Here is a 56347-nt window from a genome sequence, read left to right as displayed (position 1 = left end):
CAGGCTGGCACTTTACAGTCGCTCGACGACGACTGGAAGGCCGCTGGCACCGCCCGCTGCCTGCTGTCCGCTGCCGGGTGGGGTCGCCGGTCGCTTGAAAGTGACCCCTGAGACGCCCGAACGCCTCGACCACGTTCACCGCCACCGCCACTGGCAACGGCGCCACCCCACCCAGCAACGTCACCTGCACCAGCCCCTGAGCGTGACAGAAACCGGGCCCGGAGCCAGTTGGCTCCGGGCCCGCGGGTGACTGAGGTCAGCTCGCCGCCGACCGGCCCGCGACGGCTTGGAGACCTGAAACCGTATGGCGGTGCCGGTGCGGATCCGGGAGGCCACGCTCAGGACGAGGGTGCCGCCACGATCTGCCCGAGGGCGGCCCGGACGCCGTCGGCACGGATCAGCCGCAGGGCCTCGGTGTAGGCCTCGACGAACCGGGCGGACTGCGCGAGGGTGCCGAACAGCGACCGCTCCTCGATGAACACGGTCGGGTTGTCCCCGTTGTGGCGTGCCGCCGCCATGAGACGGTCCCGGCGCGGATCCACCACCTCGATGGGCCGGCCCTGCTCGTCGACGCCCTCGGCGTACCGGGCCCAGGCCGCCACGACCGCGGCGCAGATGCCCACCGGTCCGCCGCTGTTCAGCTGCGCCGTGACCACGGGCAGCAGGAACTTCGGGATGCGGTCCGAGGTGTCGGCGCAGATGCGGGTCAGCGGGTCGCTCATCTCCGGGTTCGAGAAGCGCTCGATCACGGTGCGGCCGTAGGCCCGGAAGTCGACCCCGGCGATGGGCGTGAGCGTCGGCGCCGCCTCCTCGTCGATGTACCGCAGCAGCATCGCTCGGACGTCCGGATCCGTGATGGCCTCGTGCACATACTGGTGCCCGAGCAGGAAACCGAAGTAGCACAACGCCTGGTGGGTGCCGTTGGCCAGCCGCAGCTTCATCAGTTCGTAGGGTTCGACGTCCGCCACGATGTCCACGCCGACGTCCTCCAGTGGAGGACGGCCGGCGACGAACGTGTCCTCCAGCACCCACTGGTGGAACGGCTCACAGGTGACCGGCCACCGGTCCCGGTAGCCGTAGGTCCGCTCCAGGTAGGCGCGGTCGACGTCCAGGGTCGCCGGCGTCACCCGGTCGACCATCGAGTTCGGGAAGGAGAGCTCCTGCTCCATCCAGCGGGCCAGCTCGGGGTCCTTCATCCGGGCGAAGCCGAGGAACGCGGTGCGGGACACGGCACCGTTCTCCTGGATGTTGTCGCAGGACATGATGGTCAGTCCGCCCACACCGCGGTCGCGCCGCAGGCGCATCGCCTGGAGCACCAACCCGAAGGGCGTCGCGTTCGGCACCTCGGCGCGCAGATCCGATTGGATCTCCGCGGATTCCCCGGTGAACTCGCCGGTCACCTGGTCGATGCCGTAACCGCCCTCGGTGATGGTCAGCGACACCACGCGGGTTGCCGGGTCGGCGATCCGCTGCGCGACGCCGGCCGGGTCCTCCGGGGCGTACCGGACGTCGAGGAGCGAGCCGATCACGCGGTTGCGCCGGTTGCCGTCGGGTTCCTTCACCGTCAGCGTGTAGAGATGGTCCTGGGCGGCGAGCCGGTCCCGGCCACCTTCGTCGGCGGGCCGGACGCCCACGCCGTGGATCGCCCAGTCCGTGGCCTGCCCGCGGCGCATCAGCTGGTCCAGGTACATCGCCTGGTGCGAGCGGTGGAAGTGCCCCACACCGAAGTGCACTATCCCGCCGCGCAGCGCCGTCCGGTCGTACCGGGGCGCGTCCACCTCGGCGGGCAGCGCGGCGAGGGTGGCGTTGCTCAGTTGCTTCATCGCTCTTCCCGTTCTGTGAGCCGCAGGGCGGCCAGGTTTCCGCCGGAGATCCGGCAGACGTCGGCCGCGAGGTCCATCGCCTCGCGGGCCAGGTCGCTCCACTGGGATGTGTCCAGGTCGATCCCGTACTCGGCGAATCCGCAGACCAGTCGGGCGAGCGTCGCGTCTCCCGCGCCCATCGTGTCGACGATCGGCCCGGGCCGTACCGGCACCGGCGCGGTCGCGACCACACCGTCAGCGGTGTGCACGGACACTCCATCGGCGGCCCTGGTCAACACGACCGCCCGCACGCCCGAGCGCAGCAGGTCGGCCACGAACTCCGAAGGATCACCGACGTCCAGGCCGGCGATGTCCTGCAAGCTCAGTTTGACCACGTCGGCGACGTCGGCGAGCTGGCGGAATCCCGACCGGTACGCCGGCACGTCCCGGACCAGTGAGGGCCGCACGTTGGGGTCGACCACGAAGGTCCGTCCGGCTCGGCGGACGACCTCGACGAGCGCCGCCACCTGGTCGGGGTCGTGCATCGGGAACGAGTTGACCACCACGATGGAGCCGGCGGCGATGGCCGCGACGTCCCCCGGGGTGTACGAGTAGCGCCGTTCGTGGATCGCGGCGGAGAACTCGTAGACCGGCTCGCCGGCCACCCGTCGGGAGATCGCCGTCCCGGTCGGCAGCGAGCAGGCGAGCGGTACCAGGGTGACGCCCGCGTCGGCGATCGCGTTCCGTAGCCACCCGCCGAGGTGATCGGCGGAGACCGGCGCCGCCAGCACCGCCGCCGTCCCGAGCCGCCGTACGCCGACGGCGAGGTTGAGCCCGGCACCGCCCGGATGACGGGTGCGGGTCCCGTCCTCGTACTCGATGATGTCGACCAACGCGTCGCTCACCACGACCACGCCGGGGGCCGGCGACCCGGGCCCTACTGGCGCCGTCATTGCAGGTTGGTGTGGTTGTAGCTCATCGTGGCGTCCGGGTCGGGCAGCGTTCGCATCAGCTCCAGCACGACGGAGTCGAGCAGGATCAGCGCCGACTGCTCGAAGAGCGTCCCGCCGAACTGCTGGCTGGTGGCCGCGGGGAGCACGATCGAGGAGTCCGCCAGGTCCCGCAGCGGGCTCTCCCGCTGGTGGGTGACGAGCAGTACCCGCGCGCCCTGCGACGTGGCGATCCGCGCGAAGCCGACGCTGACCGGTGTACGCCCGCTGCCCGACACGATCACCAACGTGTCGCCGGAGCGCACCGACGGTGCGGTGGCCTCACCGACGAAGTGCGCCGCCAGACCGAGGTGCATGAAACGCATCGCCGCCATCTGCGCGGCGAGCCCGGATCGGCCCTGCCCGGAGAGGAACAGCCGACCGCTCGTCACCTGGTCGAAGCCGGCGACGAACCGGTCGTACTCGTCGGCCGGCAGCCCGGAGAGGACCGACCTCAGTTCGGTGCCGCTCAGATGCCAGGAGTCGACGCGTCGACCTGGGTCCTGATCCATGCCGCTTCTCCTTCCGGGTCGGTGGCCTCGGTGACGCCGGAGCCGATCACCACGATCTCGGGGGCCACCTCGAGGGCGCGGGCCAGGTTGGCGCGTCGGATCCCGCCGGCCAGGGAGACCCGGAATCCGCGCTGCCGCCGCTGGGCCACCCGGTCGATGTGGTCCTCGGTCCCGACGCCGGCCCGCCTGGCGTCCGACGGGGCGTGCAGGGCCAGCCAGACGTCCTGCGGCGGGCGACCGTCCAGCAACGGTTCGACGTCCAGGTCGCCGTCGAGGATGGTGTCCAGCACCACCTCGCCCCCGTACCGCTGGGCGACCTCGTCGGCGTTTCGGCGGGTGGCGAGCGAGGCGTGCGCGAGCACCGTCATCATGGCGGCCCCGGCGGCGAAGATCATCTCGGCCTCGAACGCCCCGCCGTCCGCCGTCTTGGTGTCGGCGAGCACCGGTTTGCCGCCACCGAGTTCCCGTACGGTGCTGATGGCGGCGAGCCCGAAGCGCTTGAGCACGGGCGTGCCGACCTCGATGACGTCGAAATATTGACCGACGCGCGGGATGAGTGCGAGGTGCTCCGGTGCGTCGATGGCGAGTTGCAGTCTTACGGTCATGTCTTGGGCCCCGTCCCGGTGGCTTGCAGGCCGGTGATCACCTTCAGCAGCGAGTCCGGGGTGAATGAGGATGTCGGCTCGTCGGCCACCACCCGGCCGAGCCGCAGCACGACGATCCGGTCGGTGACCTGGAGCACGTGCGGGAGCGTGTGGGAGATGAAGACGACGCCCAGGCCACGTTCCCGCGCCCCCGCGACCACCTTCAGCACCTCGCCCGACTGTCGCGCGCCGAGGTGGTTGGTCGGCTCGTCCAGGACGATCACCTTGCGGGCCCAGGCGACGGCGCGGCCGATGGCCACGGCCTGCCGCTGCCCACCGGAGAGCTGGTTCACGTTCCGGCGTACCCCGGTCAGGCCGATTCCGGCCCGTTCCAGTTCCTCGTGCGCGACGCGGGCCATGGCCTTGTTGTCGAGAAACCCGAGCTTGCCGAGCAGTCCCGGTCGCAGCTTCTCCCGACCGAGGAACACGTTGCCGCTGACCGTCAGGTCGGGGCAGAGGCCGGAGTCCTGGTACAACGTCTCGATGCCCGCTTCAAGCGCCTCGTGCGGCGACTTCCACGCCCGCGCCACGCCGTCGAGGTAGACGCTTCCGGAGTCCGGCTGGTGGGCGCCGGAGAGCACCTTCACCAGGGTCGACTTGCCGGCCCCGTTGTCGCCGACCAGTCCGACGATCTCACCGGCCCGGATGGAGAGGTCGACGTCGGTCAACGCTTGCACGCTGCCGTAGGACTTGGTGACCCCGCGGGCCTCGTAGATGGGCGCGTCAGCCACGGCCTGCTCCCTTCCTGGTACGAACGTTGATCTGCTGGACTCCGACCGCCACGGCGATCAGGAGGCCGATGACCACCTGCTGCCAGTTCGGCGCGACGCCGATCAGGATCAGGCCGCTCAGCACCGCGGTCGTGATGAGCGCGCCGAGCACGGTGCCGGACATCCGGCCGCTGCCGCCGACCAGGCTGGTGCCACCGATCACGGCCGCCGCGATCGCGGCCAGCTCCTGGCCCTGCCCGGAGGTGGGCGAGCCCGAACCGAGCCGGAAGTAGACGAACAGACCGGCCAGGCCGGCCATCAGCCCGGCCAGCATGTAGACCTTCAGCAGGTGCCGGTCGACGCCGATCCCGGCGCCCCGGGCGGCGAAGCCGTTGGAGCCCACCGCGTACGTCCAGCGACCGAACCGGGTGAAGCTGAGCACCAGCCAGGTGACCGCCAGGACGGCGAAGACGATGATCAGTGGGATGGTCAGCAGGTTCAGGTACTGCGTGTTGCCGAGCCGGATCACCTCGACCGGGCCGCCGGCGATCTGGACCCCACCGGTGAGCACCAGGGTCAGGCCGGCCCCGGCGCCCATGGTCGCCAGCGTGGCGATGAACGGTGCCAGCTTGGCCCGGGTGATGAGCAGTCCGTTGACCAGGCCGACCGCGAGACCGGTGGCCAGGGCCACCACTACGCCGACAGCGATCGTCGCGCCGGTGGCGGTACCGCCCTCGTTCAGGGATCTCATCGTCATGGCGGCGGCGACGCCGCTCAGCCCGAGCGTCGACCCCACCGACAAGTCGATGCCGCCGGTGATGATGACGTACGTCTGCCCCATAGCCAGCAACATGACAGGCGCCCAGTCCTGCAGGATGTTGGCGAAGGCGAACCGGGTGAAGAAGAGCGGGTTCATCGTCGTGAAGAAGACCACCATGACGACCAGCACGCCGAGCAGGATCACGTCCTGCCGCAGTAGTACCGCTTTCAGGCGCGCGCCTCGGGTCTCAGTCGCGTCCTGCTGCATCGTGTCGGCCGTCATGGCAATCCCTCCTCGTGACGATTCGCCGCTGTTACCGATTACTTGGCCGGGTACTGGTACTGCTCGGTCTCGGCCAGGTTGTCCCTGGACATCACCACGTTCGACATCACGACGTCCTTCTCGATCTTGTCGACGTTCTGGTTACGAATCGTGTCCACCAGGTTCTGCAGCGCGAGTGCGGCCTGATCGCCGGGCTTCTGAGCAACGAGGGCGCTGAAGACACCGGCCTTCAGGTCGGCCACCTGGTTCTCGTAGGCGTCGTAGCCGATGAGCTTGACCTGGCCGGACTTGCCCGCGTTGCGCAGTGCGGCGACGGTACCGGTGCCGGACGTTCCGTCCACGGCGAAGATGCCCTTGAGGTTCGGGTGCTTCAGCAGGATCGTGTTGACGGCGGAGGTCGCCCTGGCCGGCTGGCTGTTGGCGTACTCCTTGCCGACGAGCGTGATGTCCGGGTAGTTCTTCAACTCCTCGGTGAAGCCCTTCTCCCGCAGCTGGTTGGTGGTCGCCGTCGGCGAGCCAGACATCAGGAAGACCTCACCGGACTTGCCGATCTGCTCGGCCAGGGTCTTGGCCGCCTGCCGGCCACCCTCAACGTTGTCGCCGGTGATAGCCGAGGTGAGGTAACTCTGGTCGGTGACCGTGGTGTCGACGGTCACGACCGGGATCTTGGCCGACTGCGCCTTGGTGACGCTGGGCTGGAGCGCGTCCGGATCGGTGGGGACGAGGACGAGCCCGTCCACCCGCTGGGTGAGCATCGAGTCGACGAACGGGATCTGCGACTGGGGTGAGTACTCGCCCGGCGCTCCCTGCCGCAGCAGCTTGATGCCCAGCTCCTTGGCCTTCGCCTCAGCACCGATCTGCATCGCCTTGAAGAACGGGTCGGAGGCGATGCCCGGGACGAACCCGATGGTCAGCTGCTTCCCGTCGTCACCGCCGTTCGCGGTCGAGTCGTCGCCGCAGGCGGCCATCGAGAAGGCGAGGGCGCCGGCCATGGTTACGCCGATAACTGTCCGGAGGGTTCTCTTCATGCCACGTGCTCCTTTGTCGGGTTGATCTGGCCGACCGCAGGGCGTTCGGCCCCCCCCATGTCCAGGTGGGCCGTACTGCGCCGTCGGATAGCCCCCACCAGCACTTCTCTTCTGCGCAACCGCTTGCGCGCCGAGATGATGGCGGAACTCTATCCACGCGCAACCGCTTGCGCAAGGGCTTGCGCTTGGCTAGATTGAGGCTCCTCGCAGTAAGCCGGCAACCGCAGGACAGGTGGCCGCACGGGAAAGAGGCAGAGCGCGAGTGGCAACGATGGCAGAGGTGGCACGGATCGCCGGGGTATCGACGACGACCGTGTCGCACGTGCTCAACAAGACCCGCAAGGTCGCCCCGGAAACCGAGGAACTCGTCCGCAAGGCGCTGGAGTCGACCGGGTACCGGCACAATCTCGCGGCCCGAGCCCTGGCCACCCAGTCGACAGACACCATCGGGCTGGCGATGTCCGTGGTCACCAACCCGTACTTCGCCGCGCTCATCCGGGACATCGAGCGGCACCTGCGCCGGGCAGGGTACACGCTGATCCTGGCCGACACCAACGACGACCCCGAGGTCGAGTTGGACGTGATCAACCACCTGCTGGCGCGGCGGGTGAGCGGGCTCATCGTGAATCCACTCGAAGGCAACGAGGAACTTACCCAGTGCCTGCGGAAGCTGCTTGACGACGAGTTGCCGACCATCTTCCTCGACCGCCGGTCGACCCTGCCGGGCGATCAGGTGTACTCCGAGTGCGTGGACTCGATCCACCACCTCACGGCCCACCTGGCGACCCAGGGACATCACCGGATCGGCTACGTCAGCGGCGCCATGAGGGAGATGTCCGCCCAGGACCGGCTCACCGGGTACCGCAAGGCCGTAGCGGAGCTGGGGCTGGCGACCGATCAGGGCCTCGTCATCGCCGGTGAGTCCGACGAACGCGTCGCGGAGCAGCGTCTCGTCGAACATCTCGCCTCGGACGAACCCGCCACCGCCCTGGTCATCTCGAACAACCAGATGACCCTCGGGGCGATGCGAGCCATCCGCCGTGCCGGACTGAAGGTGCCCCGGGACATCGCCGTGATCTGCTACGACGACTTCGAGTGGGCCGACCTGTTCGATCCCCAGATCTCGGCGATGGCGCAGGACGCCGCCACGCTTGCGTCGAGCGCCGTCGAGCTTCTGCTCGCCCGGATCCGGCAACCGGACCGCCCGCCGCAGTCCGTGGTGGTGCCGGCCGCCTTCCGGCACCGAGACTCGTGCGGCTGCGGACGCGAGAAGTACCAGGAACACGGGAAAGCAAACAATGTCCAGGCCACCCGCTGAGGCGCTCACGCTCGCCGGACTCGCCGACCGCGCCCGGGCGTTGTCGGTGGGATCCGACCGGACGCTCATCGGGATCGTCGGACCGCCCGGTGCCGGCAAGAGCACCGTGGCGGAGGCCCTCGTACATCAGCTCGGTTCGGACGCCGTCCTGGTCCCGATGGACGGCTTCCATCTGAGCAACGAGGTCCTCGAATCGCTGGGACGCCGGGACCGCAAGGGCGCTCCGGACACCTTCGACGCGGACGGCTACGTTGCCCTCCTCCGCCGGCTGCGGGAACAGGTCGACGAGATCGTCTACGCTCCGGCGTTCCGGCGCGACATCGAGGAGCCGATCGGTTCGAGCATTCCGGTGCCCCGCGCGACACCGATCGTGGTCACCGAGGGCAACTACCTGCTGCTCGACACGCAGCCTTGGAAGCTCATCCGCGACCTTCTCGACAGCACCTGGTACCTGGAGGTGGACGAGACGGTGCGCCTCGAACGGCTCATCGCCCGCCACGTCGCCTTCGGAAAGGCCCCCGACGCGGCCCGAGCCTGGGCCGAGGGCAGCGATCAGGCCAACGCGGCCACCATTGCCGAATCGAGCCGGTACGCCGACCTGCTGCTCCGCCTCGCGCCGGCCGCCGCCTGACGAGGCGTCATCCTGCAGGGCCCAGCCGCCCACGGACCGGCTTTTGCTTGCTCGGGGGCGGTCTGCAGCGGCTGGGCCAGCGCCTCGGTGCTCAGGCACCCGCCGCCGCGCCGACGATGAACCGCCGTGGTTCACCCGTTCGGCGATCTCGCCGTTGGACAGGCCCTTGCGACCAGGGCGACGGCCTCGCGTTCGCGGGCGGTCAGCTGCGCCAGCGCGCCGGTGTCGGACCGCGGCGGTGGCTGAGCGACATACCGGGCGATGAGCTTGCGGGTGATCGCTGGTGCGAGCAGCGCGTCGCCGCGTGCGGCGACGCGGACGGAGTGCAGGAAGTCCTCCGGCTGGATGTCCTTGACGAGAAACCCAGCCGCGCCGGCTCGCAGGGCGTTGAAGACGTACTCGTCCAGGCCGTAGTTGGTCAGGATGACCACGTGCACCCCTGCCAGGGCCGGGTCGGCGGCGATGCGTCGGGTCGCCTCGATGCCGTCGACGACGGGCATCTGGATGTCGATGAGCGCGACATCGGGCAGGTGCCGCTGGGCAAGCATCACCCCGTCACGACCGTCGGCGGCCTCGGCCACCACCACGATGTCGTCCTCGGCATCGAGCAGCGCGCGGAACCCACTGCGGATCAGCGGCTGGTCGTCGACCAGCAGGACATCCCCTTCGGCGAAGACCGCGGCGCACCACCCACCACCTGGCTCGACAACAAAGGCCTCGTCGGCGGCACCGCAGCCGACCACCGGTCGCAAACCGGGGTTCGTGTGCTCCGGGTGTGGTCCTGGGCTGGGAGAACGGCGGTCCGGGGAACGTGGGTGAACGGGGGCCACTCCCTGCCACCCCAGGTGAACCCGCAGGTCGCTAGACTAGGCCCTCGCGCCCTCGTAGCTCAGGGGATAGAGCATCGGTTTCCTAACCCGACGCTCCGTTTGTGTCCGCAGGCTAATGACCTGCGGCTTTTCGTTTTCGACCTGTGCGTGCCGGTCGCTTAGCGGCCTTGCTGCGATCGTTTGCCGAAGATCAGCTGGAGCGTTATGGGTCCTGCGAGTGCAGGCTTGTCGCTGCCGCGAGCTGAGAGTGGAGCCATCCTTGGCTGCGGCGGACTTCTTGGTGCATGCATCGGTAGACCACGAGCGCAGGACGCCGTCCGGGCGGCAACTGAGCGCCGGGAGGTCAGCTGACGGAGCCGTCAGGTCGAGCGGGTTCCTCCTCGCCGAGCAGTTCACGGCGCCATTCGGCGAATCGGCTACGGAGATCGTCCAGCCCTCGGCCGGCGACGCCGTACTGGGCGAAGTCGTCAGGATCGAGCAGGGCGGCTTGTCCGAGAGCGTCGGCGAAGACGCGCCGGTCGAAACCACGGTCGGCGCTCTGCGCGAGGGCGAGGAGGGCTTCGCGGGTGTAGCGGCCGGATCGGAGCGTGGCGTCGATGTCGATGAAGTCACGAGCGAAGGCTCGCCCGTAGAGTGCGCTCATCTTGTTCGCGACCGCGTCGTCAGGGTGGAGTACCGGTCCGATCGCCATGAGGATCGGTTCGTTGGCGCGCCAGTCCACGCCGAGTTCGACCTTGGAAATCCGCACGCCGTCGGTGACAGCCAGCCGGGCGAATGTGTCGTACTGCCGCTCGGTCTCGACGGTCAGGCCGTCGTCTCGGTAGGCGTGCACGACGGCGGTGACCGCGGCGGTGAACTCCTTGCGGCGGTCCCAGGCGGTGAACAGGTCGACGTCCTCGCTGGGCCGCTCGACAAGCCCGGCGGCCTGGACCGCGTAACCGCCGGCCAGAGCGAAGCCGTATCGATCGGCGGCCCCGAGCCCGGTACGGGCGAGGCGTTCGTGGAAGGGGTCCACCGCTATGCCGCGTTGCTGCGGGTTGCGGCGAGTTCGGGAAAGGCTTCCTCCCAGCGTTGGCGGAGCTGGGGTGGCAGCCAGAGGGTGGGCCAGAGCCGCCGGAGGAGGTCGGCGTCGAGCCAGGTGTTCAGGTCCTCGACCGTACTGGCTTCGGTGAGCACCACCTTGTACATGCTGGCCATGCGTGCGGTCCGGTTCAGGTCGTACTCGGCGTGCCCGGACCAGTCGAGATGACGGGGAAGCGTCACCGTGCCTTCGGTCGGGCCGTGCAGTTCGGCAAGGGTTTCGGCCACTACGTAGGGCCTCCGGTCACCGTAGGGCCGGTAGTCCGCCGGCGGCTGGGGTGAAGTCCTGCGTCGGCTGAGGTTGGTCGCCCGCCGGACTTCCGGTCGTAGCGCCTGACGGATCGTCTCCCGGCTGTATCCGGTGACCCGCTGCAGGTCCACCGGCCGCCAGCCGGCCGCATGAAACGCCCGCAGCTGCTCGTCCCGCTCGGTCAACGCCTCCGCCCGCGTCGCCTCGTACCTGGAGACAACCGCATGCAGCTCATCCTCGGAGAACCGACCCATGCCCGTCAGCCTACTACGCTAGGCCCAGCACGCTTGGCTTCTTTACCACATCCTCGCAACCGGCGGGTAGGGCTACGGGCGGTGCACGCCCGCAAGCCCAGCCTGCTCGAGCGCCTCAACCTCGCAGGCCTCGATACCTGAACAGACCGGAGCGACCGCCGCCCACACCCACACATGTGTCTTCACCACATCGATGCTCGCGGCGGCGAACACGGCGTCGAACGACGCGGTGAACTTGGCGTCGCGGTCGCGGATCAGGAGCCGGAACCCTGTCATGCGCTCGCCGAGGTCCAGCACCTGGTTGCGGGCCTGCTGGGTGGTCCAGGCAGCGGTCGGGTGTTCGGTGACGCCGAGGATGTGTACCCGTCGGGTCGTGATCTCCATGACGAAAAGCACGTACAGTCGCCGCAACGTGACGGTATCGATGTGGAAGAAGTCGGTCGCCAGCAGCCCGGCTGCCTGAGCGCGCAGGAACGTTCGCCAACTGGTGTCGATCTCGCGCGGGGCGGGACCGGCCCTCGAGCCGACGAGGATGCGACGGATGGTGCCGGCGCCGACCCGATAGCCGAGCCCGACGAGCTCACCTTGGATGCGCCGGTGCCCCCAGCCGGGATTCTCCCTGGCCAGCCGCAGGACCAGGTCCCGCAGGTCGTCGCTGATCGGCGGGCGTCCGGGACGGTTCGGGTGCGTCCAATGCCGGCGAACCAGGCGGCGATGCCAGGCCAGCAGGGTGGCCGGGGTGACGATCCGATGTTTCCACAACTCCCGCGGCAGCGCCCGGACCAGCGCGGACAACACCGCCCGCTCCGGCCACGACAGCCGCGGCCGACCGACCTGACGCCGCAATACCGCCACCTCATGGCGCAGCACCAACAACTCGGCGACCAGCGCAGACTCGCTACCGCGTGGCCTGCGGCAACCAGCCGAACACCCGCACCGCACCCAGGTACAGCAGCCGAACCAACACGCCTGCCATCATGCGTCACTATCGCGAAACAGCAGCTCACGGACTGTGCGACGAGTTTTGGCACCGCACAAGGTACCTGGGGCGCAGGAGTGGCTGAAGCGGGCCGGCGTCCGGGCGGCGGTCCGTGCCGGCCAGGTCCGGCGTCCTTCTACGTCTACTCCCACTGAGCCTGACCATGCGGCAGATCGGCCCGCTGTTCGGGGTGTCGCACTCCGCCGCGCACCGGGTCATCGACACCGTCGGACCCCTGCTCGCCCTGGCGCCGGGCCGCCGGCGGCGGGTCGACCAGATCACCATCGTCGACGGCACCCTCATCCCGACCCGGGACCACCGCCTGGCCGCCCCGAGCAAGAACTACCGCTACAGCACGAACCTGCAGGTCGCCATCGACGCCCACACCCGCCTCGTCGTCGCCCTCGGCGATCCGCAACCCGGCAACCGCAACGACACCATCGTCTACCGCACCAGCGGCATCGACCAGAAGCTGGCCGGACGGCCGGTCATGGCCGACGGCGCCTACCGCGGCAACCCCGACGTGATCATCCCGTACCGCAAACCCGCCGACGGCAGCGAACTACCCGACTGGAAGGCCGACCTGAACAAGCAACACCGCACCGTCCGAGCGCAGGTCGAACACGTACTGGCCCGCATGAAGTGCTTTTGTCCGGTGCCGCCGCCAGCTACCAGGCCGTCGCCAGCGGATGGCAGCACCGGCAATGCCCAGTCACCCTGCCCGGCCCCGGCTCCCTGTGGTGCACCGCCCCAGATCTGGACCGCTGGCTTGCCCACCTCTGGCACGAATGGCACCATTCGGCCGACGACGCGTTTCCGTTCGAACCGGACCTGAGCTACCGGCCCAGCGACCACCTACCGTACACGTATGGCGCCGGACTGTACGCCGATCCTCGCCCCGGACGCACCGCCGTCTTCCACTACGGCCACGAACAGGGATTTTCCGCCGCCGCCCACCTCACCACCTCAGGGCGCCGCGTCATCTGCCTGTCCAACCACGCCGGGATTACCGCCGACCACGTGATCGCCACTGCCCTCGCCGACCTCACCCCCGGCCTCAGCCGACCCCGGTGAGCTTCTGTCTCGCGTCCTGCGCAGCCGTTCCGCACTCGAAGCCACATTGCTGGAAAGCATCGATACCGAAGCGCCCCACACCACACTCCTCGGAACCTACGTCTGCGACGAGGTGCCCGGCACCGTACGCCTGACCCGCAGCGCGGGCTCGCTGTACCTATGGCGTCGGGGAACCCGTGACTACACCTGTCACCTGCCGGTGCAGCAGACCCGTACGCCGCGAACGGCTATACGCTCACGCTCCCGACCCCTTCGGCGGACGAAAACAGGCCGCCGCCCGACGGCTTCATTCTCGACCTCGACCGCGCACCAGGACTGCAGTACCGACGAAGCTCTGACTAACCAACTCACCACAGGGCCACAGTCAGCCCCGGGACGCGGCTCGCATCCGCCGGGCTCAGAGAGACCATCAACACACCACCGCGATCCTGCTCATACATCCTGACCGCGACGCAAATGGATTCGACAGCCGACCGCACCTCCGATGCTTGGCACATCTGCTCCCGCTGACGCGGCAGATCGGTCAGGAGCGCAACACTGTGCATGTATGCCGCAGCCAGTCACGTCGTCGCCGATTGGAGACTGTTCCACGTGTCGAACATCGAGGAGATCAACGCTGAGTTGGGTGCCCTGACAGCCGGCGCCGACAGGGCCCGCGGCCTCACTGCTGCGGCCGGTAACCAGGCGCAGGAGGTCGGTGTTCGTGCTGCGGGCGCTGGCTTCGCGGCGGTGGCCGTTGGAATGGTCCGGGTCCGCGACGCGATCGCGGAGATCCAGGCTGGTCTGGGCCGTCTATCCACGTCGGTCGGGGAGGCGGCGCAGGCTGCTGCGGCGGTGCCTCGTCAAGGCACGCCGCAGGAGACGATCGCCGGGCTGGCACCGGTGGGGAGTGCTCTGGACAGCGCCCGCGATGCGGGGACAGGTGTGATCGGTCAGGTCGGTGAGGCGCAGCAGCTCGTCACGGCCGTCTTGCACGGTGGGGAGCCAGGTCCCCTGTTGCAGGCTCTGGAGGGCGCCAAGCAGGTCGTGGTGCTGATCGTTCAACGTACCGGCTCCACCCGACAGGTCATCGAGGCGGCGGCCGCCGAAGCCCGGCGGCTGGGGTCGTCGGGAAACTGACCGGGGCTGGCGGTCCCACGCCGGCCAGCCCTACCTCCGACGCTGCCGACGGCCCGACTACGACAGCACCCACCGCGGGTGACCCCGACTTCCCTGGATCGGGCCCCACCCCGTGGAGCAGGCTGCCCACCGGCGTTCCCGGCGGCTCGCCGACCGGACCACGGACCAGGATCCCGCCGCAGCAGGACGACGCGGTACGGCGCTCGCTCGAGTTGGAGAACGAGTGCGCCGACACTCTCGCCCACGACGGCTACCGCGTGCACCAGAACCCGACGCGGCGGGAAATCGCCGACGCGCGCCAGGGCACCGGCGACGTGGGAAATCCCGACAAGGAGCCGGACTACCTCATCGAGGGCCACGTCTTCGACTGCTACTCGCCCACCCCCGGCAAAGCGGTCCGCGGGGTATGGACGGAAGTATCGGAGAAGGTGGCCAGGCAGCAGACCCAACGGGTGGTGTTGAACCTGCACGACTGGCGTGGCGACATCACCGCCCTACAGAAGCAGTTCGACAACTGGCCGATCCCGCACCTCAAGGAACTGGCAGCGGTGACCCGAAGCGGTGCGATCATTCAGATCATCCGACGAGACTGAGAAAGCAGGCAGACGTGGGCATCGAGTACCGACTGACACTGGCCGGCGACATCCCGCTGGAGCACCTCGCTCCCCTCGTCGCCCCGCACGGCGTCGAGGAGTCGACACTGCCCGGCTACCCCCGGCTCCTCACCGCCGACCTCGCAGAAGAGCTCGGCTACACCATCACCATCTCCGGCGGCAAGCACGGCTACTTCGATGCCGAAGACGATGACGGAACCCAATGGGAGTGGGAACCCGACACGTATGCAAACGTCGTCTTCCATCTGCGCAAGAACGACCCACCCGAGGACGTGGTCCCCAACATGGTGTCGGCCGTCGCCCGTGTCCTCGACAGCGGACAGGAAGACGCCGCACTCGTACTCAACGGCAACTGGCTCCTGCTGACGCGAGCCGCAGGAGAACTACACGAACACCGGCCATCGTGGTGGGACACGTACCGCGTTAGCGGAATGATCATGCGGTAGGCCGGTTCCACACCGCAGGAAAGTCCGCTGTGACCGCAAGAACCGGCCGGCTCTCACCCAAACTCCGGCAGCAACCCATCTCGCTGAGGACACCCAAGTACTTCACCAGATCGTTGTGAGCATCCTGAGCGCCAACACGTGCCCATGGGTAGCTGGAGCGATCCGGCATGAGCCAGCGGGACCGGCTGAGGCTCCACAGCCATTCCTGCGGAGGGAAGCTGCGCAGCTGACAGCCGCGGTCGAAGCCCGTTCGGCCTGGCTCGCCGCCACCTCGACGCGCTACAGCAGCGGCGATTTCGTGGACGCGACTGTCGCCGACACGCGACTTGGCTCGTGGGATCTCTCGGGCGAGGCAGCGCCGACCTACAGCAACATCGACCTCGTCGTGGCCGCCCGAATGTCCGACCTGCCGCTCGCGTCCGCGATCAGGGCCTTCAACGGGCTCAGGAATCGGAATGCCTGTCCTGCGGCGTGCCGGGCCTCGCTGGTTCGTCAAGGGGGCCACAACTACCACCGCCGCGGCTGTACGCCTCGATGCTCACGACCAGATCACGGTGTGCGCGCCGCACGGCCTCGACGACCTGCTCGACGGGGTGTGGCGCCGCAACCCGACCAGGGTCAGCCCCCGGAGACGTCCCGGCAACGACTCGCCCGACACCGCCTCGCCGAACGCTGGCCCGGCGTCGGCGTCGAGACATGAGCTAGCGCTCGAAGCCCGTGGAGGGACGCCGCTCACGCGCGCTCCTGTCGGCCGGCGACTCCCCGGTCGGTGGATCGGGCGGCACCCATGATCTTGCGTGATGTGCGCGGTGTGTGCTCTCCAGCGGATGCCAACCCGGGTGAACCGGTGCCAACGCGGGTCACTGCGGCGACCGCTGGTCGCAACCCGGGGTTCGTGTGCTCGGGCTGTGCTCCTGGGCTGGGCGAACGGGGGTCCGGGTGACGCGGGTGAACGTGGGCGACTCCCTGCCACCCCAGGTGAACGCCCGGGTCGCTAGACTAGGCCCTCGCGCCCTCGTAGCTCAGGGGATAGAGCATCGGTTTCCTAAGACGACGCTCTATCTGTACCCAGAGGCTCACTACCTGCGGGTTCCTATTCCGTCTTCACGTTACCGGGTCGCACACGCGCATTGCTGTGCTCGCTTGCCGAAGATCAGCAGAACAAGCGTAAGTCCTGCTCAGGACATGCTTCAGTCGGTCCAACGCGTCCTTGCCGAGATCCGGCGAAGCTGCCGCGCCGCGTCAGCCTACGGTGCCGCAAGAGCGTGGGCCAGCAGCGCGGCGAGTTTGGCTGCGCGTGCCGGGTGGTGATGACCGACCCAGAGAACTCGTCCGATGAGGTATTGGGCGAAGTCGGGGTGGCCCGTCCGGTTCTGCATGGCGAGGCCGGTGCGGGCGGCGTTGTGGAGGATGGCGCGGAGCTGGTCGTATTCGTCGCGTGGTGTGGCGGGGTGTTGGTTGACGACGAGTCCGGCGAGGAGTTGCCGGTCGGCGCGCCCGCGGATGCGGGTCTTGGCTGGGTGGGCTTGGAAGCCCTCGTCGCGGGCGATGTCGGTGACGGCGGTGATCAGGTCGTGGATTCGGCGGGTGGTGAGGTTGCCGGAGAAGGCGAGGTCGTCGGCGTACCGGGTGTAGGTGATCTCGAAGGCGTCGGCGAGGCCGGTGAGGCGTCGGTCGAGCCGGTAGGCGCACAGGTTGGCCAGTGCGGGTGAGGTGGGCGCTCCCTGGGGGAGGTGGCTGGTGCGCAGCGCCGCGAGCCGTGCCGACCGGTGCTGCAGGTCGTGAGGTGCCTGGCGGAGGACGGGGTGTGGGGTGCGGGTGGTGCAGAGTCCGGTGAGGGTGTGGGCGACGGGTTCGGGGTAGCCGGCGGTGCGGAACAGTCCGTAGACGCGGGTGGCGGGGATATGGGTGAAGAAGGCGAGCAGGTCGATCCGGACGACGACCGGCTGCGCGGTGTGGGCGGCGGCGAAGGTGTGCGCGGAGCGGCCGGGTACGAAGCCGTGCGCGGCGGTGTGGACCGGGATGGGGCCGAGTATTTCGGCGAGGAGCCGGCGTTGCAGGGCGCGGAGCCGTGATTTGGGCGCCTCGATCAGCCGGCCGCCCCCGGTCCACCGGTAGTGGTAGTGGTGCAGCCGGTGAGCGGTGGCGCGCCGGTTCATGGCGCGTCGGTCGGCGTACCAGTCGAGGTGCTCGATGCTCAGGTCGAGCATCGCGGCCAGGCCGCCGACGGTGTCGATGACGGGGGTGCGCCAGGGACGGCGGACGGTGCGGGTCGGTGCCACGGGCCGCGCGCGGATGACAATCGGCCGGTCGTGCTGGCGGGCGGCGACGACTGCTGCGTGTAGCGGGTCGAGGGTGGTCAGGAAGTCGGCCAGTTCGCGTGGCCGGTCGGTAGGTGGGTGGGGGTAGGCGACCAGAACGGCGTCGGTGACCGGCCACAGCCATCGGCGTCGGACGCCGAGGACGAGGCCGCCGCGGTCGACGAGATCGGCGCGGCGCCAGTCGTCGCCGGCGAGGAACGCGTCGGCGAGCGCGGTGGCGAGGGCGTGGATGGTGGTCACGGCCAAGCCGGGATGGATGGCGGCGTGTCCCGACGATGCCCGGTCGTGCGGGTGCACAGGCTCGCGGAGCGTGCCGACGCACCTGTGGTGTAGTGCCGAGGTGAGTGTGACGTCCCCGGGGTTGCCCCGGAGAGACCGTGACCGCGCCCCGCCTGGGGGAGCGGCCTGGTCAGCTCGGGACACGCTGCCATCCGTGCAGCGTAGCTGTCGTTGCCGCCGGCGTTGCTTATGCCCCAAAGGCCCGCCGCCCCGAACTCTCCGTCCTCCCTGACCGGCAGTCTTCGGAACAGCGGTGGCGATGTCGTCACAGATCAGCAGGTTGCGCAGCTCGGGAACCTGCACCCGGCGGCTTTCAGCGTGCCGCCGACATCCTGCTGAAGCCTCCCGCCGAGCCCGCCTTATTGCAGGTGGAACCTCTCGTTCACGGCGAGGGCCGCGAGCTGCTGCACGGAGAACGGCAGCGTGGTCAGGCCCGGCCGTTCGTCATCGAGGTTCGCGCCCTGTGCGACGAATACCACCACGCCGTCCGGGTGCCGGTAGGCCGCCCACTGGTCGAACCGGTCGTCGCGGCCGGGTCGGATTACCACGCCGACCTGCGCCGCTGCCACGGTCTCCACCTGGCACTCACCCTGCATGCCCCAGAACTGGCGGGCTAGCGCGCACGGCTCGGCCGGTAGCTGATTGCCCGCGGTGTGCACCTCGACGAGCAAAGGCCCCATCCGCTCACCCTTGGCCAGTGCGGCCGAGGACATGTAACCCCACACGTCGACACCGTTGACCTTGTCCTCGAACTGCGCCTGGTGCGTCCGCAGCGGCATCTGGTCAGCGGGCTGGTTCGCCGGGTTCTCCGGCGCGGTGTAACCGGCGGGCACGACGGAGATGATCTCGTCGAGTAGCCGGATTCCCTGGTCGTATCTGGAGCCTGCTCGCGCGGTGCGGTCCTCCTGCGGGTGGCCGTCCGGTCCGGTCGGCCACGGCTGGGCGGTGTCCTTCGATGACGGAGGCGGGGCGGCCTGCGGCGCCGGACCCGCCGGGCTGTGGCCGCCGGCATCGGGGGTGAACATCGTTGCGGCGCCAGCGACCGCCAGAATCGTCGCCACCGATCCGGCGCAGGCCCACAGGGTTCGGCGGCGGCTGCGTGCGCGTCGGGCGGCGCGCAGCGTGGCGGTCGTAGCCATCGGTGGCGGCGGGGTGCTGGTCGCCATCTCGCTACGTAGCGTCTCGCGCAGGTCGTCCTCGTTCATCGTCTTCCCTTCTCGATCCCGCTGTGGGTGGGTGACAGGAGGTCCCGCAGCATGTCCAAGCCGCGGGAGGCTGCGGCGGCCAGTGCCTGGAGCATCACTAACCGGTTCTCTGGCGAGTCGGGCGGTGCCGGTCGCTCGGCGTCGTCCCCGCCCACCCGCTCCCGCCGCCACCAGCCGCGGCGCCGCTCGTCGAGAAGGTCCGGATCAGGATCTGGCGCACGTAGGCGTCCAGCACCTCATGGCGCGAGACCCGGCTCCAAGCCAGGTAGAGCTTGGTGAACGCGGTCTGAACCAAGTCCTCCGCCCGGTGCCAGTCGCCGCAGAGCAGATACACGGTGCCACGCATTGCGTCAGACCTCGCCGCGAAATACTCCGCGAACGCCGCGTCGCGATCACCCATCCAGGCCTCCGATCCCCGATTCGAGATAGTCACGTAAAGTCCGGCGCGCAGGGTTGCTCCTGGGAGGGAATTTCTCCGTGCCGCCAGGTCTGGCCGGACGCGGGAGACGGAGCGATGCCAGGCAGGGCGCCTTGAGCGCATGCTGTGAGAGATGAAGGTTCACCCGGCGCAGCCCCGGACAGGCTGGCCAAGGTGGGAAACGGCCGTGATCAGCGCGGACAAGCTGCCCCGCATGCAGCTTAATGAGTGACTTCCTGACAGAGGTGCCTTTCGCGCCATACTGCCTAGCTGCGTCAGACTCTCGCGGCACGCGGCTCCTGTCAGAGAACCGTTTCGCCGAGTGATGCGTCCTAACCTTGCGTGATGGACGTGGACGACGAGGAGCTGTTGCGCCTCGTCGGGAAGGGTGACCGCGGGGCATTCGACGTGCTGTATGCGCGTAACGCGCCGTGGTTGGTGCTGCGTCTGCGCCGCCGGTGCCGGGATCCGGAGTTGGTCCGGGAGGTGGTGCAGGAGACGTTCCTGACGGTGTGGCGGGCCGCAGCCGGCTACCGCGGGGACGGTGCGGCGGTGGGCTGGCTGTGGTCGGTGGCGGCCGGTCGGTTGATCGACGCGCGGCGGCGTGCGTTGGTCCGTCCGCAGAGTGTGGGGGCACCGGGCGACGACGTGCTGGCGTGGTCTCCGTCGGCGGAGGACGAGGCCTTGGCCGGTGCGTACGACGCCGAGTTGGAGCGTGCGCTGCACCGGTTGGCTCCGGAGCTGCGGGCGGTGTTGCAGGCGACGGTGCTGGATGGCCTGACGGTGCGCGAGGCCGCGGTGTTGCTGGGTGTACCGGAGGGCACGGTGAAGACCCGGGCGATGCGGGCACGTCGCGAGTTGAGGGAGGCGCTGTCGTGACCGGTTTCCATGTCGACGCCGGGGTGCTGGCGGCGTACGGCGAGGGGCGTCTCGCTGACGTCGACGCGTGGTCGGTGGAGGCGCACCTCGACCGCTGTGCGGCCTGCCGGACGAGCATCGCATCGGATGCGTCGACGGCTCTGGCGGTGGAGGCGGCCGCGGTGGCGCTGGGCGGCCGGTTGCCGACGCAGGGGCGGGTGCGGCGGGCGACCGGGTGGCGGCGGGTCAGGGTGTTGGTGGGTGCGGGGCCTGCGGCGCGGGCGGCGTGGTTGCTGTCGGTGGCCGTCACCGGGGTGCTCACCGCGGGGATGGCAATCAGCGCGACCGTGGTCCCGCCGTGGCTGCTCCTGCTGATCGCGCCAGCGCTGCCCGCTGTCGGTACGGCCCTGTCGTACGGGCCGCAGACCGATCCGTTGCACGACCTGATCGCGGGGACACCGCAGGGCGGCCTGCGGATCGTGCTGTGGCGCACGCTGGCGGTCCTCGCGGTCGCGGCGCCCGTCGCGGTCCTGGCCGGCGCGGTGACGGGCATCGGTACGCCGGGGTTGTGGCTGCTTCCCTGTGTCGCGTTGACGGTCCTGACGTTGGCGCTCGGCTCGCTGGTCGAGCCCGCGTACGCCGCGCTGGTGGTGGCCGGGGCGTGGGCGGTGGTGGTGCTGGCGCCGCCGGTCAGCGGTCTGGCGGTCCTGGTGTCGAGCGTCCCGGGATGGCTGGGGGTCACCGCGGTGGCCACGGTGGTGGTGTATGTGCGTCGGGAACGGGTGGGAAGGCAACCGGCATGACGACGGTGAGCGTCGACGGCCTGCGGGTCAGCTACGGCAAGCGAGTCGTCTTCGACGACCTGGACCTCGAGCTCGGAGTGGGCGTGCACGGGTTGCTCGGCTCGAACGGCGCCGGCAAAACCACCCTGATGCGGGTCCTGGCCACGGTCCTGCGACCCGACCGGGGTGCGGTCCGGCTGCTGGGCCACCACATCGGGAAACCGTCGGCGTTGCGGCAGGCGCGCCGCCAGTTGGGCTACCTGCCTCAGGCGTTCGGGTTCTATCCGCGCTTCACGGTGCGGGAGTTCGTCGAGTACTTCGCCTGGCTGAAGGAGATGCCGCCGGCGCGAATTCCGCTGGCGGTGGACCGGGCGATCGAGCGGGTCGGGCTGCTGGATCGCGCCGACGACCGGATGAAGCACCTCTCCGGCGGGATGCTGCGTCGCGTCGGCATCGCCCAGGCCATCGTGAACGACCCGCGGCTGCTGCTGTTGGACGAGCCGACCGCCGGCTTGGACCCGGAGCAGCGGGTGCAGTTCCGGGCGCTGCTGCGGGAGTTGGGCCTGGACGCAGTCGTCCTGGTCAGCACACACCTGGTCGAGGACGTCGTGGCGGCGTGCATCCGGGTGAACCTGGTCGACGGCGGGCGGCTGGTCTTCACCGGCCTTCCCGAGGAGCTGATCGCCGCCGGTGGGGACGGCGACAGCGGCGACTCCCCCATCGAGCGCGGCTACACGGCGGTGCTGCGCGGTGCGCGGACGGCACCGCGGTGAAGCGCGCGCTGAGGGCGGAGCTACGCCGCGGTACGGCGCCCTTCGCCGCTGCGGCGATGTTCGGCGCCGGCGTGTGGATGCTGGCCGTGCACCCGGACGACTGGGCCGGCCGGTGGGCGGGCCTCGCGAACTACCTGCGGGTGTCGCTGCTGATTCTGTGCGCTCTCATGATCGCTGCCGGGGCGTGGCAGTCCGGGCGGGAACGGCGGCGCGACATCGACGAGCTGATCGCCTCCACCCCCCGCCCGGGCTGGCAACCACTGGTGGTGGCCTGGCTCGCCGTAACCGTGGCCGGCGCCGCCGGACTGCTGCTCGCGTTCGCAGGGGCGGCGGTGCTGATCGCCCGGGTCGCGACCTACACCGGCGGAGGCTGGTGGTGGACGCTGACCGTCGGTGTCCTCGCCCTGACCGCCGCCGCCGCGGTCGGCCTCCTCGTCGGCCGGCTCGTACCGCTGCGGGTGGCGGCCCCGATCGCCGGCCTCGCCACATACCTCGGCCTGGCCATCATCACCTACTGGGACGGCACGCCCGCCGCGTGGCTCTCACCGGTCTACGGCGGCTGGGCGGTGTACTCACTCGTTCCCGGCCGGGTCACCGTGTTGCAGGCAGCCTGGATGGTGGCCCTGACGGTCCTGCTGCTCGCCGCCGCCGCGCGGCAGCGGCGAGCAGCCCTGCTGGCCGGCGGACTCGCCGTCGCCGTCGCCGTGCCGATCACCACCGGGCCGGGCACCCACCGCCTCCCGGCCGACCCGGCCGCGGTCGAGCTGGTGTGCACGAGCAGCGGCCCGCAGGTGTGCCTCTCCCGGATCAACGCCTTCCTGATCGACGACGTCACCAAGGTTGTGCAGCCGATCCTAAGACGTCTCGACGGGATACCCGGAGCGCCCCGGCGGGCGGCCGACCAGGCCGCCCAGCCGGCCCGCCAGCCCATCGAACGGAACGACGACACGGTCTGGCTCAACCTCGACTACCAGTCCACGGCGCTGGGCGGCCTTGCCAGCCGGAAGAGCCTGCGGGCGGACTTCCGGCAGGTGACCCGGGCCAGATGTGAGGACCCGATCGGGGTACGCAGAATCGACCAGCGAATCTACCGGACCGACACCCTGGCCACCGACTGGATGCTCGACGAGGCAGCGACCCCGGACGACGTGCCCCTCACCAGGCTCCGTGCACTGCCGCAGCCGGCGCAGCGCACCTGGTTCGCCGCCTACCTCGACGCCGCCCACCGATGCGACATCCCGCAACTGATTCGCCTCGGCGAGCAGCCGTGACCAGCCGCCTGCTCACGCTGCACCTGCGCTCCCGGGGCGCGTCCATGTTCGTGGCCGGTGTCGGCATTATCACGCTGCTGGCCTGGGCCGCCGGAACCTGGCTCGCCAGCAGGCCCTACTTCGACGGGCCCGCCGCCCGCGTCCCCGTGGTCGCACTCGCGCCACTGTTGGCGGCACTACTGCTCGGGCCCACCCTCGCCGGCGCTGACGAGGACCTCGATCGCAGCACACCCCTGCCTTGGCGGGTCTGGCGAGCCGGTCACCTTCTCCTCGCCGCCCTCGTTACCGTCATGGCGCTCAGCCTGGCCGGGCTGCGGGAGTCCGACACGTTCGGTGCCCATGCACTGGTGCGCAATTCTCTCGGTTGTGTCGGATTGGTCGCTGGCGGCGCGGTGTTGCTCGGCGCGCGGCTGGCGTGGCTGCCCGCCTTCGTCTACGTGTGCGGCATCTACGCCGCCGCTCCACGCCATACCGGCGTCGTCGTCGCGGCTTGGGCGTGGCCAATCCAGCCCTCCACCACCACAGCATCCTGGCTCACCGCTGCCACGATCTTAACCGTCGGTGCGGCGGGATACGTGCACGGCGGGTTCCGCGCCCCGGCCGTCCGCCGCTCTCGTTCAAGAGGTGCGCCGTGATCTGCAACAGAGTCGGCGTGGGCGGCCATAGTGTGGTGTGAGGCATCAGGTACGGCCGTCGGACGAGGAACTGTGGGCTTCGATCACCGCCGGTGACGAGTCGGCGTTCGGTCGGCTTTTCGATCGGTACTCCCGTCCGGTCTACAACCACGCGTTCCGGTTGACCGGGTCGTGGTCGACGGCCGAGGACGTCACGCAGGCGACGTTCCTCGTCGCGTGGCGCCGCCGCCGCGACGCCCGGCTGGTGGACGGCTCGGCGCTGCCGTGGCTGCTGGTCGTCGCCACCAATGCGGTCCGCTCCGAGTGGCGGTCGGCGCGCCGGTGGCTGGCGCTGCTCCGGCGTCTACCGGCGGAGCGGTACGCCGATGGTGACCTCGCTGAGGAGGTTTCCGCGCGGCTGGACGACGAGCGGCGGATGGCCGAGGTCCTCGCTGTGGTCCGCAGGTTGCCGTCGGCCGAGCGGGAGGCGGTGGCGTTGTGCCTGTGGTCCGGAGTGTCGTACCCGGACGCGGCAGCCGTGTTGGGCATCAGCGAGGTGGCGGTGCGCTCCCGGGTCAGTCGTGCCCGCGGCCGCTTGGCCCGCCTGGTGCCCGAGGAGATCCAGGAGGGGAAGCGGTGAACGACATCCTTGACCTACCCGCGGAGCGGGACCTGCCACCGAAGTCGGCGCACGTGATGCGGGCCCGGATCCTCGGTTCTGTGCGCCCGCGCGCAGCTCGTACGCCACGGCTGCGAGCCGCCGTGGCGGGGGTAGTGCTGCTGGCCGTGGCGTCCGGTGTCGCGGCGGTGGTGTGGGAGCGGCCGGACCGATCGCCCGTGCAGGTGTTGGCCATGGGGGCCGGGGAGCTGTCGCCGACGCTGCGGGACGCGGCCGAGCGGTGCCATTGGTGGAACTCCCCGCAACGGCAGACCCGGCAGAACCCGAGCGAGCGACCCGTCCCGGTGTCCCTGGCCGATCTGGCGGTGGCCATCGAGCGGGGTGACCGCGCGCTGGTGTTGTTCATGAACGACGTCGGCTACGCCACCTGCGACGTGGAGTGGGCGGGAACGGCCCGGGAGTCCGGCGGGAGCGCCACCGAGCCGTGGCCGCACGGTGAGTGGCTGCCCGGGCCGGTGCAGCGACTGCTGCTGACCTCCACCGAGTCCGACGGCGGGGACGTCAGCGTCAGCGGCCGGGTCAGCCGACGCGTCCACCGGCTCGTACTCGACCACGGTGACGGCCACACCACCGCAGCGCGGCTCTCCGAAGGCGCGTTCGGCCTGATGACCAGCGACGCCAGACTCAAGGCCGGCAACGCCCCTGAACTGGTCAGCTACGACGCCAAGGGGACGGAGATCGACAGGCGTCCGCTGTTTCAGGCCGAAGACCAACTGGAGCACTGCTACGCGGGCCCGGACGGGAAGCGGATCTACGGCAAACCAACCAGTGGTTGCCGGCCGGCCGAGAAGTGGCGAGGCTAGCCACCGTCGGAGGCCGACTGGGGCTTCCGCGTTGGTCGTCACTCGCGGGTCAGCCCTGGTGGCAGCGCGTCCTCGTCGGGTCGGACCTGGCGGGTGTTGGCCACCGGGTCGCGTTCGAGGGTGTGGATCAGTGGCGTCGGGCCGCCGATGCAGGTCCAGGTGTCGTCCCAGAGCGCGGAGACCAGCCATGACCGGTCGGCGGGGAAGAACAAGTCGGGTAGCGCTCCGTGCGGGTGCCGGATGTGACCATCGGTGCGCCAGGTGAGAGCTTGCTCGGGACCGGCCTCGACCAGCACGTACGGCCAGTTCCAGTAGAGGAACACCCTCGGGGCGTGGGGGAAGACGACGTCGTGGGCGCCGGTGTCGAGGTAGGCCAGCCACCAGGGCTGGTCGGAGGTGTGCGTGGAGAGGCCCTCGATCAGGGCGTGCTCGTAGACGGCGGCGGTGATGTCGTCGGCCTGGTACGTGGTGGCGTAGGCGTCGAAGACCGGCGGGATGGCGGTGGTGATCGAGACGCCGGCAGTGGTGTGACCAGCGATCCAGCCCACGTCGGCGGCGGCGCCGATGCGCCAGTCCCGCCCGCCCTTGTTGACCTGCACACCGCCATTCAAGCCGCTGCAGCGATGGTTGGCGTGGGAATCAGGCCAGTCAAGGAACGGCGGCCCCGAGTCCCCGTTATGGGCAGTCACGCCGTACGCCTTCCCCGGGCTCGATCGATCCCGGCTCTCGCACATAGTGTCCGAGGCGCCGGCCAGCGACGGCGGAAGGCTGGGGTCGCCGTGCCCGCGGGGCCGGGAGTGGGGATGGCTGTGTGTGTTCCGCCGTGATCGTGGCTGAGTTTCGAGGTGCCACCCGCTCCCGCCTCGCGGACGCGTTGGTTGAACGGGCACGGCCCTCCTGGCCGTAGACCCCGATGCCCGGGAGGGGTGGGTATGGCTGCGTGTGTTTCGCCGAGATTGCTTGGCTGACGGTAGGAGATGCCACCCGCCGCTTCATCGTCTGCGAGATTCGGTAGACCGCTGATGGAGACCCGCGACCTGCGTTCGCATTGGTAGAAGGTGCCGGCAAATCCGAACCCACAGACGACGGCCCGACAGAAATCCGATCGAATGAAGGAGAGGCGCGAGGGTGGCGAAGCTGTGGATCGGCGTGGACATCGGCAAGACCCACCACCACGTCGCCGCCGTTGATGGCGACGGTCGGCTCGTCTACTCCCGCCGGGTCGCCAACGACGAGACCGCTCTCCTGGCGGTCATGGCCGAGGTGTCGACGCACGGCCGCCCGGTCTGCTGGGCGGTCGACGTCACCACCGGCCTGTCCGCGCTGCTACTGACCCTGCTGTGGCGGCGGCAGGTCCAGGTCCGCTACGTCTCCGGCACCGTCGCGTTCCACATGGCCGCCGCGTTCGCCGGAGAGAACAAGACCGACGCCCGCGACGCGGTGGTCATCGCCCAGACCATCCGCATGCGCCCCGATATCCCGATCCTGGAACCCTCCGACCGGCTCCTCGCCGAGTTGACCGTGCTGACGGGCTACCGCGCTGACCTCGTCGGCCAGCGCGTCGCCACTCTCTTCCGGTTGCAGGAACTGCTCACCGGGATCAGTCCCGCGCTGGAAAGGGCCGTGGACCTGAACCGGAAGGGGCCGATGATGGTCCTCGCCTGCTGGCAGACCCCGGCGGCGATCCGGCACGTCGGCGTCGACCGGATCACCGCCCTGCTCCGCCGCGGCCACGTCAAGAACGCCATCCAGGTCGCCGAGGCGATGGTCGCCGCCGCCCGGCAGCAGACCGTCACCCTGCCCGGCCAACGCGCCGCCGCCGTAGTCATTGGGCAAATGGCCACCGAGATCCTCGCCTTGGAGCAGCGCATCGCCGCTGTCGACGACCTCATCGCCGAGCACCTCGACCAGCACCAGCTGGCGCCGATCATCGGGAGTCTGCCCGGCATGGGCGCCCTGCTCACCGCCGAACTGCTGGTCCACACCGCCGGCATGACCGAGTACGACAGCCCTGCGAAACTCGCCGCCCACGCCGGCCTGGCACCTGTTTCCCGCGACTCCGGCACAGTTTCCGGCAACCATCGGCAGCCTCGCCGCTTTCACCGGCGGCTGCGGCACATTCTGTGGATGGCCGCCTTCACCGCCGCCAGGGAATGCCCCACCTCCCGCGCCTACTACGAGAAGAAACGCGCCGAAGGAAAGGACCACCGCCAAGCCATACTCGCCCTCGCCCGACGACGCGTCGACGTTCTCTGGGCTCTTGTCCGTGACCGAAAGACCTTTATCCGCCCGGCACAAACGGTCCGCGCCGCAGCCTGAACCAGCACGCTCCCCGCCGACGGAACCCCGGTCCCGCCGGCCGCTCGACCCTGCCCACCAAGATCAACCGGAGTCACATGGAGGCTCGGGGTGTGGTCCTGGGCTGGGAGAACGGGGGTGCGGGTGACGTGGGTGAACGTGGGGCACTCCCTGCCACCCCAGGTGAACGCCCAGGTCGCTAGACTAGGCCCTCGCGCCCTCGTAGCTCAGGGGATAGAGCATCGGTTTCCTAAACCGTGTGTCGCAGGTTCGAATCCTGCCGGGGGCACCTCGAAGATCAGCAAAAACGCCATCTGAGCAGCGGATACGTTCCCGCGTCGATCGGTCGACCTGTGCAGCCGGATGCCACCCGGAGCCGCCGTTTGCAGCCCTCCGTGCAAAATACGTGCAATGATCTTGGACGCTCGAACGCGGCTGTTCGTGCAGGTCAGCGCCCCGTCAGGAGTGAGCGGTCGCAGGCCCAGCAGACGTAGTTCGTTCGCCCTCGTGATCATCAGCGACCGGCCAGAAGCCGGAGTTGCGGTACGTCCCGGCTCACCATGAGCGGCGTCGAGCAGTGCCGACAGGACCCAGACGAAGGCCGGACGACGTTAGTTTGGGTGTCGAACTCGCCTGCCTTCTCCGTCTCGGGGCAGTAGTAGCCCAGGTGGAGCCGGACCCAAGGTGCCCGGGTGAGGGCAGCGCCAGGCTCATTCCGCTTGGCGTCGTGGAACGGCGCCCACCAGTAGTCGACGACTGCCCGGAGACCGGTCTGGTCACGTTCTTCGCTGTGGTCGAAGGCCGCTATGCGGGCAGCGGAGTAGTGCTGATCGAACTTGTCATCACCCGAGCAGACTGCTCGATCCGCTCCCACCTCAAAGCTCGTGGTGCGGCCGGTGCGTTGGCAGATGAAGCAGTCCAGGCTCAGCTCAAGCCGGCCACGCCAGTGGAGGTTGTGGGAGGACGAGGGGAGGGCGAGGACGGTCGTGACTTCAACGGATCGGAGCACGTCGCGATCCTGGCACGGGCTGTGGACGTACATCAGCTCAGCGCCGCGTCAATGCGCTCGTTCATCCTGCTGCGGTCCCCGTCGAGGCACTTCGCGTACACCTTGAGCAGCACGTCGACCGAGTGCCCGGCCCGCTGCGCGACCTCGGGCGCCGGCAGCCCGGCGTTGAGCCAGAGCGACACCCCGGCGTGCCGCAGGTCGTAGGGACGCCCGGCCAGGGGAGAGGCGACCCGGTCCGGGGTCAGGCTCAGCGTCCGCGCTTCCTCCCAGACCCGGGAGTACGTCGACGACGCCACCACGTTGCCCCGGTCGCTGCGGAACAGCCGCCCGTCGGCGCCGACGCCGAACCGCTCGATGTGCGCCCGCAGCATCGCCACCAGTTCCGGCGGGATCGGCACCTCCCGCGCTTCCGTGTCGCCCCGGTGCTTGAGTCCCCGGTCGTCGTGCACCTCGCCGCTGTCGGTGTAGCGCTTCCCGGCCGCCGGCCGTGACTTCTCCACCGTCAGCAGGCCCCACCCGGTTGCCGGAAGGTGGCAGTCCCGCTCCCGCAGGCCCAGCGCCTCACTCGGCCGCAGAGCCGCGAAGTAGAGGCAGGCGTAGAAGGCGACCAGGCGCTCACCGCGCCGGCCGTTCTTCCCGCGCTGGCCGACGTACGTCACGCCGGTCAGCAGTTCGCGCGCCTGACGGATGTTGACCACGACCCGGCGATCCACCTCCCCGGCCACCTTCCGCCGGGACGACCGGACCCGCAGCTTGTCGACCGGGTTGAAGTCCAACAGCTCCAGCTCGACGGCGTACTGGAGGACGTTGTAGAAGACCGAGCGTCGCCGCCTGGTCGTCGACGCCGCCGCCGGCCGCCCGTCCATCGTCAGCCCCAGGGTGTCCAGCGCCGGACGCACCACCGCGGCTTCCGCCAGCGCCGACAACGGCAGGGACGCCTTGCCGAGCCACCGCAGCGCGGCGGCGATCTCAGCCGGCCGGTCGAGTTGCCGAGACGCGGGCGGAAACTCCCAGTCCCGCAACGCCCGCCGTAGCAACGCCGGGTCAGGCCGCCCGGCCAGGTCCCGCACCAGCACCGCCGTCACGGTCGCCAGCGCGTCCGTGGTGCTCTCCCGCGACTTGGCCGCCGCGCCCGGCCACTTCATGTCGACGTACCGGCGGACGAAGCCGAGCCAGCTCACCGACTCCACCGGCACCATCAACGACTCAGGTAGCCCGGAGGCGCTGTCGAACGCCTCACCCCGGTTCGCCGCCTGCATCAGGTCCGACCGGAAGTTGTCCGCCAGCGCCCGGGTACCGAACGTCCGGGACTTCGGTCCCCTGCCCACCACCCAGCGGACGGTGTACGACTTCTTGCGACCGCCCAGGGCGTTGACCTGAATGCCCCGAATTCGTACCTCGCGGGATTTCACGCCGCCTCCCGGTGCTGCTCCAGCCACGACCGCAGGTCGCGCCGCTCGATGCGCAGCTCACCGTTGGGCAGCTTGATGCACTCCGGGGCGATGCCCAACTCACGCCAGCGGTAGAAGGTCCGCCGCGACACTCCGTTGAGCACGGCGAGGACTTCCGGAACGGTCAACAGCTCACTTTCCATGAGGGGTTCGGTCCTCCGAGTTGTTCAGGCAGCAGGGGAGAGGGGAGCAGCGGTTGCCGAAACGGCGGCGGCTGTTCGTATCCGGGCGGTGTCGAGGTCAGCGCACCAGCGGATGCGGGCGGATATCGCGCGCAGGAGGCGGTGTTCCAGGGGCGGCACGTCGGGGTCTTCGGGGCGGGCGAGTTCGAATCGGTACCGCTTCGAGCCGTCCGCGTCGTCGACGGCCTGGTCCTGCTCGTCGATGTCGGCCATCCCGCCGGCCAGGATCGCCCGGACCCAGGACCGGTTGTCGGCGCGGTGGTCGGCGAGGGTCTTGCCTGACCACTGCCGCGAGACGAGGACGCGTCGGCCGGTGAAGCCGAGGGTGGAGCGCTGGTGGACCTTCCCGGTGCACCGTCCGGGGGTCAAGCCCGCCTTGACCCCGTCCGGCTGGACGCCGTACAGCAGCCAGTTGGCGCACGTCGGCGAGCACGGTAGGACGGACAGTTCCGCGTGGAGGCGGTCGAAGTGTGCCTTCTGCGCGTCGGAGCGGGGCCGGGCCTGGTCGGTCAGGTCCTTGGTGACGTACTTCGTCACGTAGCGGATGGAGCGTTCGGCGTCCTTGGTGCCCTGCTCGATGCCGCGTGCGTCGATCCGCCCGAGCCGGGCGACGTACGCGGGCCGGCTGTCGGGCTCTTCCAGGGCGTCGAGGGCTTCGCCCCAGGTGGGCAGCGGCTCGCGCGTCTTGGGGTCGACGTACGCCTGTCGGTCGACGTCCCAGACCGGTGGCTTGTCAATTGAGTAGGCCAGCTCGTTGAACGGGGGCCACCACACCTGGTGGTAGGTGGCCGCCGCGATCTGCTTGAGCAGCCGGCGGGGAAGGGTGCCGCGGATGGCGAAGTGCGCGTGAGGCGCGAGCCGTCGTTGCAGCTCGACGGCTCCGGCGTACTGGACGTTCCAGCCGGCGGCGCGGCGGACGTTCTGCCACCACCGGTCGAGCACCCGCGCGAAGTGGATCGAGTCGAGTGCCGCGCGCCGGTAGTCGTAGCTGGCCGGGTCGACGGGGGTGCCGAGCACGTCGTCATACGGGCCGTGCCGTTGGCCGCACTCGCAGGGGGCGACGTAGGCGCCGCGCCGCAAGTGAGAGTGCACCGGCCCGTGCGAGCCCAGAGTCAGCGTGATGAGCATCGACGGCCGGTGCGTCTTGCCTGCCTTTCCGGAGTAGGCGCGGCCGACGGTGCGCGGGTCGACCGGCAGGCGTGGCAGGTCCGGGGAGTCCTGCCGCCGCCGGGTCGACCGTTTGCGCCGGGGTCGCTCGTCGCGTTCCTTCGGGGTGAGGTGGCCGCGCAGGCTGGTTTCGGCGAGCGCTTCGTCCAGCTCGGCTATCGCAGCATCGATCTCGGCCAGGTGGGCGGCCCGCTCGTCGGGGGTCATCGGCTGGTACTGCGCGGCTTCGCGCTCGAACTCCAGGTGTGCCCGGACCCGGACGAGGGCGAGGACGTCTTCCCCGGGTTGGTCGGGGCGGACGGCGGGTTCGTCGGCGAGGTGCCAGCCCTCGCGGATCTGTTGGATGCGCAGCCGCCGGCCGCGCTCCGCGCACGGCTTGCACTTGACGGCGAGGGTTGCCCCGCAGGGCACCTCAACGACCTCGGTCAGACCGGTGGCGGTGTCGGTGCGGCGCAGGGCGAGAGGACGGACGCAGACGCCGTTCTGTTCGGCGAGCTGCCTGAGTGCGTCCTTGGCCAGGGGCTTGCGCATCCGGTCCGCGCGTGACCCCGGTCGGGGCTGCTCAACGGGAGTCGTGGGGACGAGTTCAAGTTGGCTCACCGGTCACGCTCCCCGCCGAAGACGCTGCCGTTGCGGGGTGCGAACGCCGCCGCCGGTACGGGCACCAGTCCGGGCCGCCGCTCTACCGGCACCACGGGAACCGGGCGCAGAGCCGCCGGGCGGGGCTGCTCGTTGGTGGCTTCCACGGCGACGTTCACTGCCTGGCCCTCGTCGACGACGGCGAGGGTCACCGCCTGGTCTTCGTCGGCGACGTCGACGGGCGGCCGGTCGTCGACCGGGTTGTAGCCGGGCGGAACATCGCCCCAGCCGTCGGCGTCTGCCTGCTTGTCGACGGGCACCGCCGCCGAGGCGGCGGGGGTGGTGGAGAAGACGAGCTTGGACAGGCCGAGGAACGCCAGCGCCGGCACGGCCGACAGCAGCCACCCGGACACGCCAGGCTTGGCCACGGCGAGCTGTGCCGACAGGGACAGGGCGACGGCGCAGACGAGCAGGAACATCGGGTACCCGATCGACCCGCCGGTGCGGCGGCGCCGCCGGATCGTCAGCAGCGCCGCCAAGGGCAGCAGTTCGGAGATCGCGGCGTTGGCCCACCCGAACCAGTCCCCGGTACCGGTCGGAGAGTTGGCCATGGTCCAGTCGTGCACGTGGGTGAACGACGCCGCCCCGGCCAGCCCGCCCACGGTGAGGACGATGAGCACCAGGACCACGCCCTCCACCCGATCCGCGTTGGCCTTCACCGGGTCACCTCCTGCTCGTCGTTGCCGGTGTCGTCGCAGAGCCGCCGGTAGTCGCGGCCGAGTTCGCGGATGTCGTCGTCGGTGAGGTAGGCGAACCGGACGCGGACGGGTTCGCGGACGCCGTCGAGGACGACGAACCCGACGCCGGGGGCCGATTCGGGGATGCGGTCGCACAGCGCTCCCCGGTCGCGGGCACCGTCGCCGAGGACCATGTCCACCTGCTCGGGTTCGGTCAGCCGCAGGCCGATGCGGGTCGGGAACAGGTCCCGGAACGGCAGCACGTCCTTGCGGGGGTCCTGCAACGCCGCCACCACGTGCACGCCGACCGCGCGGCCCTGGGACAGGAGCAGGCCGAGGGCTTCCTTGATCCGGTCGCGGACCTTCCGATCAGTGATGTACGCCGTCAACGCCGCCAGCTCGTCGACCACCAAGACGATCAGCGGCTCATCCGGCGTCGGCGTGTGCTGCCGGGCGACCCCACGCAGCCGGGCCGCCCGCAGCCGCATCCGCTTCACGGCCTCTTCCAGGACGCCGGCCATGCCGTCCGGGTCGTCGTAGGAGAACCGGGCAAACAGCGGCACCCCGGCCGCCAACTCCATCCCTCCCTTGGGGTCGAATGCCCACAGCTCCACCAACCCCGACCTGACACCGCCGGCCAGGGAACGGATCAGCGACCACAGCACCGACCCCTTGCCGGAGTTCGTGGCCCCGGCGATGAGCACATGCGAGCCGGCCAGGCGCAGCCGGTAAGGCTGCCCGTCCTCGCGCACCCCGAGGGCAAGCCCGTCGATGTCCGGCACCTGAGCCACCGGCATCGGGGCCACGGTGCCGGCCAAGGGGTCACGGCGCAGAAATCGGATCACCACCCGATCCGGGCGGGCCGTCGAGCGGGCCTGCCCGGTGCGGAGACGGAAGGCGTAGGCGAGGCGTTCCGCGGCCTGCCCCCAGTCGTCCGGGATCTGCCCCGGCAGCATCCGGACAGTCAGTTCGTCGCCGTAGCGGTCGCAACGCACCTTGAGAAGCTGCGGCACGTAACGGTCACCGGCGAACACCGTCGCCAGCCCACACGTCGCCATCACCGATGCCCACCGGGGCCGGTAGACCACCAGAGCGCGGACGCGGCTGACGATCGGGTACCAGCCGAAGCGCAGCCACGACGACGGGTGCCACCGCCACCAGGCCGCACACCCAATGGCGACCGTGAGGACCACGAACGCCAGGACCCGCCCGCCGTACTCTGCTCGCACCCACAGAGCGGCCACGGTCGGGGTGGTGAGCCACCAGTACCGCACCGTCAGCACGGTGAGGCGGAACAGGCCCCGGGCCAGCCACCAGAACACCAGCAGCCAACCCGGAACCCGCCACGCAGGAAGGCGCACATTCATCGGCGCCACCGGGATCTTGTCGCCCGGAATGATGTTGATCAGAGGCACAGGTCACCGCCCCTGCCAGGACGGGCCAGGGTCGAAATGCAGGAGCGGCACGACATGCGACGTAGGTCGAAGCGGCACGGCTTCACCCACTCCTCGCAGCGGGGGCAGCGGATCGCGCACACCCGCGCCGAGGCCGGCGGCAACCGCAGCGCCGACCGGACGGCCGCCTCCACCTCCCGGTAGGCGTGGCGTAGACCCATCAGGCGGGTACGGGACATCAGGACCACCACCCCGACGAGCAGCGGCCTTCAGAGCGGTTCGGGGCAGGGGGAACTACGGTGGGCATCACGCCCTCCTTCACACGTGAGGGATGGGAGAGCGCGGGACGGGCCGGGACTCTTGGCGGGGAAACGACCCGCCCCGCGCGCCTAGAAGCAGTCAGGCGGCCACCGAGCCGGGCACAGTCGACGCCGGCCGGATCGCGGTGGCCCGCAGGGAGTACGCCATGCGGGAGCGGCAGTCCCCCGACGAGCGGCCCGGCTTGCAGCGCTGCGAATCCACGTACGGGGTCAGGGTCAGGCCCTCGAACTCCACCGCAGGCGGGTAACCCGGCACCGTCGACGGCGGCGGCACCGGCTGCTGCGGCGCGACCACCTTCACCTTCACCTCGGTCGACCGACCGAACTTGCCGGCCTCCGGGTCCAGGTCCATCACCCGCACCACCCAGACCCGCTCCCCGGTCTCCTTGTCCCGCGCCTGGTTATCCGCCTCACCACGCCGCTCAAAGTCGATCTGCGGCGACACACCCAGGCACAGCGCCCCGGCGGGGAACACGTACTCGGAAGGAACCGGCACCTTCAAAGTCATCGGAACCACTTCGGCAGCCTCCTAACCTCACCAGTCGTCTTCCTGACAACCGGTTGAGCTAACAAGCTACGTCAGCTTGTAAGTACAAGCAAGATCGAAGGCGAACCGATTGCACAATGTGGAGAGCTGCCCTGGTTGCCAGGACAAGCAGGGAGGAGGACGTGATGCCGCAGCGGGAAACAGCCGAGCGCCTGACGCTGGTGGACACCGTAGGCCGATGGTTCCACCTGGACCAGCCAGCGTTCATCGAACGCGGACAGACCTACTGGATCGACCGCGCGACAAGCGAACTGTGCGTCGATCGGGGAGACGGGCGAGTTACGCGGACTGCCGGCGAGATGTGCCGCTGAGCCGCCAGCAAGGTTGACGCAGGCGGATCAGGACAGAGCGTAGGTGTCCTCGATCTCGTGGCGGCTTCCCGGCATCACCAGCACCGACGTCGTGATTGGGTCGCCGGATGCCTGGTGGACGGTGATGACGACGCTCATCACCGACTCGTCGGCCGGCACGTTCAACGCCGCAGCCTCGACGTCGCTCACCCGGCGGGCGGTCATCCGCTCGGTGGCGTAGTCGGGTCGTAGGCCCTTATGGCGGGCGATGAGGTCGAGCAGGCCGCCAGCAATCGGGTCCGGCCTGGTGATGTCGGTACCGACCGCGATGTCCACCGGCACGAACGTGGCGATCAGGTCCACCGGCCCCGCCTTGGAGACGGTCCGGCGGCGTCGCTCGTAGACCGGCGTGCCCTCCGGGATCTTCAACTCTGCCGCGATCCGCGGTGAGGCGAGTACCGGGCCGACGTGCAGGATCTCCGTCTCTCCAGTCTCGTCCAGTTCGACCGCGTCTCGGGCGTAGTCGGGCGAGGTGCGGCCGGAGGCTGGTCGGCCGCGTACGAAGCTGCCCTTGCCCTGCTGGGACTCGATCCAGCCGTCCTGCTTGAGGATGCCCAGCGCCTTGAGCACCGTCGGGCGGGACACCCCGAACTCCGTACAGAGCTGGTTCTCCGACGGCAGTGCCGCACCGGGGGCGTAGTCGCCGTCCTCGATGCGCTTCCGCAGCGTGTTCAACACGCGCAGGTACTTCGGCGTCGGAATCTCGTACGCCATCGCGGGCACCCCACCTATGAACGCTGCCTGAATATCAGCAGCTTATGAGTTGTTTGCATGACAGGACAAGCAGGGTCAGCCGTTCGACGTCACATGCTCCACCGCTGCGGCCAACCATCCCGACCATGACGACGGCGCTCCCACCGACTCCGGACGAGTCGCACCCGGCCACCGACGCGGCAGGCACCTGTACCGACCGAACACCCGCAACGCTGCCTGACGCTGCGGGCACGGACCCTCCTCGCCGCAGGTGGCGCAGCGCCCGTCGGCGCTCGACGGGGTGTGCTGGTCAAGCTGCGCCTGTGCCGCCCGGAGCTGGTCGCGCACCGCACTGGACAGGTAGGTGCTCACCGGGCGGCCCCATCCGGCGGGAGCTTGCTCGCGCGTACCAGGATCTGCGCCTGCCGACCGTGACGGCCGGACGGACCGAGCCTGAATCCCTCGACCCAGATCCACTCATCCTGCGGCGGGCGGTTGGCCACCAGCCGGACTCCGGTCACCCACAACGTCACCGGCCCGTCCGACGGTAGGAGACGATCTGCTGCATCGATCGTCAGCACCGCGCCGAGTCGTACCCGAACGTCAAACACCGCGTCTCCTCATCACCGGCGCCACGTTGCGAGGCGGCGCGTTGTTGGTAGTGCGTGGCTGGATTTGAAGGCCGGCGATCTGTGCGAAGACCTCACGCCGCGCCAGCGCCTTACCGGTGGCCGGGTTGATGGAGTAGCCGGTGAGCCACACCCAGCCGTGGTAGGTCGGCTTGTCGCAGACCGAGGTAACCCGCAGCCACAGCGCGCGGTCGCCGCCGAACTGCACCGAGGCCCGGCCGTCGATGAGCACCAGGTCGCCCGGTGCCGGGACACCCGGCCGGGACGGCGCCGGCTTGCGGGGCGCCGGGGTGGGCGGGCCATTCACGGGCCGTCGTTCGGGTCGCGGTCCCACGCCAGCACCCACCCCGGGCCAGCCTCAGCAGGTCGCCGCGCGACCGGAACCCGCGCAGTCCAGGCAGGACCGCCGGGCAAGGGAACGAGTCCGCTCCGACCCGCGCCCCATCCCCCGAATGGCGGTGCGGGCAAGGGTGTACTTCCAGCCCGCGCCCGAGCAGGATTGGCAGTTGCTCGATACGTTCAGCCCCGTCATGCAGACAGGTTGTGGCACATACCGCCCAGCGACCCGGAAAATCCTTCCGGGGTCGCAGCCGACCGAGGGGAGACAGTGAACCGGTGCGCGGGACAACCAACACCCTGACCATCGGCGAGCGCGTCGCCTGGTACCGCCGGCGACGCGGCCTGTCCCAAGAGGTCCTAGCCGGGCTCATCGGCCGTACCGCCGACTGGCTGGGCAAGATCGAAAACAACCGGATCGAGCTGGACCGGCTCTCCGTCATCAAGTCCCTCGCCGAAGTCCTGGACGTCTCCCTCGGCGACCTGCTCGGCGAACCCTCGCTGCTCGACTGGACCGGCGACAGCGGCACCGAAACCGTGCCCGCCCTCCGCGCCGCCCTGATGAACTACCGCGCTATCGCCCCGTTCGGCGGCGGCACGCACGCGGAGCCGCCGAGCGTCGCCGTGCTCAAGAAGGAGGTGGGCGCCCTCTGGGACGCCTACCAGGACTCACGATTTGGATACGTCACCGGCCGCCTGCCCGACCTGCTCCACCGGGCCCAGGCCGCCGCCGACCACCACGACGGCGACGACCAGGACCAGGCCCGCCGCCTACTCGGCCTCGCGTACCAGCTCGCCGCGACCCAGCTCACCAAACTCGGGGAGAGCGACCTCGCCTGGATCGCCGCCGACCGCGGCTTGACCGCCGTCCGCCCCACCGGCGACCCGCTCATCACCGGCTCACTGTTCCGCTCCGTCGGCCACGCCCTGCACGCCACCGGCCGCTACGCCGAAGCAGTACGCCTCACCGAAGACGCCGCCGGCTACCTTGAGCCCCACCTCAAGCACGCCACACCAGCGCTGCTCTCCGTCTACGGAACCCTGTTCCTGTCCGGCTCGATGGCCGCCGCCCGCTCCAGCGACGCCGCCACCACCCGCACCTTTCTCACCGCCGCCGACCACGCCGCCGGCCAACTCGGAGCCGACGCCAACCACCTCTGGACCGCCTTCGGCCCGACCAACGTCGCCATCCACCGCGTCGCCACCGCCGCCGAGCTGGGCAACCTGCAAGTCGCCATCGACCTCGGCCCGCGCGTCGACACCGCCGGCCTACCGATGGAACGCCGCGTACGGCACGCCCTCGAAGTCGCCCGCGCCTACAGCTCCTGGAACCGCGTTGACGACGCCCAGGCCGTCCTGCTCGACGCCGAGCAGATGGCACCCGAACAGGTCCGACACCACTTCCTCAGCCGACAACTCGCCCTGACCTGGGTACGCCGGCAGCGCGGCAAGCCCTCAGCCGAACTGGTCGGACTGGCCCGGCGGCTCAAGGTGCTCGACTGAGCCCAGCCCATCTAGGCTGCCCTGGTGACGGCCAACGAGATGCCACCCATGGCAACCCCACGCGTCGCCGCAGGCGTCCTCTTCTTCGATAACGAAGGCCGCGTGCTCCTCGTACGCCCGAGCTACAAGGAGCACTGGGACATCCCCGGCGGCTACGTCGAACCCGGCGAGTCACCCCGTGCGGCGTGCATTCGCGAGATCGAGGAGGAACTCGGCCTCACCACCGCCGTCGGCCCCATGCTCGTTGTCGACTGGGCACCGGCCGAGCACGAAGGAGACAAGCTGCTCTTCATCTTCGACGGTGGTCCTCTTACTACGGAGCAAGAACAAGCCATCCGCTTCACGGACGGTGAACTTACCGAGTGGCGCTACGTGACAGCAGAAGATCTGGATCATCACGGACCGCCTCGACTCACTCGCAGACTCCGCACGGCGATCGCAGCGCGCAACAGCGGCAATGCCTCTTATGCGGAGCACGGCAGCGCCCTTTAGCCCAGTGTTTCGACACGAGTTCAAGGCGTCTCGCACCGTCGAAGCCAGGCCGATATCCCGCCGCCACTCCTCTGGCCTTCGGCCGTCGGCGCTTCGGGTTTTAGCCGGTTGGCGGCGCGGAATATCGACAAGCCCCGGGCCGCCGATGACAGCAGGTTTCCGGGGCTTGTGACACCTGGTAGTTGCTGGCAGAGAGCCGAGCAGTGTTGCGATGCGGACTCATGCCGATCGGGGGTGGCGAGCAGGGCGCTGCTCCAGGAGCCTTGCGTCGACAGCCGGGATTGTCAGGTATCAGCCTGTTCCTCCAGGGAATGAGCTACGCGCGCAGCGGAGATCAATGCATCCACGTGTGACTCGAGCTGCGCTGACAACGCAACCGCGAGAGTTTCGACAAAGAGCGCGTTCTCGGTGAGTTCAGACCGCAGGACATGGGCGGCATCTGCGGTATGAGCAACTTGGTGACGGGACAACACCAAGCTCTCGAGCTTTTCCTTGCAGTAGTCGAGTGACACGGGCTTCGGCCAGCTCGCGCTGAAGGGTTGAGATATTTTATTGAAAATATCGTTGCAGCCGACGGAGTTAAACATCCGCTTGACGCAATCAGGGTCTGGGTTGTTCCCCGTTGAGGATAAGGCCCGAGGGAGAAATGAGTCCGAGACGATGGCCTTTGCGGCTGATAGCACCTCCGGGATTCGGTGTGCCTTTTCCGATCCTCGCGTGCGGTGGTCACCTTTCATCGCCAATTCAAGTGAGGCGTAGATCGCAACTGTCCGCAACTTGTCCCCGTAGTGCATGAGCGGAATCCGTTCATGGCGGAGTCGGTCGAGCTGCTCCTCGAAGAGGGTCCGCAGGAAGGATTCAAAGCAGGCCACGGTAAGAACGGTGCAGGCTCCCCGCAGACCGAAGCATGCCGCCCGATCGTTGACCTCCGGCGGATCGCTGTAACGTCCCTCCATCTCGGCAAGCGCTCTTACAGCAGTAAGGGAATGCCTCAAGTCCTCGAGCGCTCCCATGACTAGTTCACAATGGCGGCGGTCATGTCACGGACATGTCGGATACGATCTCGGAAGTAGCTCGGCGTGTTCGTTGCTGAGTCGATCGCTACCCGGAAATCGGGGCGGTTGAACAACTCTTTGACGCCCGCGATCAACTCAGCTTGCTTCTGCTCTAGCTTGTGTACTTCGAAGTCTTGAACCCCAAAGATCTCCGCATCAAAAGCCGATGCGAGCACCGGCTTCCTCCACAGGTTCTTTTCCGGCATCCACCGTCGGTAGGCGTACTCGCCGAAGGCAGCGACCGACTTTTGCACCGCTTGCCTGAAACTTGTCCTCAGCTTCTCGACCTCGGCGGGCGGCATCGCGTGGTTCTTTGCCATAAATTCATCTAGACGTCGACCCATGCCCCCCTTGAAGGTATCCCAGTCATCCTTGAAGGTGAGGTGCCGCAGCACAAATTCAGCGTCGCGCATCTCCTTGTAGAGGGCGGACTTGTGCTTTTCGCCAACACGCAATGCTTGATGAAATAGGGCAGACGACGATTCTGCGAGGATCATCTCATTTAGGGCTCCGGGCCAAGCGCTGTTTCGGATCTCTTGAGGATTAAGGCGGATTCCCCCGGTGTTAAGCCTTTGAAATACCTGATACTTAACGTCAGGGTCCGACTGTCGAAGGATAATGATCGCCCGGATCGCCGCACGCGTCTCGAGGATCGTCTGTAGCGTTCCCGGTAATTCGTCGATCACGTTACCATTGAGCTCCGCAAAGACCTCCAGCCCGGTAAGACGCAGGCGCCCGATAAGAAAGTCGTTGATAGCGGTGAGCCGCTGCTTTCCATCGATGACCGAATATCGGCCATATTCATCCTCGTTGAGGAAGATGGGTGGCACGGGGACGTTCATTAAGAACGATTCGATCAGTTGGGACTTTCGCTTGTCCGTCCATCGGTTCCGCCGCTGATATTTGGGGGACAAGTCGATCTTCTTGGAGCGAACGAGACCCGACAGTGAGAATAGATTGTAATCGACAGCGCTCGAGACTAGGTCTCGTTGCTTTTCTTCCCAGAAGCCGACAGGGTCATTGCCATACTGATCGTCGAGCTGCGGCTCTGCTTCCTCGACGTCCCGGCCTCCTTCAACGTAGTCCTCATCACTGGCGTCCAGGTCCTGGTCGCTCAAGGTAACCTCCCACTTTCGGCGGGTCCTGTGTACCAGATCGGGGCCGTTCCCGCGTACTACGTCCGTCAGGCAGACAACGGCCGCAACGGGCCGCACGCGCCGCCGCCTGGGCGCGGGCCTGCGCTCCGCCTGATGTCCGGCGGCTGGCACGGATCGCAGGGGAGCCCGGAGGGCCACCACAGACGACAGACCGTTGGGTGGGGAGATCGTGGGCCGGCAGCCGGCCGAGGCGCGGCGGCCGTCCGCACCGCCGCGCCGTAAGGCGAGTCACCGCCGGCCGTGCCGGGGATGCGGCGCGGAGTCTGCGGGGCCGCCGCCTAAGGGTCAAGGGCGCTTCGCATCGCTAGGCACCGGCCCTGCGGGCCGCCCTTTACCCCGGAGCCTCTGCGACCCCTCGGGCCGGCAGTTGCCGGCAGGCCAGGGGCCTGTCCAGGATATGCGCGCGCCGCATCCCCACGACGGCCTCGTCGCGCAACGTCCGGTCGAGTCATCGCCCCGAGGACTCGGGCCGCCTGGTGGGAAGGTCGCGCCTGATCAGAACCGGAAGCCGAAGAGGCCACCGTCATCGAAGGCATCGGTAAGTCTAGGTTCCAAGACGTGATTGGCGGGGTCGAAGCCGAGCCGCACAGCCTTCTCTAGTTCGTCCGAGTTTAGGGTAACGATGTACTGCAGATTTTCCTGTTCGCAGACCTCCGCGCTAAGGCTCAGCGCACGAACAAACTGCCGTTCGTCGACGCCATCAAAGAGGTGACTGTCATGGACAAGAAAATCAGGGGCTCGGCCGGCTCGATGCGCCAGAACAGCGACTGTTAAGTCAAAGCAAAAGATCACCATGCTGCTGATTCCGCCGCTGCTGTCGCTCGCAATGTGGGGCTTGATCTGAAGGCTTGCATCGCCGGGCTCGAACCGCAGATACGCCTCGCGGTCTGGACTGTACAGGCGCTGGGCGTACTCTGAGAAAAGAACAACGGCCTGGTTTACAACGTGGCGCCGTTCCTCGATATCCGTTTCCATCTCTTGCTGCAATGCCACACGCGTTTGGGTGATCTCGCGACGGCTCGCCTCGACGGCCTGCGCGGCCTCGAACCGATGTTGCAGCGCGCCGAGTAGCGCCTGCTCTTGGGCGAGGATCCGCTGGAGCGTGGTCAAGGCGTCTAGCGCACCGCCTTCGCGGAGTGTTTGCAGGACTTCCGCGAGCCGATTACCCAATGTGTTTCTTTCGGCCTCCCGATCGGCCAATCTTGTACGTAGCGTGGTGATCTCATCATCGAGGTAGCGGCGACGATTGCGTACGATTGAATGGTGGAATGCTTCGACGTCTGCAAAGCTGCGCCGTACTTGATCAGTGAGGACTATGCCGAGCTCGGCGTAGATCGGTTCAAGGTAATCTATGTCCGGACTGACCGCTTCCTCAACCGCGCGCTCGAGGTCGTTTAGATTTCGCCTATCAACCGCGTCTTGGTTTCGCATTTCGCGAATGCGGCGGTCGATCTCGTCGGCTCGTATGCGCAAATTCTCGTACTCGGGAACGACGCGGAATGCGTCAATCTGCTGTTGCAGTTCATTAACGCGGTGTTCGACCACTGCTATTTGACCGCGGAGGTCTGACGCCTTGCCCACAATGCGCCCAAGAATAGGGTCGCTTGCTGCCTTGCGTAGTTCTCTGCGAGTCTTCTCTCGGGCCTGTAGCTCTCGGTATCGGCCTGCAAGTTGCCAGTCAAGACCGAGCAAGTATGCGAGGTTGGTCGTTCCTTCGGCATCGGCTTGGCGAGCATGACTATGGGTCGGATTGTTGAAGGCATGCGAGCCGACACGACGCATTAAGAAGGACAGCATGATGCGCCCACTAATGCCTACGTGTTCCTCCGGCAGTGCGAAAAGATCGCGTTCGATGAGCCGCTGCCATTCCGCCAGACGAAGCTCCCCAGCACCGGATAGGAGTTGTGCGGTTGCTGCACCCGGAGGCGCCGGCTCAACGCGCACGGACCCTTGACGCGCCCCTGACCGGCTGACTCGGATACCGTCAGCCACGCCGGGCCAGTCCAGGTGTAACTGGAACTCGATGTCGCGGATCTTGCGATGGGCTGTCAGGGAGCCTGTGTCGCTGCTACCGCCGAGAAGGAAATGAAGCAGCTCGAGCATGCTTGACTTGCCGGCGCTGTTGCGACTGTCTGTCTCGCTTGAGCCTCCGGTCGTGTCAGCGACGACGATGTTTAGGCCCGGACGAAAGTTGATCGACTTGAACCTAGGGTCACTGGCTGTGAGTAGTCGTAGCATCTGCCCTCCTCACGGTCAGTAGCTCGTCTCGTAGCTCTAGGAGACCTAACGCGTAGAGCATGTCTAAAGCCAACACAAACCACCAAAACGGTACAGGGGCGAGGTGATTGTTGTTCCTACGCCACTGCCGAAGCCTTGCCCATGCCTGGCTCACAGTCATCGGCTGGTCGAGCAAGTTGATGATCTGTGCGCCCACCGCTAGCAGAGCCCGCTGGGGTGCGATGCCCTTGGTTGGAGTGATCATATGGCAGCAGCCTGGTGCATGTCTGACTCACCAGCCGGCGGCGGCTCGCGGAAGATGTCGCAACGTTCGAAGAAGTACGCGAGCACTACCCAAAGTGCCCTCTCCATCGACAAGGCACCCCGCTCGTTGCCGGCAACGTACTCCTGCAGCTTGCGGAAGACGTCCTCTGGGGCGTCGTACTCCTGCGCGACGGACCGGTAGTACTCGTTGAAGTCTACGGCCACTTCGTCACGCTCGGTGACGTCATCGATGGTGCCGTAGTACTGCTCAATCAAGTACGTATGCCGCATCCCGAGACGAAGCAACTCGCGGTGGTCATCGTCGAGACGGTTGTAGTCCATCTTGAGGTCCGACACTTCCCCTGCCGGAGCTGGGGTGGCGCCGCGGCGGCGATGTTCGATCAGGTGGTCTAGCAGAGGGCGGAGATCGTCTAGCCCCATCCCATAGACCACGTCGTGCACCTTGATCTCGGCCCCGAACAGGTCCTCAATCTCGTGCTTGACGAGCTTGTACAGCTCCCGCAGCATGTGGCGGGGACCCATCTGCTCGAACTCCAGCGTGTCGTGAGCCTTTCGCGCCTGTGAAAGTAGCCGCGTCACCTCAGGGTGTAGTCCTCGGGCATCGTTGTGGACGAACACGAAGACGTCGAACTCGCCTGGGCGCTTGGCGAGGGCGCCTGCAAGGTCGCTCTCGAACTTGCTCTTTACCTTCGAGGCATCGAAGACCTCTGGCGCGTAGCAGGCGTACAGGCGTGCGTCATGAAGCCGTAGGCCATCTGCGCTGAGATCCCCAATGTTGCCGTGCGTCCGCACATCGACGAAGTCTGAGTGCCTGAGGCACATCAGTCCGTGAAAGAAGTTCTCGAAGGCAGTCGTGTGCAGCTCGGCCATCCGATTGCGATACAGGAGCTGCACGTACATGCGCTCCTGGAAGCTCAGCCCTGACACGTCATCCTCTCGCAACTGATCGCGGTTAGCTGTGCACCGACGGTAGTAGACAGAGTTGACGGGAGGAAGGGGGCGATTGGGGTCTGCGTACGACCACTATGGCCGGTGCCAGGTGAGCTGACGGCTGAGGTTGAGGTGTCCGCCCGGCGGGAAGGGCCGCCAGCGACCCTGTGGTTGTCGACAGCAACCGTGAAGGCAACGGCTGCGGGCGGCGCCGGCAATTGGACGCCCGAGGCGGAAGGGCTTTCGATGTGAGCAACTCCCATGTGCGCCCCTAGCCGTACCGAACAGAGCCTGTCGGCGGGCGTCAGGGTTCCGCCGAGCAGCCAAACTGGCGAGCAGGCACGGACGGTTGCGGATGCTGACACCATGTCGAGCACGAGGACCAAGTGGTGGACCAGCACCCGGGCATCGACCCGTAATGCGCAGATCATGGCAGGGGCCACGCCACAGGGCTCTACGTCCGATGCTGCCGAAACAGTCTCTTTAGGATCAAGGCGCCGCGCAAGCGCGGCGCAGTACGCAAGGCTGGGAGACTGCCAGCGTGCACGAAAAGGCATCCCAGCTCACGTTGACGCCACGCACTCACGAGTTACTCAGTCGGCGTGCTGCCGCTCGTTGGGCAGCGGACCGCTCGAAGCCGGTTCTCCAGGTGCTCGACTTCCTGGTCGACGGAGTCTCGCTGTTGGACATGATCCGAGCACGGCTGCCAGGATTCCTACTCGTCTCGCCGCTCTGGGTCGGTTCACCTCTAGCCGTCAAGTTCCATGCAACCGCTCTTCTTGGTGAGGGCCCGTCGGACCTGCGCGATGGTGACCCCGAGGACCACGTCGCCCTCTTCATGTGCCCGCACTGCGCGATCGGCGGATGCGGGGTTCTCTCGGCCCGCCTCGTACGCGATGACGACCGGGTTGTGTGGGCTGACGTAGCGCAGGGTTGGCCCAATCTCGCTGGTATCGGCCCCTTCATCTTTAAGGCGGACGAGTACGAGCGAGCCTTGCGCCCACTGACCTTGGGCAGACCGGCCGGCACGACAGGCAAGACCTCTGCACCCGGCGGGCCGTGACGATCGCGGGGGTGGTTGGCTGCCATCGAGGTCGGGGCGATCGGCTGCCGCGCCGCTTCGCGGCTTGCCACCGGGTGTGGGGACCAGGCCGCGGAGTGCCGGCGTCACGCGAAGCCGCCCCCCGGCCCGTGGGCCGGGGGGCGGAAAGCCGTACGACCCCGGACAGCCGCGCTCGCACCTCTGACGCCGAGATGCCGCACGTCACCGCCGACCGTCAGACACTTCACCCGCCGTGCAGAGTACGCGCAATGATCTTGACTGACTGGGCAGGTGGCCGGCCCAATCGACCAGGTCAAGGCCAAGTAAGCCACTCTGCCTCAGTCGCCTTCCTAAACCGTGTGTCGCAGGTTCGAATCCTGCCGGGGGCACCTCGAAGATCAGCCAGAACGGTGACTGAACTGCGGATACGCTCTCGTATCGATGGGTCGACCTGTGCAGCCGGATGCCACCTGTAGCCGCTGTTTGCGGCCCTCCGAAAAAATGCGTGCAATGATCTTGAGCGGTTGAGCTGAAGATCCTCGTGCCGGCCCGCTTCCACACCCTGTAGGCAAGGGGGCAGCCGTGATGGTGACGATGGGTCCGCTCCTCGTCCTACCCAAACGGGGTGGGCCGCGACGGTCCTCCGCCGGGCCCACCGCGCCCCGTTGTCGGTGGGTGACACGCTGGGGCGATGGTCACCCCGCACCCTCAGCCTGCGTCGACGTCAGGCCCGTTCACCGCCAACCCGAGGCGGCGGATGCTGGCGCTCGTGCTCAGCGGTGCGCTGCTGGTCACTTGGGCGCTGTTCACCATCGGTCAGGGTCTCTATCTCAGCGCGAACGGCGTCAGCACGCCGGCCGAGGTCGTCAGGGCACGGCACGTCGGTCGCTCCGACCTCGTCCGGGTCCGGCTCGCCTCGGGGCACGAGACGGAGCTGTGGGCCTGGAAGGGGACTCCCGGGGTCGGGGAGAGGATGACCGTCGTCTACCTCGAAGAGCGGGACTGGGCCAGGGACGCCGAAGCGTTCGCTCCGATGCGACGCATCTGGGCCGGCCTGGGGATGGGGATCTGGCTACTCGTCGTGGCGCTGGTCGAGCGCTCCTGGCGGGCCCGGCAGGCCCGGGGTCGCACCGACCCACCGGCTGACGGCGGCAGCCCGGTCGGCGTCTGACAACTCCCGACGGAATGACGGTGGGCGTGTCCTCGGAACGTGAGGATCGTTCCGTCCGGACGTGAGGAAGGGAGAGCAGCCGCCGTCAATCGTCTCGGACGACCTGTGGGCCGAGACCGCACCGCTGCTGCCACCCCGCCCGCCCCGGCGGTGCCGCTACCCCGGCCGTAAGCCCCTCGATGACCGCAAGGTGTTGTGCGGATTCTGTTCGTGTTCTACACCGCGATCCCGTGGGAGTGCCTGCCCCAAGAGCTCGGCTTCGGATCGGGAGTGACCTGCTGGCGCAGGCTGCGGAACTGGAACGACGCCGGTGTCTGGCAGCGGCTGCACGAGGTCCTACTCGGCAAGCTGCGCGCCAGCGGTCGGTCGGACATGTCGCGGGCGGTGATCGACGGCCGCCGTTGGTAGGTGCTCCGGGCAGATCAGGTCAGCCGAGAACGATCTTCCAAGCTGGCGGTGGACGATGGAAGTCGGTGGCCTGGAGGTCGTGGGCGACGGCAGGATGCAGTGATGGACCGGACAGTTCCAGCAGAGAATCTGCAGGTCGGTGACGCAATCCAGCTGGACAGGCCGCACGGAACGCTGCGAGCCCGGCTGACCGTCGTGCAACACCGGGTGCACGGCATCAAGTTCGTCGGTGTCAACGAGCACGGCCAGCAGTGCTCGTTCGGGATGAAGTACGGAGAGTTGGCGACGAGGCTCGACGTTTGATCGCCCGTCCGTGCCATTGGCGTGCTACTGCCCAAGGACGGCCCGAACCCGCAGACCATCCACGGACTGGCCCGCTGCCTACGTCGACACGTTCTCCCCGACGAGGCAGGACGGCGTGGTACGGGAGGACCCGGCTGGCCGGCCACCCACCCACCTCGCTGTCGTACCCGGATCGTCGCCTGCGCGGCGCGGGCCTCCACGACCGGTCACCGTCGCGCGGCCAGGTGCCCGCTGAACCGGAGCTGGTGCTGCGCGAGTTCGGCCTCGATTCTCGCGGCGCGCCGGCCTCGTCCTGTTCGGTGAGCTCGCAGTGCACGAACGTGGGACTCGCGCACGTCCTCAGCTCGCTGTGCAGCAACTCCCTGAACTTGCTCAGGTCGTCGACGTGCCAGACGCCGGCGTATCCGGCGGCTTCGGCGAGCGCGGTGAAGTTGATGCGTCGCGACGGGACGCGCTGACACCGCCGGACGGCCGGGCACATGGCGTTCGGCTACGGCATCCACCTCGCCGCTGCACGGCCTGTTCGATCCCGACCGCGTCCGCGCGCTGACCGAGTCGGGGAACCGGACGATGACGCACGTCAACGCGGCCCACCTGGTGCTGCCGCTGCTGGAGATCGGCACCTGGATGCGCGCGTACGGCATCGGGGTGAGCCGGTGACGACGTGACCGGCTCGCGCCACCGGGCGGGTGCGGGTGGCCGCCTCCGCCCGCTACCCGGCGAACGCGGCTGGTCATGGCGTCAGTCCTGCCCCCACACCAGGCAGAACGGGTGCCCCACCGGGTCGGCGTAGACCCGGAAGCCGCGGTTGCGGCCCCCGCCGCCGCGCAGCAGGGTGGCGCCCAGCCGGAGCACCGCCTGCTCGGCCTCCTGGATGTCGTCCACCTCCACGTCGAGGTGGGCCTGTTGCGGGAAGGTCGGATCCGGCCACTGTGGCGGCTGGTAGTCGGCGACGCTCTGGAGGCAGAGGCGGGGATGCCCGTCCGCGCCCTTCAACGTCACCCAGTACCCGTCGCTGTCGGCCCACTCCAGGCCGGTCAGCTCGACGTAGAACTGCGCCAACTGCTCGGCGTCCGGACAGTCCAGCACCACCGAGTGCAGCCGACCGATCATCCGACCTCTCCCGTCATCGTCGTGGCGCGATGACCGGCGCCCCCGGTCACCGTGCCAGTGAAGGTACCCGCCGAAGGTGGTGAGGTAGCCGAGGGCGCTCACGGGTGGCCCGTCCGGAAGGCCGTCCCGGAGGGTCGGATCCCGGACGGACCGGGTGTTCCCGGCGGGCCGGAGGAAGGGTCACGCGCGGGAGGCTCCCGAGGACTCGTCGGCCGTGTGCCTGATCGAGGCGGCGCGGCCCGGCGTGCAGCCGTACTCCCGGGCGAAGGCGGCGATGAAGGCGGACGGGCTGGCGTAGCCGATGAGGTGGGCGACCTCGCCGACGGGCCGGGTCTCCAGCAGCGCCAGCGAGGCACGCAGTCGCAGCCTGGTCCGCCACTGCGAGTACGACATGCCGAACTCGCGGGTGAAGTCGCGTTGCAGGGTCTTGACGCTGACGTGCAGGCGTCCGGCCCACTCGGCGAGGCCGGTGGCGTCGCCGGGGTCGCGTACCAGCGCCATGGCGACCGTGGCCGCGACGCCGGGGCGGCCCGCCTGCCGGTCGTCGACCGGATGGGCCGGGGCGCCGATCCCGGCCATGATGCGGCTGCGGGCCTCGGGCGCGTCGCCCTCGTCGTACCCGGGATCGGCGAGCGCGAGGACGAGCCGGGCGGCCTCGGCATCGATGGCGGCAACGCCGGCCCGCAGCCCTCCGAGGGCGGCGGGCACCTCCCGCAGGCAGATCCGGTAGACGGTCTGCCGGTCCGCCGCGTGCACCTCGTGGGTCACCCCCCGGTGGGCCCAGAAGACCTCGTCGGGGCCGATGAAGCTGGTACGCCGGCCGTGGCGGGCGGAGAGCAGGCCGTCGGGCGACCAGTAGAGCTGGTGCAGGAAGTCCTGCCGGTTCTCGGCGAACGCCAGGCGGGTCACCGAGCGGTAGCGCAGGACGAGGATGCCGTCGGGCCGGCCGAGGCCGTAGCCGAACTCCTCGCAGCTCACCGGATCCGCCGCGAGGGAGTCCGTGACGATGACCTGACCTCTCCCCGACATGGGTTGACCTCTCGTCGACATCCCGCAAACGTTGGTAAGGCTAGCCTAAGCTTCGCAGCCCAGTGGGGCTGCCACCCCCTCTCCGCCCCTCGAAGGAACAGCAGATGTCCGTACGACAGCACTGGCGTCTGGCCGCCGCCGCCCTGGCGCTCGCCGTGGCCACCGGTTGCGGTGCCGACGGCGCCGAACCCGCGACGTCCGACGGCGCCTCCGACACCCGCGTCTTCTCCGCCGACAACGGCGAGATCGACATCCCGGTCGCCCCCGAGCGGGTCGTCGCCACGGGATACGCGGTGCCGGTCCTCATCGAGGCGGACGCCGCGCTGGTGGGAATCTCCACCTGGAAGCGCGGCCTGACGATGATGACCGGGCAGGACCGGGCCACCTACGACCGGCTGCCCAAGGTCGCCGGCGAACTGGCCGCCGAGACCAACTACGAGGCCATCGCCGCCGCCAAGCCGGACCTCATCGTGATCGGGGTGCCGAAGCCCGTCCTCGGCGACATCGACATGAAGCGGCTGGAGAGCATCGCGCCCGTCGTCGCGATCGGACCCAAGCTGCCGGACGCCTGGCGCGAGGTGTCCCGCAAGCAGGTCGACGCCGCCGGCCGCGCGGCCCACTTCGAGGCGACCAGAACGGCGTACGAGAAGAAGGCGGGGGAGCTGAAGGCCAGGTACGGCGACGTGCTCGGCCGCCTGAAGTTCGGCCACCTGGGCGCGTACGGCGAGGTCGCCAAGGGCAACTTCCACCGCGAGTTCGCCGGCTCGTGGGGGACCAACATCGCCCAGGACGTGGGCGTGAACTACTACGGGCAGGTCAAGGCCAAGGGCGGCGGCGCCCTCGACGTGACCGAGTACCCCGCGCTGGAGGAGCTGCCGGAGAGCCTCGGCGAGGCCGACGCCATCACGTACACGCTCGAGGCCGACGGCTCCCCGGGCGAGGCGGTGCAGCACGTCCTCGACTCCGCGCTGTGGAAGAACCTGCCCGCGGTCAAGGCCGGCCGGGTGTTCCCGCTGGCGCACACCGAGGCGTCGACCTACGAGTCCGCGCTCACCACCCTCGAAGCCCTCGACAAGGCGTTCGCGCCGCTGCTCGCCCGATGACCGTCGACCGTCACGACCCCGCCGGTCGGGTCGCCGCCCACCACAGTGGCGGCAGCGGCACCACCCGCATCGGCTACCCCATCGGCGTACGACGTGTCCGGGTCGTCGCCCGACGGTTGGTGACCCCGCGCATGCTGCGGCTGACCCTCGGGGGCCCGGGTCTCGCCGGCTTCCACACGTACCAGGCCGACGACCACGTCCGGGTCGTCTTCCCCGATCCGGACGGCACCCGGCGCGACCCCGTCCCGGACGGGCAGGGGATGCTCGACTGGCCCCGCCCCTTCCCGGAGAGCCGGAAGTACACCGTGCGCCGGTACGACCCCGTCGCCCACGAACTCGACCTGGACCTCGTGCTGCACGACGGCGGCCTGGCCTCGACGTGGGCGGCGACGGCGGCGGTGGGCGACGAGGTGACGGTCGCGGGCCCGCCCGGGGCGAAGGCGTTCCCGCACACCCACGACCACTACGTCTTCGCCGTCGACGCCACCGCCCTGCCAGCCGTCGCCCGGTGGCTGGAGGAGGCGCCGGCCGACGTGTCCGCGCACGTGGTGGCCGAGGTCGACGACGCCGCCGAGTGGGACTACCCGCTGGCGTCGCGTGACGGCGTGACGGTGACGTGGCTGGTGCGGGGGGCCACCGGCTCGACGCTCGCCCAGGAGGTGCGGTCGCTGCGACTGCCGGCCGGGCGGACGTTCCTCTTCGCGGCCGGCGAGGCGACCGACATCAGGCCGCTGCGCGCGTGGCGCCGCGACCGCCTCGACTCGCTGGTCACCGGGTACTGGAAACGCGGGATCGCCGGGCTTGAAGACTGACCTGTCCCGACGGGCGACGCTCCTGCTCGTGTCCGCCGCGCTGCTCGTCGTCGCGGCGGGCGCGAGCATGGCCGTGGGCGCGCGCCCCGTCGCGCCGGCCGAGGTGTGGCGGGCGCTCACCGACTTCGCGGGCACCGCCGACCATCTCGTCGTACGCGACATCCGGCTGCCCCGCACGATCCTCGGTGTCTGCGTCGGCGCCGCCCTCGGCGCGGCCGGCGTGCTGATCCAGGCGCTGACCCGCAACCCGCTGGCCGAGCCCGGGATCCTCGGCGTGACCGCCGGGGCCGGCTTCGCGATCAACCTGGGGGTCCTGGCGGGCGTCGCCGGTTCGCAGGCCGGTCAGCTCGTGCTCGCGGTGGCCGGCTCGGCCCTCGCCGCGGTCGCGGTCCACGCCGTCGGGCGGGCCTCGCCGCTGCGGCTGGTCCTCGCCGGCGTGGCGCTGAGCTGGGTGCTGGCGGGCGTATCGCTCGGCCTGCGGCTGACCTTCCCCGACGTCTTCGACCGGTACCGGTTCTGGTCGGTGGGGGCGTTGGCCGGCACCGAGCAGACGCCGTTGGCGCTGCCCGTGCTGGTGACCGTGGCGGCCCTGGTCGCCGCGATGGCCGCGGCCCGGCCGCTGAACGCGCTGGCTCTCGGCGAGGACGTCGCCCACGCGCTCGGCACCCACGTGACGCGGGTCCGGGTCGCCGTCCTGGTGCTCGTCACCCTGCTCACCGGCGTCGCCACGGCCGTCGCCGGGCCGATCGCGTTCGTCGGCCTCATGGTGCCGCACCTGGCGCGGCGGCTGGCGGTCGACTCGATTCCCTGGATCATGGCGTACTCGATGCTGCTCGGCCCCCTGCTGCTGCTCGTCGCCGACGTCGGGTCGCGGGTCCTGCTGCCCACCGGCGAGGTGCCGGTGGCGATCGTCACGGCGTTCCTGGGCGGCCCGGTGCTGATCTGGGCGGTCCGTCGGTACGGCGCGGCGGCGCTGTGAGCACGCTGACGCTGCGGGCGGGACCCGTCGTGGTCGAGGTCGAACGGCGTACGGCCGTCGTGGCGTCGGGGCTCGTCGCCCTCGCGGCGGCCCTCGCTCTGCTGGGCCTCTGCCACGGGCAGGACTGGGCCACCCCGGGGGAGGTGTTCGCCGCCCTCACCCGGGGCGGCGAGTCGGCCTTCGTCATCCGGGAGTGGCGGCTGCCCCGGGTGGCCGCGGCGCTCGTCTTCGGTGCCTCCCTCGGGCTCGCCGGGGCCGTCTTCCAGAACCTGACCCGCAACGCGCTGGGCAGCCCGGACGTCATCGGCCTCGACGCGGGCGCGTACACCGGCGCGCTGGTGGCGATCACGGTGCTGAACGGCACCGCCGGGCAACTCGCGGCGGGCTCCGTGGCCGGCGGGCTGCTGGCCGCCGCGCTCATCTACCTGCTGTCGCTGGACTCCGGGCTCAGCGGCCTGCGGCTGATCGTCGTCGGGATCGCCGTCAACGCGATGCTGACCGCGCTCAACTCCTGGATCGTCCTGCGGGCCGAGATCGACGTGGCGCTCGCCGCGACCGGATGGAACGCCGGCTCGCTCAACGGCGTCGACTGGACCGAGATCCGGCTCCCGTTCGTCGTCATCGGCCTCTTCGTACTGCTGCTGGTCGTGATCTCCCACGCCATGCACCAGGCGGCGCTCGGCGACGAGGTCGCCCGCACCACCGGCGTACGCCTGGGCCGGCTCCGGCTGCTGATGGTCCTGGCCGGCGTCGGCTGCACCGCGACCGTGACCGCGATCGCCGGTCCGGTGGTGTTCATCGCCCTCGCCGCGCCCCAGATCGGCCGCCGGCTCGCGCGGGCCGCCGGCGTGCCCCTGGTGCCGGCGGCGCTGACCGGCGCGGTGCTGCTGCTGGGCGCCGACCTCGTCGCGCAGGTGCTGCTCGCGCCGGTCGCGCTGCCGGTCGGCGTGGTCACCACGGCGATCGGCGGCTGCTATCTCATCTGGCTGCTCGGCATGGAGGTGAAACGACGGTGACAAGCCGCCTGACCGCGGAGGACGTCACGCTCGGCTACGGCGAGCGGCTGGTGTCGACGCGGGTGAGCCTGGCCTTGCCGGACGGCGCGTTCACGGCGATCGTGGGGCCCAACGCCTGCGGCAAGTCGACGCTGCTCAAGGCGTTCGTCCGACTGCTCACGCCGTCGTCGGGAGCGGTCCGCCTCGACGGGCGGGACGTCGCCGAGCACCGACCGAAGCGGTTCGCCCGACAGGTCGGGTTCCTGCCCCAGGGCCTGGTCGCTCCGGAGGACATCGTCGTCCGGCGGCTCGTCGCCCGGGGCCGGTACCCGCACCAGTCCCTGCTCGGGGCCGGGTCGGCCGCCGACGAGGAGGCCGTCCGGTCGGCCATGGCGGTGGCCGGCGTCACGGACCTGGCCGAGCGGCCCGTCGAGGAGCTGTCCGGGGGCCAGCGGCAACGGGTCTGGATCGCCATGGTGCTGGCGCAGGAGACGCCCTACCTGCTGCTCGACGAGCCCACCACCTTCCTCGACATCACCCACCAGTACGAGCTGCTGGCGCTCTTCGCCCGGCTGCGCGACGAGGGCCGCACGATCGTCGCCGTCCTGCACGACATCAACCAGGCGTGCCGCTTCGCCGACCACGTCGTGGCGATGAAGGACGGCCGGATCGTCGCGCAGGGGCCGCCGGCCGAGGTGGTGGACGCGACCCTCATGCGGGAGGTCTTCGGCCTGCCCAGCATGGTGATGCCGAACCCGGTGACCGGAACGCCGATGGTGGTGCCGACCGTCTAGCCCGGCCGGCGGGCCAGCAGGTACGCGTGCGGCGTGCGCTCCTGCTGGAAGGGGTACGTCTCCGGTTCGCGCTCCAGGCGGACGCGCACGTCCAGCCCGGCCTCGGTCAGCAGTTCGGCGACCCGCTCCGGTCGACGACGAAGGAAGCTCAGCGAGATCGACCGGCCGAACCCCTCGGTCAGGTGCAGCGGCTCGTCGCCGACCTGGAACGCCAGGACCAGCTGACCGCCGGGCGCCAACGCGCGGCGGAAGTCGGCGAAGGTGGCCGGAAGCAGGTCGTCCGGGACGTGGATGGTCGAGTACCAGGCCACGATGCCGCCGAGCGAGGCGTCCGGCAGCTCCAGGTCGGGCATCGCGCCCACCTCGAAGCGCAGGTCGGGGTGGGCCCGTCGGGCGATCTCGACCATCCGCGGGGAGAGGTCGATGCCGAAGGCGTCCAGCCCGAGCCCGTGCAGGTACCCGGTGAGCCGGCCGGGGCCGCAGCCGACGTCGGCGACGGGCCCGTTCCCGGCGGCGCGCACGAGGTCGGCGAAGCCGGCGAGGACCGCCCGGTCCCACGGCATGTCGGCCAGCGCGTCCTGGAACTGCGCGGCGTACTCGGCGGCCATGGCGTCGTAGGACGCCCGGGTGTCCTGCAGCTGATCCGGTTCGCTCACGCCCCGGCACGTTACCGGGTGGCTGTCGGGGGCACGGCCGTCCGCGTCGCCATCGGGGCGGGATCCGCCGGCCCCCGCTCGACAGAAGCGGGGGCATCGGCGCAACGAATCGTCCGCCGTGGAATGTAACGAGATTCGTGTGCAAGACGCTGTGCCGCGCTGTCCGCGCGGATCATCAACGGCGAGAATAGGCTCGGCATATCGACGGCCGTCCTCGGTGGCGGCCATCGCGTACCGGAGGTCGGACGCGGATCGAGGGGGCGCGTCCGGCGCCGGTGTCGCTCATCGCGGCCGTGCCGGTGAGCGGTCCGGCGCCGACCCGGACCGCCCCCGTCGCGGTCCGGGTCGGTCAGCTCGCCGGGAGTTGCTCGGCCTTCGTGACCACCCGGTCGATCAGGCCGTACTCGCGGGCCTCCTCGGCGGTGAACCACCGGTCGCGGTCCCAGTCGCGCTGGATCTCCTCCAGGCTGCGCCCGCTGTGCCGGGCGATCAGCTCCTGCATGGTCCGCTTCACGTGCAGCATGTTCTCCGCCTGGATGGTGATGTCGGCCGCGGTGCCGCCCATCCCGCCCGACGGCTGGTGCATCATGATCCGCGAATGGGGCAGCGCGTAGCGCTTGCCGGCGGTGCCCGCACAGAGCAGGAACTGCCCCATCGAGCCGGCGAAACCGAGCGCCACCGTGGCCACGTCGTTGCGGACGAACCGCATCGTGTCGTAGACGGCCATGCCGGCGCTCACCGAGCCACCGGGCGAGTTGATGTAGAGCACGATGTCCCGCTGCGGGTCCTCGGCGGCGAGCAGCAGCATCTGGGCGCAGATCTGGTTCGCCGAGGCGTCGGTCACCTCCGTGCCGAGGAAGATGATCCGTTCCTTCAACAGCCGATCGAACACCTGGTCGCCGAAGGAGGGCTGTCCACCGTCCAACATCCGCACGTCGAGACCGATCATCGCGTCCGCCCTTCCGGCAGTGCCGGCGGGCGACCTGAGGGCGCCCGGGGGACCGGCCCCTCCAGCCTGCGCGGAACGCCACCCGCGGAGCCAACGATTCTGCCGGCGGCAGATCAGCCGACGGCAGAACCACCCGTGCGCCGGTCGGTCCGGTGGGGACGTGGCTGTCCCGCTCAGGCGCCGACCTGGACGACGACCAATGTCCGCGCGCCCGTCCGCGCCCGCCCGCAACCAAGCGCGACGCGGGTACGCGGGCCGGGGCGGACGCCCGCGGCGGAGGCGGGCCGGCCGACCCGCAGGGTCGGGGCGCCCGTGCGGGGGCCGAGGTGCAGCAGTG

58 protein-coding genes, 1 tRNA gene and 3 pseudogenes are annotated in these 56347 nt (G+C 69.2%); 28 read left to right on the top strand and 34 right to left on the bottom strand.

The window, feature by feature from the left end; genetic code table 11:
* Positions 1–338: 338 nt before the first annotated feature.
* From V6U77_RS04045 to V6U77_RS04015, 7 genes and pseudogenes are all read right to left on the bottom strand, one after another.
* Positions 339–1823, bottom strand: a complete 1485-nt coding sequence (locus V6U77_RS04045; RefSeq protein WP_334604805.1) for a mannitol dehydrogenase family protein — start codon at positions 1821–1823, stop codon at positions 339–341.
* Positions 1820–2755, bottom strand: a complete 936-nt coding sequence (locus V6U77_RS04040) for a PfkB family carbohydrate kinase (protein ID WP_334604804.1) — start codon at positions 2753–2755, stop codon at positions 1820–1822. The genes V6U77_RS04045 and V6U77_RS04040 overlap by 4 nt, the downstream gene beginning before the upstream one ends.
* Positions 2752–3303: an SIS domain-containing protein gene (locus V6U77_RS04035; protein WP_334604803.1), complete on the bottom strand. Its 552-nt coding sequence runs from the start codon at positions 3301–3303 to the stop codon at positions 2752–2754. Before V6U77_RS04035 ends, V6U77_RS04040 begins: the two co-directional genes overlap by 4 nt.
* Positions 3261–3908 carry an orotidine 5'-phosphate decarboxylase / HUMPS family protein gene (locus V6U77_RS04030; RefSeq protein ID WP_334604802.1) on the bottom strand — a complete coding sequence of 216 codons (648 nt, stop codon included), beginning with the start codon at positions 3906–3908 and terminating at the stop codon, positions 3261–3263. The genes V6U77_RS04035 and V6U77_RS04030 overlap by 43 nt, the downstream gene beginning before the upstream one ends.
* Positions 3905–4627: pseudogene (locus V6U77_RS04025) on the bottom strand (ATP-binding cassette domain-containing protein); the annotation flags it as partial. The pseudogene V6U77_RS04025 and the gene V6U77_RS04030, both read right to left, overlap by 4 nt.
* 43 nt (positions 4628–4670) lie before the next feature.
* Positions 4671–5699 carry an ABC transporter permease gene (locus V6U77_RS04020; RefSeq protein ID WP_334604799.1) on the bottom strand — a complete coding sequence of 343 codons (1029 nt, stop codon included), beginning with the start codon at positions 5697–5699 and terminating at the stop codon, positions 4671–4673.
* Between the two features lie 38 nt (positions 5700–5737).
* On the bottom strand, positions 5738–6727 hold the full coding sequence (locus tag V6U77_RS04015) for an ABC transporter substrate-binding protein (RefSeq protein WP_334604798.1): 990 nt from the start codon (positions 6725–6727) through the stop codon (positions 5738–5740).
* A 271-nt stretch (positions 6728–6998) separates the two neighbouring features.
* Between V6U77_RS04015 and V6U77_RS04010 the strand changes: the two genes are divergently transcribed.
* Both V6U77_RS04010 and V6U77_RS04005 read left to right on the top strand, forming a co-directional pair.
* Positions 6999–8045: a LacI family DNA-binding transcriptional regulator gene (locus tag V6U77_RS04010; RefSeq protein WP_334604958.1), complete on the top strand. Its 1047-nt coding sequence runs from the start codon at positions 6999–7001 to the stop codon at positions 8043–8045.
* Positions 8026–8676: a nucleoside/nucleotide kinase family protein gene (locus tag V6U77_RS04005; RefSeq protein ID WP_334604797.1), complete on the top strand. Its 651-nt coding sequence runs from the start codon at positions 8026–8028 to the stop codon at positions 8674–8676. The genes V6U77_RS04010 and V6U77_RS04005 overlap by 20 nt, the downstream gene beginning before the upstream one ends.
* A 131-nt stretch (positions 8677–8807) precedes the next feature.
* On the opposite strand, the gene V6U77_RS04000 is transcribed toward V6U77_RS04005, so the two are convergent.
* The 4 genes from V6U77_RS04000 to V6U77_RS03985 form a co-directional block, all read right to left on the bottom strand.
* On the bottom strand, positions 8808–9419 hold the full coding sequence (locus V6U77_RS04000; protein ID WP_334604957.1) for a response regulator: 612 nt from the start codon (positions 9417–9419) through the stop codon (positions 8808–8810).
* 430 nt (positions 9420–9849) lie between these two features.
* A complete protein-coding gene (locus V6U77_RS03995; protein WP_334604796.1) occupies positions 9850–10521 on the bottom strand; it encodes a nucleotidyl transferase AbiEii/AbiGii toxin family protein in 672 nt (223 codons plus the stop codon).
* A 2-nt stretch (positions 10522–10523) separates the two neighbouring features.
* Complete coding sequence (locus V6U77_RS03990; protein ID WP_089002229.1) at positions 10524–11090, bottom strand: hypothetical protein; 567 nt, start codon at positions 11088–11090, stop codon at positions 10524–10526.
* A gap of 72 nt (positions 11091–11162) precedes the next feature.
* Positions 11163–11960 carry a helix-turn-helix domain-containing protein gene (locus V6U77_RS03985; protein WP_334604795.1) on the bottom strand — a complete coding sequence of 266 codons (798 nt, stop codon included), beginning with the start codon at positions 11958–11960 and terminating at the stop codon, positions 11163–11165.
* Positions 11961–12223: 263 nt separating this feature from the next.
* Here V6U77_RS03985 and V6U77_RS03980 point away from each other — a divergent pair.
* The 5 genes and pseudogenes from V6U77_RS03980 to V6U77_RS30000 all read left to right on the top strand — a co-directional run.
* Positions 12224–12712: pseudogene (locus V6U77_RS03980) on the top strand (transposase family protein); the annotation flags it as partial.
* A 1022-nt stretch (positions 12713–13734) separates the two neighbouring features.
* On the top strand, positions 13735–14262 hold the full coding sequence (locus V6U77_RS03975) for a DUF6244 family protein (protein WP_334604793.1): 528 nt from the start codon (positions 13735–13737) through the stop codon (positions 14260–14262).
* A 170-nt stretch (positions 14263–14432) separates the two neighbouring features.
* A complete protein-coding gene (locus tag V6U77_RS03970; RefSeq protein WP_334604956.1) occupies positions 14433–14855 on the top strand; it encodes a hypothetical protein in 423 nt (140 codons plus the stop codon).
* Between the two features lie 14 nt (positions 14856–14869).
* Entirely contained in the window at positions 14870–15322 is a 453-nt protein-coding gene (locus V6U77_RS03965; RefSeq protein ID WP_334604792.1) for a SitI3 family protein, read from the top strand.
* Positions 15323–15777: 455 nt separating this feature from the next.
* Positions 15778–16113, top strand: coding sequence for a nucleotidyltransferase family protein (locus V6U77_RS30000; protein ID WP_442934369.1), 336 nt, complete (start codon positions 15778–15780; stop codon positions 16111–16113).
* A gap of 456 nt (positions 16114–16569) precedes the next feature.
* On the opposite strand, the gene V6U77_RS03960 is transcribed toward V6U77_RS30000, so the two are convergent.
* The 3 genes from V6U77_RS03960 to V6U77_RS03950 form a co-directional block, all read right to left on the bottom strand.
* Positions 16570–17883, bottom strand: coding sequence for a reverse transcriptase family protein (locus tag V6U77_RS03960; RefSeq protein ID WP_334604955.1), 1314 nt, complete (start codon positions 17881–17883; stop codon positions 16570–16572).
* Between the two features lie 398 nt (positions 17884–18281).
* On the bottom strand, positions 18282–19127 hold the full coding sequence (locus tag V6U77_RS03955; protein ID WP_334604791.1) for a hypothetical protein: 846 nt from the start codon (positions 19125–19127) through the stop codon (positions 18282–18284).
* A gap of 97 nt (positions 19128–19224) precedes the next feature.
* Positions 19225–19527 (bottom strand): sigma factor, encoded by a 303-nt coding sequence (locus V6U77_RS03950; RefSeq protein ID WP_231925795.1) that lies wholly within the window; start codon positions 19525–19527, stop codon positions 19225–19227.
* A 360-nt stretch (positions 19528–19887) separates the two neighbouring features.
* Here V6U77_RS03950 and V6U77_RS03945 point away from each other — a divergent pair, with 360 nt between their 5' ends.
* Genes V6U77_RS03945 through V6U77_RS03915 form a run of 7 tightly spaced genes read left to right on the top strand, consistent with a single transcriptional unit; the run spans position 19888 to position 25325 of the window.
* Positions 19888–20424: an RNA polymerase sigma factor gene (locus V6U77_RS03945; RefSeq protein WP_101413973.1), complete on the top strand. Its 537-nt coding sequence runs from the start codon at positions 19888–19890 to the stop codon at positions 20422–20424.
* A complete protein-coding gene (locus tag V6U77_RS03940; protein WP_334604790.1) occupies positions 20421–21206 on the top strand; it encodes a zf-HC2 domain-containing protein in 786 nt (261 codons plus the stop codon). Before V6U77_RS03945 ends, V6U77_RS03940 begins: the two co-directional genes overlap by 4 nt.
* Entirely contained in the window at positions 21203–21958 is a 756-nt protein-coding gene (locus V6U77_RS03935; RefSeq protein WP_334604789.1) for an ABC transporter ATP-binding protein, read from the top strand. The genes V6U77_RS03940 and V6U77_RS03935 overlap by 4 nt, the downstream gene beginning before the upstream one ends.
* Positions 21955–23229 carry a hypothetical protein gene (locus V6U77_RS03930; RefSeq protein ID WP_334604788.1) on the top strand — a complete coding sequence of 425 codons (1275 nt, stop codon included), beginning with the start codon at positions 21955–21957 and terminating at the stop codon, positions 23227–23229. Before V6U77_RS03935 ends, V6U77_RS03930 begins: the two co-directional genes overlap by 4 nt.
* Entirely contained in the window at positions 23226–23864 is a 639-nt protein-coding gene (locus V6U77_RS03925) for a hypothetical protein (protein ID WP_334604787.1), read from the top strand. The genes V6U77_RS03930 and V6U77_RS03925 overlap by 4 nt, the downstream gene beginning before the upstream one ends.
* Positions 23865–23901: 37 nt before the next feature.
* Positions 23902–24483, top strand: a complete 582-nt coding sequence (locus tag V6U77_RS03920; RefSeq protein WP_334604785.1) for an RNA polymerase sigma factor — start codon at positions 23902–23904, stop codon at positions 24481–24483.
* Entirely contained in the window at positions 24480–25325 is an 846-nt protein-coding gene (locus V6U77_RS03915) for a hypothetical protein (protein WP_334604784.1), read from the top strand. The genes V6U77_RS03920 and V6U77_RS03915 overlap by 4 nt, the downstream gene beginning before the upstream one ends.
* A gap of 38 nt (positions 25326–25363) precedes the next feature.
* Here the strand turns inward: V6U77_RS03915 and V6U77_RS03910 are convergent, their stop codons facing one another.
* On the bottom strand, positions 25364–25924 hold the full coding sequence (locus V6U77_RS03910) for a hypothetical protein (RefSeq protein WP_334604783.1): 561 nt from the start codon (positions 25922–25924) through the stop codon (positions 25364–25366).
* A gap of 529 nt (positions 25925–26453) precedes the next feature.
* Between V6U77_RS03910 and V6U77_RS03905 the strand changes: the two genes are divergently transcribed.
* Together V6U77_RS03905 and V6U77_RS03900 are read left to right on the top strand one after the other, a co-directional pair.
* A complete protein-coding gene (locus V6U77_RS03905) occupies positions 26454–27644 on the top strand; it encodes an IS110 family transposase (RefSeq protein WP_334604781.1) in 1191 nt (396 codons plus the stop codon).
* Between the two features lie 195 nt (positions 27645–27839).
* Positions 27840–27912: transfer RNA gene (locus V6U77_RS03900), tRNA-Arg, on the top strand.
* Between the two features lie 225 nt (positions 27913–28137).
* Here the strand turns inward: V6U77_RS03900 and V6U77_RS03895 are convergent.
* The 6 genes from V6U77_RS03895 to V6U77_RS03870 form a co-directional block, all read right to left on the bottom strand.
* The gene (locus V6U77_RS03895; RefSeq protein ID WP_334604780.1) at positions 28138–28632 is read right to left on the bottom strand and encodes a hypothetical protein; all 495 of its coding nucleotides are present in this window, start codon (positions 28630–28632) and stop codon (positions 28138–28140) included.
* Positions 28633–28664: 32 nt separating this feature from the next.
* Positions 28665–30044 (bottom strand): tyrosine-type recombinase/integrase, encoded by a 1380-nt coding sequence (locus tag V6U77_RS03890; protein ID WP_334604779.1) that lies wholly within the window; start codon positions 30042–30044, stop codon positions 28665–28667.
* Positions 30041–30211: a helix-turn-helix transcriptional regulator gene (locus tag V6U77_RS03885; RefSeq protein ID WP_435820160.1), complete on the bottom strand. Its 171-nt coding sequence runs from the start codon at positions 30209–30211 to the stop codon at positions 30041–30043. Before V6U77_RS03885 ends, V6U77_RS03890 begins: the two co-directional genes overlap by 4 nt.
* A gap of 39 nt (positions 30212–30250) precedes the next feature.
* Positions 30251–31963 (bottom strand): replication initiator, encoded by a 1713-nt coding sequence (locus V6U77_RS03880; RefSeq protein WP_334604776.1) that lies wholly within the window; start codon positions 31961–31963, stop codon positions 30251–30253.
* 65 nt (positions 31964–32028) lie between these two features.
* Positions 32029–32730 carry a DUF2637 domain-containing protein gene (locus V6U77_RS03875; RefSeq protein WP_334604775.1) on the bottom strand — a complete coding sequence of 234 codons (702 nt, stop codon included), beginning with the start codon at positions 32728–32730 and terminating at the stop codon, positions 32029–32031.
* Positions 32727–34163, bottom strand: coding sequence for an FtsK/SpoIIIE domain-containing protein (locus V6U77_RS03870; protein ID WP_334604774.1), 1437 nt, complete (start codon positions 34161–34163; stop codon positions 32727–32729). Before V6U77_RS03870 ends, V6U77_RS03875 begins: the two co-directional genes overlap by 4 nt.
* 54 nt (positions 34164–34217) lie before the next feature.
* On the opposite strand from V6U77_RS03870, the gene V6U77_RS03865 reads away from it, so the two are divergent.
* Positions 34218–34346 (top strand): hypothetical protein, encoded by a 129-nt coding sequence (locus V6U77_RS03865; RefSeq protein WP_334604773.1) that lies wholly within the window; start codon positions 34218–34220, stop codon positions 34344–34346.
* A 195-nt stretch (positions 34347–34541) separates the two neighbouring features.
* On the opposite strand, the gene V6U77_RS03860 is transcribed toward V6U77_RS03865, so the two are convergent.
* Positions 34542–34970, bottom strand: a complete 429-nt coding sequence (locus V6U77_RS03860) for a hypothetical protein (protein WP_334604771.1) — start codon at positions 34968–34970, stop codon at positions 34542–34544.
* Between the two features lie 164 nt (positions 34971–35134).
* Between V6U77_RS03860 and V6U77_RS03855 the strand changes: the two genes are divergently transcribed.
* Entirely contained in the window at positions 35135–35320 is a 186-nt protein-coding gene (locus V6U77_RS03855) for a hypothetical protein (RefSeq protein ID WP_334604770.1), read from the top strand.
* Positions 35321–35347: 27 nt separating this feature from the next.
* Here V6U77_RS03855 and V6U77_RS03850 read toward each other — a convergent pair whose 3' ends face one another.
* The 3 genes from V6U77_RS03850 to V6U77_RS03840 form a co-directional block, all read right to left on the bottom strand.
* Positions 35348–36073, bottom strand: coding sequence for a GntR family transcriptional regulator (locus V6U77_RS03850; protein ID WP_334604769.1), 726 nt, complete (start codon positions 36071–36073; stop codon positions 35348–35350).
* 347 nt (positions 36074–36420) lie between these two features.
* Positions 36421–36633, bottom strand: a complete 213-nt coding sequence (locus V6U77_RS03845; protein ID WP_334604768.1) for a hypothetical protein — start codon at positions 36631–36633, stop codon at positions 36421–36423.
* Between the two features lie 22 nt (positions 36634–36655).
* Complete coding sequence (locus V6U77_RS03840) at positions 36656–36988, bottom strand: hypothetical protein (protein WP_334604767.1); 333 nt, start codon at positions 36986–36988, stop codon at positions 36656–36658.
* A 308-nt stretch (positions 36989–37296) separates the two neighbouring features.
* On the opposite strand from V6U77_RS03840, the gene V6U77_RS03835 reads away from it, so the two are divergent.
* Positions 37297–38520 (top strand): helix-turn-helix domain-containing protein, encoded by a 1224-nt coding sequence (locus V6U77_RS03835; RefSeq protein ID WP_334604766.1) that lies wholly within the window; start codon positions 37297–37299, stop codon positions 38518–38520.
* A 24-nt stretch (positions 38521–38544) separates the two neighbouring features.
* Positions 38545–39012 carry an NUDIX hydrolase gene (locus V6U77_RS03830; RefSeq protein WP_334604765.1) on the top strand — a complete coding sequence of 156 codons (468 nt, stop codon included), beginning with the start codon at positions 38545–38547 and terminating at the stop codon, positions 39010–39012.
* Between the two features lie 284 nt (positions 39013–39296).
* On the opposite strand, the gene V6U77_RS03825 is transcribed toward V6U77_RS03830, so the two are convergent.
* The 5 genes from V6U77_RS03825 to V6U77_RS03805 form a co-directional block, all read right to left on the bottom strand.
* Entirely contained in the window at positions 39297–40025 is a 729-nt protein-coding gene (locus V6U77_RS03825) for a HEPN domain-containing protein (protein WP_334604764.1), read from the bottom strand.
* A gap of 2 nt (positions 40026–40027) precedes the next feature.
* Positions 40028–41185 carry a DUF262 domain-containing protein gene (locus V6U77_RS03820; protein ID WP_334604763.1) on the bottom strand — a complete coding sequence of 386 codons (1158 nt, stop codon included), beginning with the start codon at positions 41183–41185 and terminating at the stop codon, positions 40028–40030.
* Between the two features lie 534 nt (positions 41186–41719).
* A complete protein-coding gene (locus V6U77_RS03815; protein WP_334604762.1) occupies positions 41720–43327 on the bottom strand; it encodes an ABC-three component system protein in 1608 nt (535 codons plus the stop codon).
* A 109-nt stretch (positions 43328–43436) separates the two neighbouring features.
* Complete coding sequence (locus V6U77_RS03810; protein WP_334604761.1) at positions 43437–43706, bottom strand: ABC-three component system middle component 6; 270 nt, start codon at positions 43704–43706, stop codon at positions 43437–43439.
* Positions 43703–44596 carry an ABC-three component system protein gene (locus V6U77_RS03805; RefSeq protein ID WP_334604760.1) on the bottom strand — a complete coding sequence of 298 codons (894 nt, stop codon included), beginning with the start codon at positions 44594–44596 and terminating at the stop codon, positions 43703–43705. The genes V6U77_RS03810 and V6U77_RS03805 overlap by 4 nt, the downstream gene beginning before the upstream one ends.
* Before the next feature lie 1793 nt (positions 44597–46389).
* Here V6U77_RS03805 and V6U77_RS03800 point away from each other — a divergent pair.
* From V6U77_RS03800 to V6U77_RS03790, 3 genes and pseudogenes are all read left to right on the top strand, one after another.
* Positions 46390–46869 (top strand): hypothetical protein, encoded by a 480-nt coding sequence (locus V6U77_RS03800; RefSeq protein WP_334604759.1) that lies wholly within the window; start codon positions 46390–46392, stop codon positions 46867–46869.
* 88 nt (positions 46870–46957) lie between these two features.
* Positions 46958–47262 (top strand): annotated as a pseudogene (locus V6U77_RS03795) (transposase); the annotation flags it as partial.
* A gap of 117 nt (positions 47263–47379) precedes the next feature.
* Positions 47380–47580 carry a hypothetical protein gene (locus V6U77_RS03790; RefSeq protein WP_334604758.1) on the top strand — a complete coding sequence of 67 codons (201 nt, stop codon included), beginning with the start codon at positions 47380–47382 and terminating at the stop codon, positions 47578–47580.
* Between the two features lie 741 nt (positions 47581–48321).
* On the opposite strand, the gene V6U77_RS03785 is transcribed toward V6U77_RS03790, so the two are convergent.
* Complete coding sequence (locus V6U77_RS03785; RefSeq protein ID WP_334604757.1) at positions 48322–48693, bottom strand: VOC family protein; 372 nt, start codon at positions 48691–48693, stop codon at positions 48322–48324.
* Positions 48694–48873: 180 nt separating this feature from the next.
* Positions 48874–49722 carry a helix-turn-helix domain-containing protein gene (locus V6U77_RS03780; RefSeq protein ID WP_334604756.1) on the bottom strand — a complete coding sequence of 283 codons (849 nt, stop codon included), beginning with the start codon at positions 49720–49722 and terminating at the stop codon, positions 48874–48876.
* Positions 49723–49826: 104 nt separating this feature from the next.
* On the opposite strand from V6U77_RS03780, the gene V6U77_RS03775 reads away from it, so the two are divergent.
* The 5 genes from V6U77_RS03775 to V6U77_RS03755 are packed head-to-tail and all read left to right on the top strand — an operon-like array spanning position 49827 to position 54405.
* Positions 49827–50825 (top strand): ABC transporter substrate-binding protein, encoded by a 999-nt coding sequence (locus V6U77_RS03775; RefSeq protein WP_334604755.1) that lies wholly within the window; start codon positions 49827–49829, stop codon positions 50823–50825.
* On the top strand, positions 50822–51637 hold the full coding sequence (locus V6U77_RS03770; protein ID WP_334604754.1) for a siderophore-interacting protein: 816 nt from the start codon (positions 50822–50824) through the stop codon (positions 51635–51637). The genes V6U77_RS03775 and V6U77_RS03770 overlap by 4 nt, the downstream gene beginning before the upstream one ends.
* Positions 51627–52616, top strand: a complete 990-nt coding sequence (locus tag V6U77_RS03765) for a FecCD family ABC transporter permease (protein WP_334604753.1) — start codon at positions 51627–51629, stop codon at positions 52614–52616. Before V6U77_RS03770 ends, V6U77_RS03765 begins: the two co-directional genes overlap by 11 nt.
* A complete protein-coding gene (locus V6U77_RS03760) occupies positions 52613–53632 on the top strand; it encodes a FecCD family ABC transporter permease (RefSeq protein ID WP_334604752.1) in 1020 nt (339 codons plus the stop codon). The genes V6U77_RS03765 and V6U77_RS03760 overlap by 4 nt, the downstream gene beginning before the upstream one ends.
* A complete protein-coding gene (locus V6U77_RS03755; protein WP_334604750.1) occupies positions 53629–54405 on the top strand; it encodes an ABC transporter ATP-binding protein in 777 nt (258 codons plus the stop codon). The genes V6U77_RS03760 and V6U77_RS03755 overlap by 4 nt, the downstream gene beginning before the upstream one ends.
* Here V6U77_RS03755 and V6U77_RS03750 read toward each other — a convergent pair.
* Both V6U77_RS03750 and V6U77_RS03745 read right to left on the bottom strand, forming a co-directional pair.
* Positions 54402–55061: a class I SAM-dependent DNA methyltransferase gene (locus V6U77_RS03750; protein ID WP_334604749.1), complete on the bottom strand. Its 660-nt coding sequence runs from the start codon at positions 55059–55061 to the stop codon at positions 54402–54404. The genes V6U77_RS03755 and V6U77_RS03750 overlap by 4 nt on opposite strands.
* A gap of 349 nt (positions 55062–55410) precedes the next feature.
* Positions 55411–56010, bottom strand: coding sequence for a ClpP family protease (locus tag V6U77_RS03745; protein ID WP_334604747.1), 600 nt, complete (start codon positions 56008–56010; stop codon positions 55411–55413).
* Positions 56011–56347 lie beyond the last annotated feature (337 nt).

This window comes from Micromonospora sp. CPCC 205546, assembly GCF_036902715.1.
Taxonomy (GTDB): domain Bacteria; phylum Actinomycetota; class Actinomycetes; order Mycobacteriales; family Micromonosporaceae; genus Micromonospora.
The sequence above is the reverse complement of the archived record's forward strand: the minus strand, read 5'-3'. Positions and strand labels throughout refer to the sequence as shown.

Bases quoted from the DNA above. Each gene is read 5' to 3' on its own strand.
- V6U77_RS04045 (WP_334604805.1), bottom strand. From the start codon at position 1,823: ATGAAGCAACTGAGCAACGCCACCCTCGCCGCGCTGCCCGCCGAGGTG.
- V6U77_RS04040 (WP_334604804.1), bottom strand. From the start codon at position 2,755: ATGACGGCGCCAGTAGGGCCCGGGTCGCCGGCCCCCGGCGTGGTCGTG.
- V6U77_RS04035 (WP_334604803.1), bottom strand. From the start codon at position 3,303: ATGGATCAGGACCCAGGTCGACGCGTCGACTCCTGGCATCTGAGCGGC.
- V6U77_RS04030 (WP_334604802.1), bottom strand. From the start codon at position 3,908: ATGACCGTAAGACTGCAACTCGCCATCGACGCACCGGAGCACCTCGCA.
- V6U77_RS04020 (WP_334604799.1), bottom strand. From the start codon at position 5,699: ATGACGGCCGACACGATGCAGCAGGACGCGACTGAGACCCGAGGCGCG.
- V6U77_RS04015 (WP_334604798.1), bottom strand. From the start codon at position 6,727: ATGAAGAGAACCCTCCGGACAGTTATCGGCGTAACCATGGCCGGCGCC.
- V6U77_RS04010 (WP_334604958.1), top strand. From the start codon at position 6,999: ATGGCAGAGGTGGCACGGATCGCCGGGGTATCGACGACGACCGTGTCG.
- V6U77_RS04005 (WP_334604797.1), top strand. From the start codon at position 8,026: ATGTCCAGGCCACCCGCTGAGGCGCTCACGCTCGCCGGACTCGCCGAC.
- V6U77_RS03990 (WP_089002229.1), bottom strand. From the start codon at position 11,090: ATGGGTCGGTTCTCCGAGGATGAGCTGCATGCGGTTGTCTCCAGGTAC.
- V6U77_RS30000 (WP_442934369.1), top strand. From the start codon at position 15,778: ATGCCTGTCCTGCGGCGTGCCGGGCCTCGCTGGTTCGTCAAGGGGGCC.
- V6U77_RS03955 (WP_334604791.1), bottom strand. From the start codon at position 19,127: ATGAACGAGGACGACCTGCGCGAGACGCTACGTAGCGAGATGGCGACC.
- V6U77_RS03950 (WP_231925795.1), bottom strand. From the start codon at position 19,527: ATGGGTGATCGCGACGCGGCGTTCGCGGAGTATTTCGCGGCGAGGTCT.
- V6U77_RS03935 (WP_334604789.1), top strand. From the start codon at position 21,203: ATGACGACGGTGAGCGTCGACGGCCTGCGGGTCAGCTACGGCAAGCGA.
- V6U77_RS03880 (WP_334604776.1), bottom strand. From the start codon at position 31,963: ATGCGCAAGCCCCTGGCCAAGGACGCACTCAGGCAGCTCGCCGAACAG.
- V6U77_RS03865 (WP_334604773.1), top strand. From the start codon at position 34,218: ATGCGACGTAGGTCGAAGCGGCACGGCTTCACCCACTCCTCGCAGCGG.
- V6U77_RS03860 (WP_334604771.1), bottom strand. From the start codon at position 34,970: ATGACTTTGAAGGTGCCGGTTCCTTCCGAGTACGTGTTCCCCGCCGGG.
- V6U77_RS03855 (WP_334604770.1), top strand. From the start codon at position 35,135: ATGCCGCAGCGGGAAACAGCCGAGCGCCTGACGCTGGTGGACACCGTA.
- V6U77_RS03850 (WP_334604769.1), bottom strand. From the start codon at position 36,073: ATGGCGTACGAGATTCCGACGCCGAAGTACCTGCGCGTGTTGAACACG.
- V6U77_RS03825 (WP_334604764.1), bottom strand. From the start codon at position 40,025: ATGGGAGCGCTCGAGGACTTGAGGCATTCCCTTACTGCTGTAAGAGCG.
- V6U77_RS03815 (WP_334604762.1), bottom strand. From the start codon at position 43,327: ATGCTCGAGCTGCTTCATTTCCTTCTCGGCGGTAGCAGCGACACAGGC.
- V6U77_RS03810 (WP_334604761.1), bottom strand. From the start codon at position 43,706: ATGATCACTCCAACCAAGGGCATCGCACCCCAGCGGGCTCTGCTAGCG.
- V6U77_RS03805 (WP_334604760.1), bottom strand. From the start codon at position 44,596: ATGGCCGAGCTGCACACGACTGCCTTCGAGAACTTCTTTCACGGACTG.
- V6U77_RS03800 (WP_334604759.1), top strand. From the start codon at position 46,390: ATGGTCACCCCGCACCCTCAGCCTGCGTCGACGTCAGGCCCGTTCACC.
- V6U77_RS03790 (WP_334604758.1), top strand. From the start codon at position 47,380: ATGGACCGGACAGTTCCAGCAGAGAATCTGCAGGTCGGTGACGCAATC.
- V6U77_RS03785 (WP_334604757.1), bottom strand. From the start codon at position 48,693: ATGATCGGTCGGCTGCACTCGGTGGTGCTGGACTGTCCGGACGCCGAG.
- V6U77_RS03780 (WP_334604756.1), bottom strand. From the start codon at position 49,722: ATGTCGGGGAGAGGTCAGGTCATCGTCACGGACTCCCTCGCGGCGGAT.
- V6U77_RS03775 (WP_334604755.1), top strand. From the start codon at position 49,827: ATGTCCGTACGACAGCACTGGCGTCTGGCCGCCGCCGCCCTGGCGCTC.
- V6U77_RS03770 (WP_334604754.1), top strand. From the start codon at position 50,822: ATGACCGTCGACCGTCACGACCCCGCCGGTCGGGTCGCCGCCCACCAC.
- V6U77_RS03745 (WP_334604747.1), bottom strand. From the start codon at position 56,010: ATGATCGGTCTCGACGTGCGGATGTTGGACGGTGGACAGCCCTCCTTC.